Annotated in this window: 48 protein-coding genes and 2 pseudogenes (1 of these 50 cut by a window edge); 24 read left to right on the forward strand and 26 right to left on the reverse strand. The window is 67.3% G+C overall.

Going from position 1 to position 56,416, the window contains the following annotated elements; all coding sequences use genetic code 11:
* Positions 1–382: 382 nt before the first annotated feature.
* The 8 genes from VSR71_RS27365 to VSR71_RS27400 all read right to left on the reverse strand — a co-directional run bounded on the left by VSR71_RS27365 (position 383) and on the right by VSR71_RS27400 (position 13,077).
* Positions 383–2,611: a hypothetical protein gene (locus tag VSR71_RS27365; protein WP_342916908.1), complete on the reverse strand. Its 2,229-nt coding sequence runs from the start codon at positions 2,609–2,611 to the stop codon at positions 383–385.
* 290 nt (positions 2,612–2,901) lie between these two features.
* Entirely contained in the window at positions 2,902–6,018 is a 3,117-nt protein-coding gene (locus VSR71_RS27370) for an efflux RND transporter permease subunit (RefSeq protein WP_342916909.1), read from the reverse strand.
* A 6-nt stretch (positions 6,019–6,024) separates the two neighbouring features.
* Complete coding sequence (locus tag VSR71_RS27375) at positions 6,025–7,185, reverse strand: efflux RND transporter periplasmic adaptor subunit (protein ID WP_342916910.1); 1,161 nt, start codon at positions 7,183–7,185, stop codon at positions 6,025–6,027.
* 2 nt (positions 7,186–7,187) lie between these two features.
* Complete coding sequence (locus tag VSR71_RS27380; protein WP_342916911.1) at positions 7,188–8,672, reverse strand: TolC family protein; 1,485 nt, start codon at positions 8,670–8,672, stop codon at positions 7,188–7,190.
* A 210-nt stretch (positions 8,673–8,882) separates the two neighbouring features.
* The gene (locus VSR71_RS27385; RefSeq protein WP_342916912.1) at positions 8,883–9,284 is read right to left on the reverse strand and encodes a cobalt-zinc-cadmium resistance protein; all 402 of its coding nucleotides are present in this window, start codon (positions 9,282–9,284) and stop codon (positions 8,883–8,885) included.
* Between the two features lie 237 nt (positions 9,285–9,521).
* A complete protein-coding gene (locus VSR71_RS27390) occupies positions 9,522–11,147 on the reverse strand; it encodes a rhodanese-related sulfurtransferase (protein ID WP_342916913.1) in 1,626 nt (541 codons plus the stop codon).
* Positions 11,144–11,761 (reverse strand): cysteine dioxygenase, encoded by a 618-nt coding sequence (locus VSR71_RS27395; protein ID WP_342916914.1) that lies wholly within the window; start codon positions 11,759–11,761, stop codon positions 11,144–11,146. The genes VSR71_RS27390 and VSR71_RS27395 overlap by 4 nt, the downstream gene beginning before the upstream one ends.
* A gap of 83 nt (positions 11,762–11,844) precedes the next feature.
* Positions 11,845–13,077 (reverse strand): acyl-CoA dehydrogenase family protein, encoded by a 1,233-nt coding sequence (locus VSR71_RS27400; protein ID WP_342916915.1) that lies wholly within the window; start codon positions 13,075–13,077, stop codon positions 11,845–11,847.
* 239 nt (positions 13,078–13,316) lie between these two features.
* Between VSR71_RS27400 and VSR71_RS27405 the strand changes: the two are divergent.
* The 6 genes and pseudogenes from VSR71_RS27405 to VSR71_RS27430 all read left to right on the forward strand — a co-directional run bounded on the left by VSR71_RS27405 (position 13,317) and on the right by VSR71_RS27430 (position 19,727).
* Positions 13,317–14,401 (forward strand): annotated as a pseudogene (locus VSR71_RS27405) (LLM class flavin-dependent oxidoreductase).
* 31 nt (positions 14,402–14,432) lie between these two features.
* Positions 14,433–15,446 carry an ABC transporter substrate-binding protein gene (locus VSR71_RS27410; RefSeq protein WP_342916916.1) on the forward strand — a complete coding sequence of 338 codons (1,014 nt, stop codon included), beginning with the start codon at positions 14,433–14,435 and terminating at the stop codon, positions 15,444–15,446.
* A 3-nt stretch (positions 15,447–15,449) separates the two neighbouring features.
* The gene (locus VSR71_RS27415) at positions 15,450–16,505 is read left to right on the forward strand and encodes an ABC transporter permease (protein ID WP_342916917.1); all 1,056 of its coding nucleotides are present in this window, start codon (positions 15,450–15,452) and stop codon (positions 16,503–16,505) included.
* Positions 16,499–17,476 (forward strand): ABC transporter ATP-binding protein, encoded by a 978-nt coding sequence (locus VSR71_RS27420; protein ID WP_342917013.1) that lies wholly within the window; start codon positions 16,499–16,501, stop codon positions 17,474–17,476. The genes VSR71_RS27415 and VSR71_RS27420 overlap by 7 nt, the downstream gene beginning before the upstream one ends.
* 31 nt (positions 17,477–17,507) lie before the next feature.
* Positions 17,508–18,683: a cytochrome c gene (locus VSR71_RS27425; RefSeq protein ID WP_342916918.1), complete on the forward strand. Its 1,176-nt coding sequence runs from the start codon at positions 17,508–17,510 to the stop codon at positions 18,681–18,683.
* A 132-nt stretch (positions 18,684–18,815) separates the two neighbouring features.
* Positions 18,816–19,727 (forward strand): DMT family transporter, encoded by a 912-nt coding sequence (locus VSR71_RS27430; RefSeq protein ID WP_342916919.1) that lies wholly within the window; start codon positions 18,816–18,818, stop codon positions 19,725–19,727.
* A gap of 61 nt (positions 19,728–19,788) precedes the next feature.
* On the opposite strand, the pseudogene VSR71_RS27435 reads toward VSR71_RS27430, so the two are convergent.
* Positions 19,789–20,637 (reverse strand): annotated as a pseudogene (locus VSR71_RS27435) (sugar phosphate isomerase/epimerase family protein); the annotation flags it as partial.
* 134 nt (positions 20,638–20,771) lie between these two features.
* Between VSR71_RS27435 and VSR71_RS27440 the strand changes: the two are divergent.
* A complete protein-coding gene (locus tag VSR71_RS27440) occupies positions 20,772–21,539 on the forward strand; it encodes an IclR family transcriptional regulator domain-containing protein (protein ID WP_029044961.1) in 768 nt (255 codons plus the stop codon).
* Positions 21,540–21,544: 5 nt separating this feature from the next.
* Here the strand turns inward: VSR71_RS27440 and VSR71_RS27445 are convergent, their stop codons facing one another.
* The gene (locus VSR71_RS27445; RefSeq protein ID WP_342916920.1) at positions 21,545–22,498 is read right to left on the reverse strand and encodes a LysR family transcriptional regulator; all 954 of its coding nucleotides are present in this window, start codon (positions 22,496–22,498) and stop codon (positions 21,545–21,547) included.
* A gap of 83 nt (positions 22,499–22,581) precedes the next feature.
* On the opposite strand from VSR71_RS27445, the gene aroQ reads away from it, so the two are divergent.
* Positions 22,582–23,055: a type II 3-dehydroquinate dehydratase gene (gene aroQ, locus VSR71_RS27450; protein WP_342917014.1), complete on the forward strand. Its 474-nt coding sequence runs from the start codon at positions 22,582–22,584 to the stop codon at positions 23,053–23,055.
* Between the two features lie 197 nt (positions 23,056–23,252).
* Here aroQ and VSR71_RS27455 read toward each other — a convergent pair whose 3' ends face one another.
* From VSR71_RS27455 to VSR71_RS27465, 3 genes are all read right to left on the reverse strand, one after another.
* On the reverse strand, positions 23,253–24,317 hold the full coding sequence (locus VSR71_RS27455) for a porin (protein ID WP_342916921.1): 1,065 nt from the start codon (positions 24,315–24,317) through the stop codon (positions 23,253–23,255).
* 64 nt (positions 24,318–24,381) lie between these two features.
* Complete coding sequence (locus VSR71_RS27460) at positions 24,382–25,710, reverse strand: MFS transporter (RefSeq protein WP_342916922.1); 1,329 nt, start codon at positions 25,708–25,710, stop codon at positions 24,382–24,384.
* Between the two features lie 108 nt (positions 25,711–25,818).
* Positions 25,819–26,652, reverse strand: a complete 834-nt coding sequence (locus tag VSR71_RS27465) for a shikimate dehydrogenase (protein WP_342916923.1) — start codon at positions 26,650–26,652, stop codon at positions 25,819–25,821.
* Positions 26,653–26,964: 312 nt separating this feature from the next.
* On the opposite strand from VSR71_RS27465, the gene VSR71_RS27470 reads away from it, so the two are divergent.
* From VSR71_RS27470 to VSR71_RS27485, 4 genes are all read left to right on the forward strand, one after another.
* The gene (locus VSR71_RS27470; RefSeq protein WP_342916924.1) at positions 26,965–28,035 is read left to right on the forward strand and encodes a 4-hydroxyphenylpyruvate dioxygenase family protein; all 1,071 of its coding nucleotides are present in this window, start codon (positions 26,965–26,967) and stop codon (positions 28,033–28,035) included.
* A 375-nt stretch (positions 28,036–28,410) separates the two neighbouring features.
* Positions 28,411–30,177 (forward strand): sulfoacetaldehyde acetyltransferase, encoded by a 1,767-nt coding sequence (xsc, locus tag VSR71_RS27475; protein ID WP_342917015.1) that lies wholly within the window; start codon positions 28,411–28,413, stop codon positions 30,175–30,177.
* Positions 30,178–30,398: 221 nt separating this feature from the next.
* Entirely contained in the window at positions 30,399–31,433 is a 1,035-nt protein-coding gene (gene pta / locus VSR71_RS27480) for a phosphate acetyltransferase (RefSeq protein WP_342916925.1), read from the forward strand.
* Positions 31,430–32,200, forward strand: coding sequence for a sulfite exporter TauE/SafE family protein (locus tag VSR71_RS27485; protein WP_342916926.1), 771 nt, complete (start codon positions 31,430–31,432; stop codon positions 32,198–32,200). The genes pta and VSR71_RS27485 overlap by 4 nt, the downstream gene beginning before the upstream one ends.
* Positions 32,201–32,228: 28 nt before the next feature.
* Here VSR71_RS27485 and VSR71_RS27490 read toward each other — a convergent pair whose 3' ends face one another.
* The 10 genes from VSR71_RS27490 to VSR71_RS27535 all read right to left on the reverse strand — a co-directional run bounded on the left by VSR71_RS27490 (position 32,229) and on the right by VSR71_RS27535 (position 42,100).
* On the reverse strand, positions 32,229–33,533 hold the full coding sequence (locus tag VSR71_RS27490; protein ID WP_342916927.1) for an MFS transporter: 1,305 nt from the start codon (positions 33,531–33,533) through the stop codon (positions 32,229–32,231).
* Positions 33,534–33,581: 48 nt separating this feature from the next.
* A complete protein-coding gene (locus VSR71_RS27495) occupies positions 33,582–35,066 on the reverse strand; it encodes an amidase (protein WP_342916928.1) in 1,485 nt (494 codons plus the stop codon).
* 245 nt (positions 35,067–35,311) lie between these two features.
* Entirely contained in the window at positions 35,312–35,488 is a 177-nt protein-coding gene (locus VSR71_RS27500; protein WP_342916929.1) for a hypothetical protein, read from the reverse strand.
* Between the two features lie 169 nt (positions 35,489–35,657).
* Positions 35,658–36,356 (reverse strand): GntR family transcriptional regulator, encoded by a 699-nt coding sequence (locus VSR71_RS27505; protein ID WP_342916930.1) that lies wholly within the window; start codon positions 36,354–36,356, stop codon positions 35,658–35,660.
* A gap of 70 nt (positions 36,357–36,426) precedes the next feature.
* Positions 36,427–37,437 (reverse strand): 2Fe-2S iron-sulfur cluster-binding protein, encoded by a 1,011-nt coding sequence (locus VSR71_RS27510; protein WP_342916931.1) that lies wholly within the window; start codon positions 37,435–37,437, stop codon positions 36,427–36,429.
* Between the two features lie 27 nt (positions 37,438–37,464).
* The gene (locus VSR71_RS27515; RefSeq protein WP_013953475.1) at positions 37,465–37,944 is read right to left on the reverse strand and encodes a GlcG/HbpS family heme-binding protein; all 480 of its coding nucleotides are present in this window, start codon (positions 37,942–37,944) and stop codon (positions 37,465–37,467) included.
* Positions 37,945–37,971: 27 nt separating this feature from the next.
* Entirely contained in the window at positions 37,972–39,417 is a 1,446-nt protein-coding gene (locus tag VSR71_RS27520) for an aldehyde dehydrogenase family protein (RefSeq protein ID WP_342916932.1), read from the reverse strand.
* Between the two features lie 9 nt (positions 39,418–39,426).
* The gene (locus VSR71_RS27525) at positions 39,427–40,158 is read right to left on the reverse strand and encodes a TenA family transcriptional regulator (RefSeq protein ID WP_115690573.1); all 732 of its coding nucleotides are present in this window, start codon (positions 40,156–40,158) and stop codon (positions 39,427–39,429) included.
* A gap of 178 nt (positions 40,159–40,336) precedes the next feature.
* The gene (locus VSR71_RS27530) at positions 40,337–41,278 is read right to left on the reverse strand and encodes an ornithine cyclodeaminase family protein (protein ID WP_342916933.1); all 942 of its coding nucleotides are present in this window, start codon (positions 41,276–41,278) and stop codon (positions 40,337–40,339) included.
* A gap of 66 nt (positions 41,279–41,344) precedes the next feature.
* On the reverse strand, positions 41,345–42,100 hold the full coding sequence (locus VSR71_RS27535; protein WP_428979468.1) for a TSUP family transporter: 756 nt from the start codon (positions 42,098–42,100) through the stop codon (positions 41,345–41,347).
* A gap of 367 nt (positions 42,101–42,467) precedes the next feature.
* On the opposite strand from VSR71_RS27535, the gene VSR71_RS27540 reads away from it, so the two are divergent.
* From VSR71_RS27540 to catC, 11 genes are all read left to right on the forward strand, one after another.
* Positions 42,468–44,006, forward strand: coding sequence for a hypothetical protein (locus VSR71_RS27540; protein WP_342916934.1), 1,539 nt, complete (start codon positions 42,468–42,470; stop codon positions 44,004–44,006).
* Between the two features lie 56 nt (positions 44,007–44,062).
* The gene (locus VSR71_RS27545) at positions 44,063–44,398 is read left to right on the forward strand and encodes a 2Fe-2S iron-sulfur cluster-binding protein (RefSeq protein WP_342916935.1); all 336 of its coding nucleotides are present in this window, start codon (positions 44,063–44,065) and stop codon (positions 44,396–44,398) included.
* Position 44,399: 1 nt separating this feature from the next.
* On the forward strand, positions 44,400–44,717 hold the full coding sequence (locus tag VSR71_RS27550; RefSeq protein WP_342916936.1) for a ferredoxin: 318 nt from the start codon (positions 44,400–44,402) through the stop codon (positions 44,715–44,717).
* A gap of 33 nt (positions 44,718–44,750) precedes the next feature.
* Complete coding sequence (locus VSR71_RS27555) at positions 44,751–45,086, forward strand: 2Fe-2S iron-sulfur cluster-binding protein (RefSeq protein ID WP_342916937.1); 336 nt, start codon at positions 44,751–44,753, stop codon at positions 45,084–45,086.
* A gap of 383 nt (positions 45,087–45,469) precedes the next feature.
* On the forward strand, positions 45,470–46,360 hold the full coding sequence (locus VSR71_RS27560) for an MBL fold metallo-hydrolase (RefSeq protein WP_342916938.1): 891 nt from the start codon (positions 45,470–45,472) through the stop codon (positions 46,358–46,360).
* 84 nt (positions 46,361–46,444) lie between these two features.
* The gene (locus VSR71_RS27565) at positions 46,445–47,359 is read left to right on the forward strand and encodes a LysR substrate-binding domain-containing protein (protein ID WP_342916939.1); all 915 of its coding nucleotides are present in this window, start codon (positions 46,445–46,447) and stop codon (positions 47,357–47,359) included.
* 140 nt (positions 47,360–47,499) lie between these two features.
* The gene (locus tag VSR71_RS27570) at positions 47,500–48,198 is read left to right on the forward strand and encodes a 3-oxoacid CoA-transferase subunit A (RefSeq protein WP_342916940.1); all 699 of its coding nucleotides are present in this window, start codon (positions 47,500–47,502) and stop codon (positions 48,196–48,198) included.
* A gap of 5 nt (positions 48,199–48,203) precedes the next feature.
* Positions 48,204–48,866 (forward strand): 3-oxoacid CoA-transferase subunit B, encoded by a 663-nt coding sequence (locus VSR71_RS27575; RefSeq protein WP_342916941.1) that lies wholly within the window; start codon positions 48,204–48,206, stop codon positions 48,864–48,866.
* A 91-nt stretch (positions 48,867–48,957) separates the two neighbouring features.
* Positions 48,958–50,244 (forward strand): MFS transporter, encoded by a 1,287-nt coding sequence (locus tag VSR71_RS27580; protein WP_342916942.1) that lies wholly within the window; start codon positions 48,958–48,960, stop codon positions 50,242–50,244.
* 72 nt (positions 50,245–50,316) lie between these two features.
* Positions 50,317–50,658 carry a 4-methylmuconolactone methylisomerase gene (locus tag VSR71_RS27585; RefSeq protein WP_342916943.1) on the forward strand — a complete coding sequence of 114 codons (342 nt, stop codon included), beginning with the start codon at positions 50,317–50,319 and terminating at the stop codon, positions 50,656–50,658.
* A 41-nt stretch (positions 50,659–50,699) separates the two neighbouring features.
* On the forward strand, positions 50,700–50,975 hold the full coding sequence (gene catC / locus VSR71_RS27590; protein ID WP_342916944.1) for a muconolactone Delta-isomerase: 276 nt from the start codon (positions 50,700–50,702) through the stop codon (positions 50,973–50,975).
* Between the two features lie 27 nt (positions 50,976–51,002).
* On the opposite strand, the gene VSR71_RS27595 is transcribed toward catC, so the two are convergent.
* From VSR71_RS27595 to VSR71_RS27605, 3 genes are read right to left on the reverse strand one after another with little or no spacing between them, the layout of a single operon-like run.
* A complete protein-coding gene (locus VSR71_RS27595; protein WP_342916945.1) occupies positions 51,003–52,736 on the reverse strand; it encodes a cobaltochelatase CobT-related protein in 1,734 nt (577 codons plus the stop codon).
* Positions 52,733–53,746: an AAA family ATPase gene (locus VSR71_RS27600; protein WP_342916946.1), complete on the reverse strand. Its 1,014-nt coding sequence runs from the start codon at positions 53,744–53,746 to the stop codon at positions 52,733–52,735. The genes VSR71_RS27595 and VSR71_RS27600 overlap by 4 nt, the downstream gene beginning before the upstream one ends.
* Before the next feature lie 56 nt (positions 53,747–53,802).
* Positions 53,803–54,651 (reverse strand): IclR family transcriptional regulator, encoded by an 849-nt coding sequence (locus VSR71_RS27605; RefSeq protein WP_342916947.1) that lies wholly within the window; start codon positions 54,649–54,651, stop codon positions 53,803–53,805.
* A 332-nt stretch (positions 54,652–54,983) separates the two neighbouring features.
* Here VSR71_RS27605 and VSR71_RS27610 point away from each other — a divergent pair, with 332 nt between their 5' ends.
* On the forward strand, positions 54,984–56,416 hold the 5' portion of the coding sequence (locus VSR71_RS27610) for an amino acid permease (protein ID WP_342916948.1). It continues 4 nt past the right edge of the window; the window shows 1,433 of its 1,437 coding nt (coding positions 1–1,433); it begins with the start codon at positions 54,984–54,986; the stop codon falls past the right edge of the window.

Consider the following 56,416-nt stretch of genomic DNA (forward strand, 5'->3'; position numbering starts at 1 on the left):
CACGCGCTTGCGCGTGCGGCGATTGCTCAGGTCCAGGCCAAGGTCAGTTTGTTTCATGCGCCCATTGTCGCTGGAAACATTCTTCATGCGTACCCGAAGTCGCATGAGTTTTGAACACCATCCTTAACAGGTTCGCCCTGAAGTTAACAGTACCCAGCAGCTCTTTTTGAAACAAGTTCTAAATCTATCCGGCCTCGTTGTGGGGATCGCTCCCCGCGCCACGATGAGAGTCGCGCCTGACGGTCCTGAAAAGGTTCTCGGCTTCGAAAGCCGATTTCTTTGCGAGGTTCTCCGTCAGGCCGGTGTGCCGTTCACGGAGGGGGCGACTGAAGAACGAAGGGCCGGGGGAGACGAACAGCGACTCCGAACTTCCCGCACCGATTCAATTTGACCAAACCTCTTCGGACTCGATTACATCCACAAAGCGAGCCGCAGAGAATGTCTGCGGGTATAGGGAAGCCGCCTCATGCATAACATGATCAGGCTCGTCCAGATTCACACCAGCCTCCATTGCCTTCAGTATTCCATATGGGTCCGATAGAAGGTGGCGATCATTCCGCAGAGCAATGATGATCTCCTCCAGCGATATCTTGAGAAACCCGCTGAACCGTTCATGATCACACTCGATGGATGTATCGATAATCCAACCTGTCAAGGACGGGGATATTCCCGTTTGCAGCCCCAAATCGGCACACAACCCCGCATCCATGTTCAATGCTTGCATCAGCGCCGTAGTTTTTCGCTGCAATTGATTGCCAGCCTTTCGCAGGGCTGAACTGGCATGCGACCAAGCCTCCCGCTGGGTTGTACGGAGGAAGGAGGATTTGAGCTCAATGACAAGCACAACGCCGTCCATGGCGCAAATCAGATCGACCTCTCCGGCGTCGCCATAGGTGTCTCGATCAGGCTCCCATCCCGTCTTAACTTGGAAGCCACGTTGCGCAAATAGAGCTCCTAATCGGTGTTCAATGCGCGTGGTTTCCTTCTTTACGTCCGAGCGTTTATAGCCAACCCGGCGCAGATTATTGATCGCCGCCGTGCGATTGTTTTGGAGCCCAGTGAGCCAAGGCAATTGAACGATAAGTTCACCCATCTTGAGAAAAGGGCGCTCCAGCAGGTTCGGCTCCTTGTCTTCACTGTGGTTATGCAGACGGCAAGATAATGCTGACCAGTCACTGGTCCAGAAATCCAGCACCCCTGCCGCCATCACAGGGTCACCTTGAGGCTGAGCATCGCTTGTAACCCAGCCACGAATAGTGTTGATCTTGTCCACACGAGTCGCAAACGTCAGTGGCAACCGATTCTGCTTGCCGTCAATCACGCCACGCACAAACAGTGCGCGCAAAGCCATCCGGCAGTCACCGGCTTCTTGCATCAGTTCGCCAAAGGGGCGAAGAAACGCGCATTGGTAGAAGACGGAGCTTAGTTCCAACGTGAGAAGGGTATTGAATAGTGGCACACGCGTACCGGTATCCAACAGCACTCGGTCGTCGATGCCATATACCTCATCCAGGAGCAAACGATTGCTCATTGCCCGGATCAGAGCCATTTCGTTTAGTTCATGGTTCTCTGGTCGACCAATTATCTTCTCTGCGAATGGAGAATTGACGTATTCCTGCATCCCGCGATACAGCCAATATCCATGAAGCTTAGATAGCTTTTCACCATCACGACGCCACTTGTCTCTGACTGCAGGATCGGCTTGTTCGATTTTTAGAACCTTACCGTTACGAACAAATAGAATACTATCGTCGTAACAGTACGCGTCGACAGAACGGGAATTAATGGCATTGAGTTCCAGTTGAGCGGCGAGGAGTTCTTCGAAAGCCTCGTACAGGTCATGTCGAGCCGGATGACCTTGGGAGCTCGGGAAAATCAGTGGAGAAAGATGAACTTCCAAACAACGCCCGACCTTGGCGCTATTAAGCTTGACAGCCGACTCCGGAACCGAAGCAATCTTCCAGATCAAAACATCATTGATCGCCTCCCAATATTGTTCCATCTCAGGATGATGGTCCCTACCCGGCAATGGCACCAACTTTTCGTAGGCGAACAGGCTCGCGTACAACAAAAGTTCAAAGGGACTTAGCTCGGCCATCCGGGCTTTGCAATGATCCAGTTCTTCAGTTTGCGCTTTGCAGGCTTCAAAAAGAATGGAGATAATCTCGCAATGCTCGGCCACTACGGAGCATGAAATTCCTACTGACTGTAGCTCAGAAAATCGATCGGGATGCGAGGACGGCCCCACACGAGATCGCCGAGCGGCCCAGAGTAAGGCGTCTGGCGCAGTCCGAGCTATTACAAAGAGCAAATCAAGGCGCGAAATGCGACTTTGCGTCAAATAGCGTACAATTGCCAACCGGCCAATCTCGCCTCCCCAACCATCAGGTGATATCAGCATCAAGAAACTGCTCGACCAGAAGGCTTGGTCAAGCTCTCCAAGGGGCAGTCTTCTCTTGTTACGCACTACCGGCTTTTGATCGACGTAGCGTTCAGTGGTTATCAGAGCGGCGGCAGAGCCGCCCATGCCTTTAGCTAGCAACGTCTGGAATCGTTGCTCATAAGGATTCACCATCTGAGTTTGTAGTGCCGAACCGGAAATATTTGGCATTAGCTCTAAAGAAGGTTCATGATGGCTGCATTTTCCCCAGTCTACCAAACGCCTTGATGGCTGAATGCAAATGGAATTTCTAGATGGCTGTGCTTTCGGCAGCCATACATCCTTGTGACATCGTTAGACAGCTTAGGACCGAACTTCGGCTGTTCGCGGAACGAAGTGCAAACAACCGTTTTGGGTCGGCCGGCGAACATTATTTTCCCGGAAATTGGCAAAAGAGCCATAAAAAAAACGCCCCACGCGCAAAGCATGGGGCGTTCCACTATCCAGACACAAGGTGAACCTTAAACCGGCACATCCTTGGTCGGATCCGGCTTGCGATCATCAAACCAGCGATACAGCGTCGGCACCATCACCAGCGTCAGCAGCGTCGACGTAATCAGCCCGCCGATCACCACCACCGCCAGCGGCCGCTGCACCTCGGAGCCCGGGCCGGTGGAGAACAGGAATGGCACAAGGCCCAGCATCGCAATGGTCGCGGTCATCATCACCGGACGGAACCGCTGCGTCGCCCCCTGCACCACCGCCTCGTCGAGCGACAAGCCCGAATCGCGCAGCGAGCGGATATACGACACCAGGACCACCCCGTTCAGCACCGCCATGCCCCACAACGCGATAAAGCCCACCGACGCCGGCACCGACAGGTATTCGCCGGTGACGAACAGCCCGATGATGCCGCCGATCGATGCGAACGGCAGCACCGTGATGATCAGCGTGGCAAAGCGCAGCGAGTTGAACAGCAGGAACAGCAGGAAGAAGATCGCGGCGATGGTCACCGGCACGATGATCTTCAGGTGGCCCATGGCACGTTCCATGTTCTGGAACTGGCCGCCCCACTCCAGGTAGTAGCCTTCCGGCAGCTTGACCTTGGACGCAGTGGCCTGCTGCAGTTCGGCGACGAAGCCGCCGAGATCGCGGTCCTTCACGTTGATCATCACCACCACGCGGCGCTTGGCCATTTCGCGGCTGATCTGCGCCGGGCCGTCGTTGACTTCAATCCTGGCCACGCTCTGCAGCGGCACCTGCGTGCCGTCCGGGGCGCTCACCAGCAGCTGGCGGACCGACTGCACGTTGTTGCGGAAGTCATCCGGCAGGCGCACAGCCGCCGCAAAGCGGCGCTCGCCTTCGAAGATATCCGTGGCGCGCTTGCCGCCGATGGCGATCTCGATCACGTCGTGGATGTCGGAGACGTTCAGCCCATAGCGCGCAATCGCCTGGCGGTCGATCTCGATCGACAGGTACTGCTGCCCCGAGACGCGCTCGATACGGATATCCTGCGAGCCCTGGATGCCGCCGGCCACGCGCGAGATCTCGCCCGCCAGTTCACGCAGCTTGTCCAGGTCGTCGCCGAACACCTTGACCGCCACGTCCGAACGCACGCCGCTGACCATTTCGTCGACGCGGTCCGAGATCGGCTGCGCCATCACGATCTGCACGCCGGGGATGGCCTTGAGCTTCTCGCGGATGGCGTTGGCGATATCGTCCTGGGTCCACCCGTCGGGCCACTCGTCGCGGTCCTTCAGGCTGGCGATCGGGGTCGATTCGTTCTGGCCCTGCGGGTCGGCGGGGCTTTCGCCGCGGCCCACGCCGGACACCACCGACTTGACGCCGGGCACGCCCAGCACCAGCTTGTTGGCTTCCTTCTCCAGCTTGATTGACTCTTCCAGCGAGATGTTCGGCACCCGGTCGATCGCGGGAACGATCGAGCCCTCCTTCATCTCGGGGATGAACGAGGTACCGAGCAGCGGCACGATCAGCAGCGTGGCGACAAACGCGCCCACCGCGCTGAGCACGGTCTTGCGGCTGTTGCCCAGGGCCCAGTGCAGCATGCGCAGGTAGTGGCGCTTCATGAAGGCAATCAGGAACGTGTCATGCTCGGCGCCGCCCTTGAGCAGGTACGACGACAGCACCGGCGACAGCGTCAGCGACAGGAACAGCGAGATCGCCAGCGCGATCGAGATGGTGAACGCCAGCGGCGCGAACATCTTGCCTTCCATGCCGGACAGCGTCATCAGCGGCAGGAACACCAGGATGATGATGCCCACGCCGACGATCACCGGCGTGGCCACTTCCTGCACGGCCTTCACCAGGATCTCGGTCTTGGTCAGCCCCGGTTCCTTGTGCCCCAATCGCTCGAACGCGTTCTCGACCACCACCACCGAGCCGTCGACCATCAGGCCGATCGCGATCGCCAGCCCCCCTAGCGACATCAGGTTAGCCGACAGCCCTACCTGGTTCATCACCATGAACGTCAGCAATGGCGTCAACACCAGCGTGGCCAGCACGATGACCGACGAACGCACGTCGCCCAGGAACAGGAACAGCACGATCACCACCAGCACCACGCCTTCGAGCAGCACCTTGGTCACCGTCCACAGCGCGGCGTCGACCAGCTCGCTGCGGTCGTAGTACGGCACGATCTGCAGCTTGCCGGGCAGCATGCCGCGCTCGTTGATCTCGGCCACGCGTGCCTTCACGCGGCTGACCACTTCCTTGGCATTGCCGCCGCGCATCATCATGACGATGCCGCCGACGGCCTCGGTCTGGCCGTTCTTGACCAGCGCGCCCTGACGCACCTCGTGGCCGATGGTGACGTTGGCCACGTCGCGCAGGTAGACCGGCGTACCGTTGACTTCCTTCAGCACGATGCTGCCGAGGTCCTCGACGCCCTTGGCCAGGCCGACGCCGCGGATCAGGTACTGCTCGGCGTAGTGCGGCAGCACGCCGCCGCCGGAGTTGGCGTTGTTGCGTGCCAGCGCCTGGTAGACCTGCTGGATCGACACGTCGTAATGGCGCATGCGCTCCGGGTTGACCAGCGCCTGGTACTGCCGCACGTAGCCGCCCTGCGAGTTGATCTCGGCCACGCCGGGGATCGAGCGCAGCAGCGGGCGCACCACCCAGTCCTGGGCGATGCGGCGCTCGGCCAGCTCTTCCTGCGTCAGTTCGCGGTTGCCGTCGTCGGCGCGGTCCAGCGTGTACTGGTAGACCTCGCCCAGGCCGGTCGAGACCGGGCCCAGCACCGGCGACACGCCTTCAGGCATGCGCCCGCCCACTTCGATCAGGCGCTCCATCACCAGCTGGCGTGCAAAGTACACGTCGGTGGCGTCGGTAAAGACGAGCGTGATCAGCGACAGGCCCGCCTTGTTCAGCGAGCGCATCTCTTCCAGGCCAGGCAGGCCCGTCATCGCCATTTCCACCGGCACGGTGACAAAGCGCTCGACTTCCTCGGGCGAACGGCCCGCGGCTTCGGTGGCGATCTGCACCTGCACGTTGGTCACATCGGGGAAGGCGTCCACCGACAGCTTGGTGGCAGCGCGCAGGCCGAAGAAGAACAGCACCACGGCCAGCACGCAAACCACCAGCCGCTGTTTGATAGCGGCTTCGACTAGGGATTTCATCATGTCCGATTACCCTTGCTCGATGCGCTTGCGCTCGTTGTCCAGGTGGAACGCGCCATCGACCACGATGCGGTCGCCGGCCTTCACGCCGTTCTGCACCACGCGCATGCCGTCGCTCTCGGCGCCCAGCTTGACCCGGGTCAGGCGGAACTTGTTGCCCGGCATCTCGACATAGACCAGCTCGTCGTTGCCCTCGCGCACCACCGCGGCAGCGGGAATCACCAGCTGGTCCTGCGCCTTGCTGGCGATCAGCATGCTGGCCAGCATGGCGGGCTTCAGCCGCCCTTCGCGGTTCTCCAGCTCGGTGCGGACCAGCACCGTGCGCGACTGCGGGTTGACCGTGCGGCCCACGTAGATCAGCTTGCCGGTGATGGTGTTGCCGCCCTTGCCGTTGGCCAGCGACGGCACCTCGATCTCCACGCTCTGCCCTTCTGCCACCTGCGCGGCCTGCTGCTCGGGCACCTCGGCCACGACCCACACGCGCGACAGGTCGGCCACGGTGTAGAGCGCGTCGGCCGGCTGCACCACCTGGCCCTGCGCCACGTTGCGCTCGACCACGGTGCCGCTGATGCTCGAATACACCGGCGAATGCGAGTTGATGCTGCCGTTCCGGGCCAGCTCGGAAATGGAACCCTGCGACATGCCCAGCACGCGCAGCTGGTCGCGGTAGGCGCGCATCTCGGCGGAGGCGATCGCCAGTTCGCTCTCGCGGCGCTGCAGCTCGCCGCGGCCGATCACGTCGGCGGCAAACAGCTGGCGCGCGCGCTCGGCGTTGCGCACCTGCAGGTCGTGCTGCGCCTCGCTCTTCAGGAACGACATCTGCGCCGCGCCCAGCTCGCTGCTGTGCAGGCGCGCCAGCACCTGGCCGGCCTTCACTTCCTGGCCGAGCGTGGCATACAGGTCGGTGACACGGCCGGTCACGCTGGCGCCGATGCGCGATACGCGCTGTTCGTCGAAGTCGATGCGGCCGGCCACGCGCAGCATCTCGCTGAACGGGGACGTGGCGACCGGCGCCACCTTCAGCGACTGCTGCAGGTTGCCCTCCGGCTGGATCACGCCGGGCGGCAGCTTGGGCGCTTCGGCGACGGGTTCAGGCTTGTCGGAACAGGCCGCCAGGCTGAACGTCAGGACGGCAGCGGCCGTCAGCGAAAGCAGGAAATTGGGACGCATGGTTATTTCTGTTCGATGGTGGAGGTCGGCGGCAGGCCCGGTGCGGCGGTGGTGGGTGTGGCACCGGGGGCAGTCGACATGAGCTTTTCGATCTGGATGGCGGCCAGCTGCTGCTCGTACTGGGCGGCGATCAGCTCGTTGCGCGCACTGCGCAGCACGCGCTGGGCATCGATGAAGTCAAGGATGCCGCGCTCGCCGAAGCGGTAGGCGGCCTCGGCCACGCCCAGCGCCGACTCGGCCTCGCGCACGATGCCGGACTCCAGTGCGGTCACCTGCGCCTGCGTGATCTCGTACTGGCGGTAGGCGGATTCCAGTTCCTGCGCCAGCTCGAACTCGCGCATTTCCAGCGCGCTCTGCGCCTGCGTCGCCTGCGCGGTGGCCTCGCCCACCGGGCCGCGGCGGCGGTCCCACAGCGGGATGGTCATGACCAGGCCGATCTGCGAGACGTTGTTGTCGGGCTGGCGGTCGGTGCTGGCGCGCACCGCCACTTCCGGCCAGCGCAGCGAGCGCTGGTAGTCGACACCCAGGCGGGCGCGCTCCAGTTCCGTGCGGCGCTGGACCAGCTCGGCATTGCTCGCGGTCATGGTGTCGCGCAGCACCGGCAGCGGCGGCACGTCCGGGGACTGTGCCAGCGTGCCGTCCAGCGAAAACTGGCCCGGCATGGCGCCGCCGACCTGCTGGCGCAGCGCGGCCTTGGCCTGGTTCACGCGCAGCTCGGCGGTCTGCTGGTTCTTCTGCGAGGCCAGCAGTTCGGTCTCGGCCTTGATCAGTTCATAGCGCGGCGCTTCGCCCACCTCCACGCGCAGGCGTGCGCGCGAGTGGATCTGCCGCATCATCGCCAGGTCTTCTTCCGCGGCATGCAGCTCGCTCTCACGGCGCAGCACGTCGTAGTAGGAAGTCTTGACGCGTGCGGCGAGGTCGGCACGGAAACCCTGGCGGGCCGCCTGCGACGACTCCAGGCCGCGCGAGGCCATGGCCTCGCGCAGGCCGCGCTGGTGCGGGTAGTCCAGCTTCTGCACCACGGCGTAGCTGGGCGCATTGCCGCTGGTCACGCCGGGCTGCTTGCCGGACAGGCGGCCGTACATCACTTCGACCTGCGGATTGGGATAGGCGCGCGCGCTGCTGATGGCGGCGCTGGCGGCATCGACATTGGCCTCGGCCGCGGCGACGCCCTTGTTGGTCGACTGCGCCATGTCGAGCAGTTGCGGCAGCGAGAAAGCGGGGCCGGCCGCTGCACCCGCGGGGCGTGCGGATGCGGCCTTGGGCACGGCCGTGGCGGCCAGCAGCTCGGCGCCGGGAGTGGGCGCCTGGGCGGCGGAAATCTTCGCGGAAGGCTTGGAGAGCGGTGCGGCCGGGGCGGCGGGCCTGGTGCCCGCTGCCCCCGCGGCCTTCGCCGGTGCGGCGCCCTGCTCACCGGCATGGGCCGGGGCAGCGGCGAACGCGAGCAGCGAAAGCGACGCGATCAGGGTCAGCTTGGTTGTTGTCATGAGTCCGGAATGCAAGCAATGCGACGCCTGCGCCATGCCGCGCACGCCCCGGCGCAAGTCACGGCGGGACGGACAACGGCAGCGGCTTGCCCGCGCGCGGTAGCGGCGGACAGGCTGGCGATATCAGGCAAGGGGGCGCGGCCCGCGGCACGGCAGCTGCGGAGGCAGCGCGCGCGCGGGGGAGCGGCAAGGCGTGTGAACGCCCGGCGCTCAGGAGCGGAAAATCGGCGGCCGGAAGAAGGCCGAAGGCGGCGGGCCGGCGCGGCCCGGGGGATATTGCGCGATATCCCCGGTGGGCAGCAGCAGCTTCACCGGGGGCAAGGCAATGAGGGCACTGGATTCTTCGATTTCGTCCAGCAGGTCCAGCGGATCGAGCAGGTCGGCCGACCAGATATTGCAGTACCCGGGCGGCGGGTCGGCGCAGATGTCGTCGTCATGCAGGCCATCGTCGCCAGGAACGATGACGCGGCCCATGTCGTCCACAGACTCCAGCGCGGCCAGTTCGGCACTGGCCTGAAGCTCCGGCTGCACCGACGCGCGCGCGTCCGCCACCGCTCCAAAGGAGAGCAGTGACAGGCACATGGCAGTCAGCAGCAGGAACAACAATCGCATGGGTCGGGGGCTTGGGGCACGGTGCGGCCACGCCATTTCGGACGGGCTTCGGCCGTGCTGCGGGACAGCATTGTAACGTAACGATTACGATTGACAGAGAATCGTTACGTTCGTTCCGCAATGCAGCGAAAAGATGCATGTCAGTAGCGCGATTTTACCAGCAGATCGCCGAGAAGTCCGGGATTACCCTAGGCGAGATGTTTCGGACGGCCCGCGCCCCACGCAAAACGGCGCGCCCTACACCACCCTGAACCCGTGGGTGCCGTCGCGCTCCAGTTGCGCGATCAGCCCGAACTCCCAGTCCAGGTAGCCCTGCATCGCCTCGCGCGGATTGCCGGTGCCTTCATACGGCCGGCGATAGCGATCGGTGCGCTCTGACGCAAGGCGCGTCTCGCCGGACTCCAGCGGCAGCCCGGCCGCGATCCACGCCTGCGTGCCGCCCTCCAGCACCACCGCCTCCGCATCGGTCAGCCGCCGCAGGTCGGCGGCGGCAAAGCGTGCGAGCAGGCTGGAGCCGCAAGTCAGCACATAGCGCCGCGCCTGCGGGATGCGCGCCAGCGCATCGGCCAGCTGTGCCCGGATGACGAAATACGCACCGGGGATATGGCGCTTGACGTAATTGGCGCTGGCGGTGAAGTCGAGCACCACGGTGCTGCCGTCCGCGCCCTGGTCGAGCCACGTGGCGAGTTCGGCGGACGTTGCGGTCGGCACCGCCGGCGGCAACGGCACGTCCGCCGCCACCGTGCCGGTCTCGCTGCGCGCGGCCGCATCGACCGGCTCCACGACCCAGACCTCCCAGCCCATCTGCGCCAGCCATGAGCCGGTCATGCCGGCGCGCACGTCGTCGTCGTCGGCGAGCACGATGCGCGCGCCGCGCACCGGGGCGTTGTGGTCGGTTTCCTGCACCAGCTGTCCGCCCGGCGCATTGGCGAAGCCCGGCAGGTGCCCGGCTGCAAATTCCTCCGGCGTGCGCACGTCGAAGCGGTACACGGTGCGGCCCGGTTCATGCAGCGAGGGCAGCGCGGCCAGCGCGATGCGGCGCACGCCGGCGCGGTCGGCGATCGCGCGCGCGCCGCGGCGGGCGCTGTCGCGGTTGTCGCCGCTTACCTCGGCGGGGGCGCGGCGGCTCGCGCCGTGGTCGAGCTGCTGGCCCGCCAGCGTCCAGCCGATGGTGCCGTTGCGCAGCGCCGCCACCGGGTTGGGAATGCCGGCGTTGACCAGCGACTGCGTGCCGATGATGCTGCGCGTGCGGCCGGCGCAGTTGACGATCACCTGCGTGCGCGGGTCGGGCGCCAGCTCGCGCACGCGCAGTACCAGTTCGGCACCGGGCACGCTGGTGGCGGTGGGAATGCTCATGGTCTGGTACTCGTCGAAGCGGCGCGCGTCGACGATCACCGCATCGGCCTTGCCGTCGATCAGCGCCTGCACTTGCTCGGCCGACAGCGAGGGCGTATGGCGCTCTGCCTCGACCACTTCACCGAACGACTTGCTCGGCACGTTGACGTCGCGGAACACCTCGCCGCCGCCGGCTATCCATCCGGCCAGCCCGCCTTCGAGCGTATGCACGCTGGTATAGCCCAGCGCCTGCAGCACTGACGCCGCGCGCGGCGCGAGGTCTTCGCCGGCGTGCTCGCCGTAGGCCACGATCAGCGTGTCGCGGCGCGGGATGCGCGTCCAGGCTTCCAGCTCAAGCCTGGACAGCGGGAAATTGGCGGCCCACAGCGGATGCGCCTGCGCGAAGGGGTCTTCCTCGCGCACGTCGATCAGCGCGATCTCGGCGCCGGCCAGCAGGGCCTGGCGCACCTGCGCGGGGGTGAAGGTGGGGAATGCCGTGGCGGCTGGCGTGGCGTGCTGGATGGTCATGACTTCGAGACTTCGCGGGAACAGTCCCACGGGTTGGGCAGGGTCGGGTTGGAATACCCGGAGACAAAGGGCTTGCGCGTGCCGTCCTCGGCGTAGACCGAGCGGCGCACCGCGCCGATATTGGCGCCGTACACGTGGATACTGACCGAGACGCGGTCGTCATGCACGTTGTTGACGCGATGGATGTCGCCTGCCGTCGGCGACACGGCTTCGACCTGACCGGGCAGCAATCGCACCGGCTCGCCGTGCGGCACGGGACGTCCGGCGGCGTCGAGCACGTAGCGCTGCGAGTCCTCCGCGCCGCGCAGCATGCCGATCAGGCCCCATACGGTGTGGTCATGGATCGGTGTGCGCTGCCCCGGGCCCCAGACAAAGCTGACGACCGAGAAGCGCTCGGCGGAATCGCAATGCAGCAGGTGCTGCTGGTAGTACTCGGGGTGCGGCTCGGCCCATGCCTCGGGCAGCCAGTCGTCGCGTGCCACCAGCCGCGCCAGCAGCGCCCCGCCCTCGCGCAGGATGTGCGGCTCGTCGGGATGCTGGTCCAGCAGCGCGGCCAGGCCGGTGATGAAATCGCGCAGCGGTGCAAGCCCGCTGGCTTCGGGGGAACTGCTCATGAAATGCCTCCGGGAGGATTCTGTCATCGTGCCCTCTGTGGGGCGCTGGCGCTGCAAACATAACACGGTCGCGGCGGCCGCGTTCATGCCGCCGGCGCATGCCCCTGCAGGCCCAGTTGGTGCTTGCCGGCCGCGACCAGGATCGAGTCGTTCTGCGGCGTATGGATACGGCTGCACAGCACGTCGCGATAGTGCCGCTCGAGCGGATTGCTGCGGCTCAGGCCGTGGTTGCCCGCGAGCTGCAGCGCCAGTTCCACCGCGCGGATCGCATTGCCGGTCACCGTGAACTTGAGCAGGCCGCTGTCCGCGGCCGCGGGCGGCGCATTGGCGTCGGTGCGCGCGGCGGCATCGTCGAGCAACACCTGGTTGGTCCGCAGCAGCGCGGCGATCTCGCCGATGGTTTCCTGCACGCGCGGCAGCGTGGCCAGCGGCGCGCCCAGGCTGCCGGGTGCGCGCTCGCGCACGAAGCCGCGCACCCACGACCCGGCGGCGCGCGCCACCGCGTCATAGAGGCTGCCGAGCAGCACGATCATCCACGCCTGCTGGTCGGCGTTGGCATCGATGTCGGCCTGGCTCGCATCCGCCGGTGCCCACGCGGCGGGCGGGCGGATATCGACCGCGTGGTCGGGCGGGATCCAGATATCGTCGAGCACGGTCTCGTGGCTGCCCGAGGCGCGCAAACCCAGGTGGTTCCAGTTCTCGACGATGCGCACGCCGGCCACGCCCGCTGCCGGACCCGGCACCAGGAACACCCCCACGCGCGGCTGCGGCTCGTCGGTGCGTGCCCAGACCGCCAGCCAGCGCAGCGCGGGGATGCCGGTGCTGTACAGCTTGCGGCCGCTCAGGCGCCAGCCATCCGCGACCCGCGTGGCGATGGTGCCGGGCAGGCCCCCGCGCGCAGGGGAGCCGAGCTCGGGCTCGACGCGCAGCGCGTTGATCAGCGCGCCGTCCTGCACCGCATCGGCAAAGACCTGCTCGCGCACCACCTGCGGCCAGTGTGAATCGGGGCGCGCGATGGCGCGATGCTGCAGCCAGGTCATGGTCAGCACCAGCGCCGTGGCCGGGTCGCCACCCGCGACGGCCGCGATGATGCGGCGCGCCTGCGCCAGCCCTGCCCCGCCGCCGCCGTAGTCGCGCGGCACCACCTGCGCGATCAGGCCATGCGCGTGCAGCTGCGCGAAATTGTCATGCGGGAAGCTGGCCGCGGCGTCGTGCGCGGCGGCGCCGGCGGCGAAGCGCGCCGACAGCCCGGCCAGCACTTCGCCACGGCGCGCGTCGCTGGCGGGCAGGCGGCGCAGGGAAGACGTCGAAGACATGGAAAGGGACTCCGAGGGAGGGATGGCCGGCAATGCAGACCCGCTTTGGAAGCAGTTGGGTCCGATCGCCTGAATGCCGCATAGCGTAGCGCTGCCGCCGCGTTCCGGAAACGACGCTTATTGAATATGGTCCGTCGTTTTTATTCGTTAGTCGCGGCGCTGCGCTGGCGTACTTTGTTTCCTCATTCCAGACAAGCCCGGCGGCTCGCTGCCGCCATCACCGAATCAGGAGCGTACGCATGAGCGTCGATTTCATCGGCATGATCCAGAGCCAGAAGCAGTCCGAGATCCATCCCCCTGCGGGCCCCGTGATCGACCGCGACTATGTGCGCGCCTTTGCGCAGGCGCACGAGCAGGCCGGCTTCGACCGCATCCTGGTGCCGCACCATTCGACCGGCCCGTCGGCCACGCTGACCATCGCGTATGCCGCAAGCGTGACCGAGCGCATCCATTTCATGCTGGCGCACCGGCCCGGCTTTACCGCGCCGACGCTGGCGGCGCGCCAGATCGCCACGCTCGACCAGTTCAGCGGCGCTCGCCTGGGCGTGCATTTCATCTCCGGCGGCTCCGACAGCGAGCAGCAGCGCGACGGCGATTTCCTCGATCACGACCAGCGCTACGCGCGCACCGATGAGTACCTGCACATCCTGCGCCGCATCTGGACCGAGCCGCAGCCGTTCGACCATGCTGGCGAGTTTTACCGTTTCACGCAGGGCTTTTCCGAAGTCAAGCCGGCGCAGCAGCCGCATGTGCCGATCTATTTCGGCGGCGCATCGGAAGCGGCCTTGAACGTGGCTGGCAAGCATGCCGACGTCTACGCGCTGTGGGGCGAATCGCTTGAACAGGTGCGCGAGCTGACCACCCGCGTGCGCGCGGAAGCGGCCAGGCATGGCCGCACCGTGCGGTTCTCGGTGTCGTTCCGGCCGGTGCTGGCCGAGACCGAAGAGAAGGCGTGGGCGCGCGCCGACAGCATCCTGGAACGCACCCGCGCGCTGCGCGTGCAGGCCGGCTACAGCCGTGGCGGCCCGCAGCAGAGCGAAGGCGCGCGCCGGCTGCTGGCCGCCGCCGCGTGGACCAGCGCCTGTGGACCGCGATCGCGCGCGAGACCGGCGGGCGTTCCAACTCGACCGGCCTGGTCGGCACGCCGGAGCAGGTGGCGCAGGCACTGCTGGCGTACTACGAGCTGGGCGTGACCACCTTCCTGATCCGCGGCTTCGACCCGCTCGAAGACGCCATTGACTACGGGCGCGAGCTGATCCCGCGCGTGCGCGAGCTGGTGGCGCGGCACGATGCCGCGCACCACGCCGAGCGCCGCGCCGCCTGAACACCCACAACAAGAATCGGGGAGTATCTCCATGAGCCAGAAGCACATCGACACCGACCCGCGCCGCCGCAGCGTGCTGCGCCTTGCCGGCGCCGCGGCGATCGCCGCGCCCGCCCTGATCTTCGGCCGCCAGGCCTGGTCAGCGCCGCGCAAGCTGACCTTTGCCTGGAACCAGAATTCGTTCTGCCTGACGCCGATCGTGGTGGCGCAGGAAAAAGGCTTCTTCGAGAAGAACGGGCTGCAGGTCGACCTGATCAACTACAGCGGCTCGACCGACCAGTTGCTGGAATCGATCGCCACCGGCAAGGCCGATGCCGCGGTCGGCATGATCCACCGCTGGCTCAAGCCGCTGGAGGCAGGTTTCGACGTCAAGATCATCGGCAGCTCGCACGGTGGCTGCGTGCGGCTGGTGGGATCGAAAGCCGCGGGCGTGACCAGCCTGCAGCACCTGAAGGGCAAGACCGTCGGCGTCAGCGACCTGGCCGCGCCCGGCAAGCACTTCTTCACCATCCTGCTGGCCAAGAATGGCATCGACCCCGACAAGGACATCACATGGCGCCAGTATCCGGCCGACCTGCTCGGCGTGGCGGTCGACAAGGGCGATATCCAGGCCATCGCCGACGGCGATCCCAACCTCTACCTGCTGGAGAAGCGCACCAACGGCGCCTACGTGGAACTGGCCACCAACCTGACCGGCGAATATGCGCGCAAGGTGTGCTGCGTGGTCGGCGCGCGCGGCGAACTGGTGCGCAATGACCGCCCCACCGCCGCGTCGCTGGCGCGCGCCATCGTGCAGGCCACCGATTACGTCAACGAGAACCCCAACGAGGCCGCCAGGGTCTTCGCCAGGTACTCGCCGAAGATCAACCCGGACGACCTGCGCAAGCTGTACGCGACGCTGACCTACAACCATCACCCGACCGGCGCCGACCTGCGCGACGAGATCGCGTTCTATGCCGACGATTTCCGCCGCATCGGCGTGCTGAAGAAGACCACCGATGCCAAACGCCTGGCGCAGCATGTGTACGCCAATGTATTGGGGTAAGCGATGACGACAAGCCAACCTGCATTCGACGCCGGGCTCGCGCGCCAGCCCGCCTCCGCTCCTGCCGATGCGACGGCACCGCATGCCACGCTGCCCCGAGTGTGGCCGACAGGCCTGCTCTCCGCGCTGGCGTGGGCCGCGTTCGGCGTGCTCACGTGGCGCTGGCCCAACCACGTGGTCGGCTTCAGCGACTGGGCCTACACCGAGGAACTGGGCGTGGCGGCGCTCCTGGCTGCAGCCCTGCCAGCGCTGCTGGCGCTCGGCGGCGGGCACGTGCGCGCGCTGCAGCGGCCGCTAGCCGCACTGCGCATCGCCGGCCCGTGGCTGGTGGCGATCCCTGTGGTGCTGTCCGCATGGGAGATCCTGACCGCCAAGACCGCGATCCTGCCGACGCCGTTCTTCGCGCCGCCGCAGGCGCTGATCGAGGTCTATGCCGATGACTGGCGCCGGCTCGGCGACAGCGTGTTCAACACGCTCAAGCTGCTGGGGCTGGGCGTGGCGTATGGCGGGCTGGCGGGCTTCCTGGTGGGCGTTTCCATCGGCTGGTCGCGGCGCATCGGCTACTGGGTGCATCCGGTGCTGCGCGTGCTGGGGCCGCTGCCGTCGACCGCGCTGCTGCCGCTGACGTTCTACTTCTTCCCGTCGAGCTATTCGGCGGCGGTGTTCCTGATTGCGCTGGCGACCGCCTTCCCGGTGGCCGTGCTGACGTGGTCCGGTGTCGCCGGCGTCAACAAGAGCTACTACGACGTGGCGCGCACGCTTGGGGCCTCGGGCTGGTTCCTGGTGTTGCGCGTGGCGATTCCCGCTGCGCTGGCGCAGGTGTTTGTCGGGCTGTTCATGGGGCTGGGGGCGTCGTTCTCGGTGCTGGTGACGGCAGAGATGATGGGCGTGAAATCGGGGCTGGGCTGGTACCTGACCTGGGCGCAGGGCTGGGCCTCGTACGTGAACATGTATGCGGCGCTGATCGTGATGGCGCTGCTGTTTTCCGGGGTGATTACGCTGCTGTTCGTGGCGCGGGACCGGGTGTTGTCGTGGCAGAAGGGGACGGTGAAATGGTGAGCGTGGTGGAGCGGTTGAAAGCATCCAGGACTTACGGACGCGCGCAAAAGGCTCCCCTCTCCCGCGCAGTGGGAGAGGGGTCGGGGGAGAGGGCAGGCGATGGCTGGGCCGCAGGCGTTATAGGTGCTGCAAACGCCGGCCCTCTCCCCCAGCCCCTCTCCCGCGAGCGGGAGAGGGGAGTTAACGCGGCGGCAGGTGATGACTCGAAAATACTGAGCGGCGCCCGTATCGATATCCATCAGGTCAGCCACTGGTTCGGCCACGGCCGCGAGCGCCTGCAGGTCCTCGACGACGTCGACCTCAGCGTCGCGCCCGGCGAATTCGTTGCCCTGCTCGGTCCCAGCGGCTGCGGCAAGTCCACGCTGCTGCGCCTGGTCGCCGGCCTGGACCAGCCCGCGTCGGGCGCGATCCTGCAGGACGGCACGCCCATCACCGAGCCCGATCCCTCGCGCATCGTGGTGTTCCAGGATCCCACGCTGTACCCGTGGCGCCGCGTCTGGGACAACGTCGCGCTCGGGCTGCAGGCGCAGGGCATCCTCGCGCAGCAGCGCCATCGCGTCGACGACGCGCTGCGCCGCGTCGGGCTGGATTCGTTCGCGCGCGCCTTCCCGCACCAGCTCTCCGGCGGCATGGCGCAGCGGGTGGCGCTGGCGCGTGCGCTGGTCAACGATCCGCGCCTGCTGGTGCTGGACGAGCCGCTGGGCAAGCTCGATTCGCTGACACGGCTGGCGATGCAGAGCGACCTGGTCGAGCTGTGGCGGCGCTCGCGTTTCTCGGCGCTGCTGGTCACGCATGACGTGGAAGAAGCGCTGTTCCTGGCGCAGCGCGTGATCGTGTTCAGCCAGCGGCCCGCGCGCATCGCGGCGGAACTCAGGGTCGACCTGCCCTACCCGCGCCATCGCGGCGACCCTCGCCTGACCGAACTGCGGCACGAAGGGCTGCGCCACCTGGGACTGGACGCGAGCTGGTAATGTCCTTTCTCCGCATTTGGCGGGCCACGTCATGAACGGCCCGCCGCCCCAGGCGTGGCTGAACGCTCTGCTTGTCCTGATCGAGAAAGGCCAGCTGGGCCTGTTGTGGCTGTGGCATGCGCTGGGGCTGACCGGCAGCAGCCATGGCCAGCCGGCCTGGCCGTGGGCGCGGCGCATTGCCGGCGAAACGCTGCTGATCGACCTTGCCCTCGCGCGACAGGTCGGCTTCAGCCTTTGCGCGCTGGCCTTTGCCGTGCTGGCGCTCGCCGTCGCCCTGGCATGGCGCAGGGGCCGCCGCGTGCTGCTGGCGGGAGCCGGGCTGGCCCTGCTGCTCGCGCCGTGGCCTGAGACATCGCTGCTGCTCGGCCCCGCCAGCCCCACCAGCTTCCACGCCAGCCCTGCCCGCTTTGCCGTCGATAGCATCGTGCTGGGGCAACGCGTCTACGCACAGCATTGCGCCGCGTGCCACGGCAATGACGGCCGCGGCGAAGGCCCGCTGGCCGCCAGCCTGCCGCAATGGCCGCCGACGCTGGTCAGCCCGCTGCTCGCGCGCCGCGCCGATGGCGAACTGTTCTGGCACGTGCTGTCCGGCATGCGCGACCGCCGCGGCCAGCCGACCATGCCGGCGTTCCGCGGCCGGCTTGCCGATCGCGAGGCCTGGGCCGTGATCGACTACATGAAGGCGTTGTCGGCAGCCAACAGTACCGAAGGCAACTGGCCGGTGCCGCTGCGGTTGCCGGAGATGGCCATCCGCTGCGGCGACGCCTCGCCGGTGGCGCTGTCGCAATGGCGCGGCGGGCAGCGCGTGCGGCTGGTGGCGGCGGACGGCGTCGCCGCTTCCCTGCCCTATGAAGACCCGCGCTTCCTGACCGTGCTCGTCACACCGGACGGCCGCGTGCCGGCGCAGGTGCCGCGCTTCCGCGCAGGCTGCACGGCAACGTCGGACCAGGCCTGGCAGGCCATGGCGGCGATTGCCGGCCTGCCGCCGGCACAGCTGGCCGGCACCCGGCTGCTCGCGGACCGCGCCGGATGGCTGCGCGCGCGGGGCAAGCCGGCCAGCGCATGGTCCGATGCCGACCTCGTCTGCGTGTCCGGGCCGGCCGCCGCGGCACCGGCCAGGCCCGCTGGCATCGATGGCCTGACGGCGTTGCTGCTGCGCATGGATGCGGAGCCGGTACGCTTCGTCAAAGGCGGATTCATCCATTGAGCACTGATTGTTCGCTGGCAGCGAATTCTGACTTTCCAGCCGCCGCCGCTATCGGCCTCGCCCGGGACAGTACCCTCGGCTACATGAAGGACCAGCCTGGAACGCTGACATGTTGTGGTTGAGGGGGGCGCCATGAGCGCCATGGGAAGTTCGCGGCCCCTGCAGGGCATCGCACTGATGGTTGCCGCGGTGGCATGCTTTGCCGCGCTCGATACGATGACCAAGATCACTGGCGCCGCCGTGCCGGTGGTGATGGCGCTGTGGGTCCGCTACCTTGCGCAGGCGGCACTGACCGGCGCGGTGCTGCTGCCGGCGCGCGGCCGCATCCTGCTGCGCACGCGCCGACCGTGGCTGCAGGCCACGCGCGCGGTGACGATGCTGCTGTCCAGCGCCTGCGCCTTCTTCAGCCTGCAGGTGCTGCCGGTGGGCGAGTTCACCGCGGTGGTCAGCCTGACGCCGCTGGCGATCGCGCTGGCGGCAGCGACGATGTTCGGCGAACGCATGTCGGCGCTGCGCTGGCTCTGCCTGCTGGCCGGATTCGCCGGCGCGCTGGTAGTGATCCGGCCCGGCGCCGACCTGGAGCCGGCCATGCTGCTGCCGCTCGCGGCGGTCTGCCTCAATGCCGCCTACCAGTTGCTGACCAGCGTGCTGACCCGGACCGATGGCGCCGGCACCACGCATTTCTATACCGGCTGCATTGCCGCGGTGCTGTTGTCGGCGGCGCTGCCGCTGGCCTGGACCTGGCATGTCGATGCACTGCACTGGTGGCTGCTGGCGGGCATGGCGCTGGCCGGCTGCGCCGGGCACATGTTCCTGGTGCTGGCCTATGCGCGTGCGCCCGTTGGCGTGCTGACGCCCTATCTCTACCTGCAGATCGCCTTCGCCATGCTGGGCGGCTGGCTGGTATTCGGCTGGTTGCCCGACGCCTGGTCGCTGCTGGGCGTGGCGATGATTGCCGCCAGCGGCGTGGCTGGCACCGCGGTGGCGGCCCGCGAGCGCGCCTTGCCGGCAAGGCCGGCGGCGCAGCAAGCGGGCGCGGTATAGCGATATAGCGGTATAGCGTTTTAGCGCTTCAGCGTGCCGCGAGCGCAGTCCCGCCGGCACGCGCGGCGGCCATGGGCACGCCGTTCGTCACCGCCTCCAGCCATTCCAGCGAGCGCAGCCCGTCCTGCGCGACCGGCAACGGAGGCGCCGTGCGGAAGGCATCGTTGAACACCTCGAGCGACAAAGGTCCGCGATAGCCGGCCCGCAGCACGGCACGCGTGAAGCCGGCCACCGGCAGGTCGCCCTGGCCGGGGAAATTGCGGTGGTGGCGGCTCCAGGTGCGCACATCCAGCGGCATGCGCGGCGCATCGGCAAGCTGGACAAAGAAGATCCGTTCGGCCGGCACGGCATCGAGGCCATGCAGCGTATCCCCCAGCGCGAGCGTATGGAAGCTGTCCAGCATCAGCCCCAGCGCGGGATGCCCGGCGCGCTGCACGATGTCCCACGCCTGCCGCCAGCGGCGCACATGGCGGCCCCAGGCCAGCGCCTCGTAACCCAGGCGCAGGCCGCGGCGGGCCGCGGCTTCGGCCAGCGCGTGCAGGTCGGCGGCGGCGCGCGCGGGATCGTCGAGCGCCGCGTCCTGCACGTTGCTGCAGACCAGCGCCAGGCTCACCCCGAGTTGCTCCATCGCATCGAACTTCCGCTCGGCACGCGCCAGCTCCGCGGCGGACAGGCCGCCCGGCATGGCCTCGAAATCGCGCAGCGGCTGGTAGAGCAGGATCTGCAGCCCGAGGTCGGCGGCCATGCGCCGGACCTCGGCGGGCGTGCCGGGGAATTGCAGCAGGTCGTCCTCGAAGATCTCCACGCCGTCGAAACCGGCGCCGGCAGCGGCTTGCAGCTTCTGCGGCAGCGAACCCGACAATGTGACGGTGGCGATCGATTTGCGCAGCGGGACAGGAAGGAGAGTCATGGCGGTCAGTCGAGGTAACGGCTTGGATTTCCCAAGGTTATGAGCCATCATTGCCCGCAACAACCGTCATTCGCGCGCCGGCGTGCGACAATCGCTCTAATGCAATCATCTATCGCGCGAAGCAAGGGTTAACCATGGAAAACGAACCGCTGAACCGGCGCGACTGGATCGCCGGGCTGGAGAAAGGCCTGGCCATCCTGGAGGCCTTCGACCACGACCATCCGCGCCTGACCCCGACGCAGGCGGCCGAACGCACCGGCCTGACGCGCACGGCAGCGCGCCGCTACCTGCTGACGCTGGAGCACCTGGGCTACACCACCAGCGACGGCACGCTGTTCAGCCTGACGCCGCGCGTGCTCAAGGTGGGCTGGTCGTACTTCGATTCGGCGCGGCTGCCGCGCACGGTGCAGCCGTTCCTGCAGCAGATCACCGCGCAGCTTGGCGAAGCCGCCTACCTGAGCGTGCTCGATGGCTGGGAGCTGGTGTTCATCGCCCGCACCAGCACCAACCGCGTGATGAGCACGGGCTTCGTGCTGGGCGCGCGGGTGCCGGCACCGCTGGGTTCGGCGGGCGTGATGATGCTGGCGTCGCGGCCGGAGGAACAAGTCAGGACATGGCTGGAAAACGTGGTGCTGGCGCCTTACACGCCCTACACCATCCTGCAGCACGACCGGCTGCTGGAAGAGATCCGCAAGGCCGGCGCGCAGGGCTACGCGATGCTGGAGCAGCAGCTGCAGACCGGCGTGCGCGGCGTGGCGGTGCCGCTGCGCGATCGCCACGGCAAGGTGATCGCCGCGCTCTCGGTCAACATGCCGATCGGCGACGAGACCCCGCAGCAGGCGCTGGACCGCGTGCTGCAGGTGATGCAGGACACGGCACTGCTGATCATGCGCGTGCTGTAGCGCGCCTAGCCTTCCAGCGTCGTCGCCAGCGCGTGCGGCCCTTGTGTCAGTTGCGCCTTCAGGAAGGCCAGGCACACGCGCATGCGCGCCGAGGCCGATGCCCGCGCGCTGGTCACGGCCCAGATGTCGGACGGATGCTGCCAGCCGGGCAGCACGCGCACCAGGTCGCCCGCACGCACCGCGGCAGCCACGTCCCAGACCGACGCCATGATGATGCCGTAGCCCTCCAGGGCCCACTCGTGCGTCACGTCGGCAACATTCGATGCCATCGGGCCGGTGACTTTCGTGGTCTCCCAGCCGCCGTCCTGTCCCTGCAGCCGCCACACGCCGAAGGCCTGGTCGCGCTCGCGCAGCAGCAGGCAGTCATGGCGCGGCAGGTCTGACGGATGCTCCGGCATACCGCGCCGCGCCAGGTAGGCCGGCGCTGCGCACAGCACGCGGCTGCCGGTGGCGATGCGGCTGGCGATCAGGTGCGGCTCCTGCACGTCGCCCACGCGGATATCGAGGTCGAACTGCTCGCCGATCAGGTCGACGCGGCGGTCGAGCAGCTCCAGCCACACCTCCAGCCCCGGATGCTGCTGCCGCAGCAGCGACAGCACCGGCGCCACGTGCCGGCGCCCCAGCCGCAGGCTGGTGGCGATGCGCAACTGGCCGCGCGCCTCGCCGCCGGCACCGCCGACCGCTTCCAGCATGCCATCCACGTCCTCCAGGATCTTCTGCGCCCAGGCAAACGCGCTCTCGCCTTCGGCGGTGACGCTGACGCGGCGCGTGGTGCGGTGGAACAGCTTTGCGCCGAGCATGGCCTCCAGCATGGCGATGCGCTTGCTCACATGGGCCGGCGAAATGCCCGTCTCCTGGGCCGCGGCGATAAAGCTGGCGCGCCGCGCCACCGCGCAGAACAGACGCAGGTCGCGCAGGAACGGGTCATTGTTCGCGCTGGGCGCATGCTGAATTTCCATGGCATTCGATGATGGGGCGAGGGCTAAACGATAGGCTATCGGCCTTGGCCGCGCCAGCATCGCGGCAGATTCCAGGAGACATGATGAAGACAGTACTGGTGCTCAACGGGCCCAACCTCAACCTGCTCGGCACGCGCGAGCCGGCCGTGTACGGCAGCGAGACGCTGGCCGACGTGGAACGCATCTGCCAGCAGGCCGCGCAGCGGCTCGGGCTGCGGGCCGAGTGCCGGCAAAGCAATCACGAAGGGCAGTTGATCGACTGGATCCACGAGGCGGGCAAGCTGTGCGCGAGCGGCGAGATGGCCGGCGTGGTGCTGAACGCGGGCGCGCTGACACATACCTCGATCGCGCTGCACGATGCCATCAAGGGGGCGTCGGTGCCGGTAATCGAGTACCACGTCTCCAACGTGCATGCGCGCGAGGCGTTCCGGCACAAGTCGTGGATTTCGCCGGTGGCGGTGGCGGTGATGGCGGGGCTGGGGGTGAAGGGGTATGGGCTGGCGGTGGCGGCGCTGGCGCAGGTGACGGGGGCAACGGCGCAAACAGATCCGGCGTAAGCGCTGCCCGGCCGCCGTCGCATGTCGGCGGTTTGCTCCCCTCTCCCGCGTGCGGGAGAGGGGTCGGGGGTGAGGGCGGGCCTGCGGCAAGCATGACAGCGCATCACGCGGTGGATGCGCCGGCCCTCACCCCAACCCTCTCCCGCAGGCGGGAGAGGGAGCACACCCGCAGCGATGGATAGGCTTGCGCTGCGCCCTCAAAACTTATGCCTCACCCCCGCCATCACCCCCAGCCGCGTCTTGTTCCCATACGTATTCCCGCTGTTCACAAACGCCGCTCCGCTGTTCAGCGCAATCCACTGCCCCTGCAGGTGGGTGTAGTCCACCTCCACATACACGTCGGTGCGCTTGCTGAAGTTGTAGTCCAGCATGCCCGCGGTGGTCAGCCGCTTGCCGCCCTGCCCCGCGTGCCGCAGCCAGTCGTACTGGAACGTGCCGATAAACGCCAGCGCATCCGTCAGGCTGAAACGCGTGCCGACATAGCCCACGTTGTTGCGATAGTCCGCCACGTCAAGCCGGTTGTTGGTATAGCCCAGGTAGTATTGCGACCGCGCCGCCTTCCACGTCCCGCCCAGGCCCCACACGGTCTGCTTGCTCGCCTGCGCCGCCGGCACCGCGCCGAAATAGGCCGAGGTGACGTTCTGCGTCTGCTGGTAGACCGCGCCGATTTCCAGCGGTCCCGAGCTGTACACCAGTGACCCGGCCGCCGCCGAATTGGTCTTCATGCTGCCCGGCACCTCGCCGAAGGTATAGGCCGCCGCCACCTGCAGGCCGCCAAAGCTCTTGATGTACTTGAGCGTGTTGTCGTAGCGCAGCCCGGTGTAATTGCCGCCCTGGTAGCCGACGATGGAGTTGTTGGCAAAGGCCATCGCCTCGTACGACGACAGCACTTCATGCGCCAGCGTGTATTGGCGCCCGAGCGCGAGCTTGCCGTAAGGGCCGTCGTAGCCGACCACAGCGGTACGCCCGAACAGCCGTCCGCCCTGCTGGCTGGTCCCCGTGTCGGGCGAGAAGCCCGACTCCAGGATGAACCACGCCTTGTTGCCGCCGCCGATATCCTCGGCACCGCGGATGCCCCAGCGGCTGCCGGTCAGCACGCCATCGGTCATCTGCGTGCGGCTGTGGCCGGCCGCGTCTTCGTTGGTACTGTAGCGGATGGTGGTATCGAGCAGCCCGTAGAGCGTGACGCCACCGGAAGTCTGGGCGACAGCGGGCACGCTGCCCGCGCCCAGCGCGAGCAGCGCAATGAGTCGTTTATGCATCGGAGTGTTGTCCCGGTCTTTGTTGTCGTCGCGCGGCACGAGCAGTGCCGCCGGGGGAATGTCGTCAGACGGCGTCAGGCACCTTGCGCGGCGCGAGGAAGAACAGCCACGTCAGCGCGATGAAGTAGGCGCACGGGATCATCGTGAACAGCACCGCATAGTTGTTGTTGGTCGCGGTCAGCACATAGCCCACCAGCTGCGTCATGAACATGCCGCCGATCGCGCCGATCATGCCGCCGAAGCCGAACACCGAGCTGATCACGTGCTTGGGCGTGTAGTCCATCACCATGCTCCAGATATTGGCGGTCCATGCCTGGTGCGCGCCGATCGCCACCGAGATCGCGGCCACGGCCATCCACATGCTGCTGGCACCGGCGGCCATCACCACCGAGGTGATGCACACGGCAAAGACCAGCATCGACAGCAGCCGCGCCCGCACCGCCGGCATGCCGCGCGCGATCAGCCACGACGACAGCGCACCGCCGCCCACGCTGCCCACGTCCGCGCACAGGTAGATCACGATCAGCGGAATGCCCATCTGCGTCACGCTGATGCCGAGCTGGTATTGCTGGTTGAGGAACGGCGGCAGCCAGTACAGGTAGAACCAGAACACCGGCGCGGTGATGGCATAGGCCAGCGCGAAGGCCCAGGTGCCGCGCATGCGCAGGATCTGCCCATAGCGGATGCGCTGGGCCGGCGGATCGGTGTCGCGGGTGACGTGCGCCAGTTCCGCGGCGGTGACGGTCGGGTGCTGCTCCGGGTTGTGGTAGCGCGCGAACCAGAACGCCAGCCAGATCGCGCCCAGCGAAGCGATCACCAGGAACGCGGCCTGCCAGCCCCATGCCTGCAGGATCAGCGGCAGCATGATCGGCGTCAGCATCGCGCCGACGTTGGTGCCGGCATTGAAGATGCCGGTGGCGATGGCGCGCTCGCTGGCCGGGAACCAGATGCGCGTGGTCTTGACGCACGCCGGGTAGTTGGCCGCTTCAGACAAGCCCAGGAAGAAGCGGCAGATCATGAAGCCGACCGCAGACGCCGCGAACGCATGCGCGCCGCAGGCAATGCTCCACAGCAGCACCGCCAGCGCAAAGGCGCGCTTGACGCCGACCAGGTCGATAAAGCGGCCCTGCAGCGCAAAGCCGATGGCATAGCCCACCTGGAACCAGAAGTTGATATTGGCGTAGTCCTGCGCGGTCCAGGCCATGGCCTTGGCCAGCACCGGCTGCAGCACGCCCAGCGCGGCGCGGTCCACATAGTTCAGCGTGGTCGCGAAGAACACCAGCGCCAGCATGCCCCAGCGCACCTTGCCGAAGGCAAAGGCGGCGCGCACCTTGTCGGCGAGCGAGTTGCCGAACGCGGAAGCCGCGGGCAGCTCCTTGTGAGTCGTTGTCATGTTGTCTGTCTCCACCAATGGATAGGAAGTCTTGCTTGCCGGCGTGCCTTTGTATGCTGGCCTGCGCGCGGCTTGATTCAAGGGCGTGCGCCCCGGCCTGTCGATGCGTCAGTAGCGGATCCGCGCCACCTCGCGCAGCGCGTCGGGTGTGGCCGTGCCGTAGCCGAAGAACTCCAGGTAGGCCGGGATCATCTCGAACAGCATGTCTGTGCCCACCTGCACCTTGCAGCCGCGGGCCAGCGCGGCCTGCAGCAACGGCGTGTATTCCTGCTTCATCACCACCTCGCCGACCATCGCGCCGGGGGCGATGCGCGCCACGTCGAACGGCAGCGGATCGCCGGGCTGCATGCCCAGCGGCGTGGCATTGACCACCACGTCGAAGCCCGCCGGATCGGCCGAGCCGGTACTGACGCGCAGCGCCGGGTAATGCGCGGCAAGGCGCTGCGCCAGGGCGCGCGCCACCGCCTCGCGGGCGTCGAACAGCGCCAGCTCGGCCACGCCGGCCGCCGCCAGCGAGGCGGCGATCGCGCTGCCCACCCCGCCGCTGCCCGACACGATGGCGCGCGCGCCTTCCAGCCGGCAGCCCTTGCGCCGGATGCCGCGTACGAAGCCCTCGCCGTCGAACTGGTCGCCGACCAGCGTGCCGTCGTCGCGCCGCAGCACGGCGTTGCAGGCGCCGGCGATGCGGGCGGCGGGCGTCAGTTCGTCGACCAGCTCGACGGTGGCGACCTTGTGCGGCATGGTCACCAGCGCGCCGCGGATATTGGTCAGGCGGAACAGCGCCGGGAACACCGTCGCGTAGTCGTCCGGCTTGACTCCCATCGGGATCACGGCGGCGTCGATCCCCTGCTGGTCGAACCAGGGGTTGTAGATCATCGGCGCCTTGAACGATTCCGTCGGATAGCCGATGTGGGGGATTAGCGTGGTCTTGCCGTGGATCATGGTGTGCCTGGGTTCCGGTGATTCGCGCCACCCGGACTCCGGCATGCGTGGCCTCTGTATCGGGCCTGGCAGGGAGACGGGGGCGCGTCGTTGACCGGAGATTAGTAGCCGCCTCGCGCACAGCCAACTGTCTCATATTGCACTTTGCGCGATTAATGAACGCACATGCGCGATCAAGGCGCCGAATACGGGTTTCTACGAGTCGCTTGCGAAGGGGGGCAACGCGCGGGATGCCGCGATGCCGTTGCTACTATCGGTCGTCGCCGCAAGGCCAGGCACCGCCCCCGCAATACCCAGAGAGGAGCCAAGACTATGAGCGCCGCACCCGCCTCTTCCCCGCGCGCCGATGATGTCCAGCCGTGGGACAACCCGCTCGGCATCCGAGGCTACGAGTTCATCGAGTTCGCTTCGCCAGATCCGGCCGCGCTGGGCCGGACGCTGGAACGCCTCGGCTTTGCCGCCATCGCGCGGCATCGCCACAAGGCGGTGAAGCTGTACCGGCAGGGCGAGATGAATTTCATTGTCGACGCCGAGCCGGATTCGTTCGCCACGCGCTATGCGGCGCGCTATGGCTTGTCGATCTGTGCGATCGGGATTCGTGTCGACGATGCGGCGGCAGCGTTTGCGCGAGCGCTGGAGGCCGGCGCATGGCCATTCGAGGGCGGCACGGTGGGGCCGATGGAGCTCAATATTCCCGCCATCCAGGGGATCGGACAGTCGGTCCTGTATTTCATCGACCGCTGGCGTGGGAAAGAAGGCCGGCCGGGCGATGTCGGGGATATCTCGATCTACGACGTGGATTTCCGGCCGCTGCCGCCAGCCGGAGACATGCCCGACGCCGGCCTGCTCCGCGTCGACCACCTGACCCAGGCGGTCGATCCCGGCCACCTGGAGGAATGGCTGGAGTTCTACCGCAAGGTGCTGGGGTTCCGGGATCTGCGCAGCGGCGGCGACTCGCACGTGCTGGTCTCGCCGTGCGGCAGCATCCGCATCCCGCTGTACGAGAAGGGAACGCCGCGCCACGACCAGATGCGGCATTACCTGTCAGACCAGCACGGCGAAGGCATCCAGCACATTGCGCTGGCCAGCGGGGACATTCTTGCCTGTGCCGCGGCACTGGCGAACCGTGGTGTGCAGTTCGTTCAGCCGCCGCCGGCTTACTACGATTCCTTGCCGGCGCGCGTGCCAGGCCATGGGCTGGACCTTGCCGCCCTGCAACGCTACGGCATCCTCGTCGATGGCACCGGCCCTCGCGAGCGCTTCCAGCAAGCCTTCCTGAAACGCGAGGCGGGCGAATTCTTCTTCGAGATCGTCCAGCGTGACGGTCATCAGGGCTTCGGCGAGGGCAACCTGCCGGTACTCGAGGCGCTGTCGACGCGCTGACACCCTGCGCCGCCGCGTAGGCGCGGCGCCTTCCTTCCTGCTTTCTTCCCCCTGCGCCGGCTCCCGTGCCGGCGCTGTCTTGCCTTCTCTCCCCCCATTACGGACGCGAAAGTGGCTTATAAGTCGCTTTCATGCATATTTGTCTCATTTTTTTGATTATTTCATTCCGTAAACCAAAACTTCTTATTGACGCCGGCCAGTCTTCCACCTACATTTCGACCAACGCATCAATTTTCCGGAACTTACCGTTCCACTTTATAACACCCCAACCAGGAGACACCCGCCATGCGCGACCTCGAAACCACCAAGCAGCCCGCCGTTTCCGGTGGCTCGGCCGCCGCGAAGGACAGCCAGGTTCCGGCTGGCCCGCAGACCATGACCCCGTCCGAAGCCTTCGTCGAAACGATGGCCGCCAACGGTGTGACCGACATGTTCGGCATCATGGGCTCGGCCTTCATGGACGCCATGGACATCTTCGCGCCGGCCGGCATCCGCCTGATCCCGGTGGTGCACGAGCAAGGCGCCGGCCACATGGCCGACGGCTATGCCCGCGTGTCCGGCCGCCATGGCGTGGTGATCGGCCAGAACGGCCCCGGCATCTCCAACTGCGTGACCTCGATCGCCGCCGCCTACTGGGCCCACAGCCCCGTGGTGATCGTCACCCCCGAAGCCGGCACCATGGGCATCGGCCTGGGCGGTTTCCAGGAAGCCAACCAGCTGCCGATGTTCCAGGAGTTCACCAAGTACCAGGGCCACGTCACCAACCCCGCGCGCATGGCCGAGTTCACCGCGCGCTGCTTCGACCGCGCCAAGGCCGAAATGGGCCCGACGCAGCTGAACATCCCGCGCGACCACTTCTACGGCAAGATCACCGCCGAGATTCCGAAGCCGCAGAACCTTGATCGCGGCCCCGGCGGCGAGCAGAGCCTGAACGAAGCGGCCGAGCTGCTGGCCAATGCCAAGTTCCCGGTGATCATCTCCGGCGGCGGCGTGGTGATGGCCGACGCCATCGAGGAATGCAAGGCACTGGCCGAGCGCCTGGGCGCGCCGGTGGTCAACAGCTACCTGCACAACGACTCGTTCCCCGCCAGCCACCCGCTGTGGTGCGGCCCGCTGGGCTACCAGGGCTCGAAGGCCGCGATGAAGCTGATTTCGCGCGCCGACGTGGTGGTGGCCCTGGGCTCGCGCCTGGGACCGTTCGGCACGCTGCCGCAGCACGGCATGGACTACTGGCCGAAGAACGCCAAGATCATCCAGATCGATGCCGACCACAAGATGCTGGGCCTGGTGAAGAAGATCTCGGTGGGCATCTGCGGCGACGCCAAGGCTGCCGCCATCGCGCTGACCCAGCGCCTGGCCGGCCGCACGCTGGCATGCGACGCCAGCCGCGATGGACGCGCTACCGAAATCGCCAACGAAAAGGCGGCCTGGGAGAAGGAGCTGGACGACTGGACGCATGAGCGCGACCCGTACAGCCTCGACATGATCGAAGAGCAGAAGCAGGAACGCACGCCCAACGGCGGCCACTACCTGCACCCGCGCCAGGTGCTGCGCGAGCTGGAAAAGGCCATGCCGGAAGATGTGATGGTGTCCACCGACATCGGCAACATCAACTCGGTGGCCAACAGCTACCTGCGCTTCGAGAAGCCGCGCAGCTTCTTTGCGGCGATGAGCTGGGGCAACTGCGGCTACGCCTTCCCGACCATCATCGGCGCCAAGGTCGCGGCACCGCATCGCCCGGCCGTGTCGTATGCCGGTGACGGCGCCTGGGGCATGAGCCTGATGGAAACCATGACCTGCGTGCGCCACAACATCCCGGTGACCGCGGTGGTGTTCCACAATCGCCAGTGGGGCGCGGAGAAGAAGAACCAGGTGGACTTCTACAACCGCCGTTTCGTCGCGGGCGAGCTCGACAACCAGAGCTTCGCCGAAATCGCCAAGGCGATGGGCGCCGAAGGCATCGTGGTGGATCGCCTGGAAGACGTGGGCCCGGCCCTGAAGCGCGCCATCGACCTGCAGATGAATCACGGCAAGACCACGATCATCGAGATCATGTGCACGCGTGAACTGGGCGACCCGTTCCGCCGCGATGCGCTGGCCAAGCCGGTGCGGTATCTGGACAAGTACAAGGACTACGTCTGAACCTGAGCTTGCCCGGGTCCCTCGCCTGCAACCGGTGTGCTCCCTCTCCCGCTTGCGGGAGAGGGTTGGGGTGAGGGCTGGCATGTCCACAAAGTGAACCGCTGCCGTGCTTGCCACAGGCCCGCCCTCCCCCCCGGCCCCTCTCCCGCACGCGGGAGAGGGGGGCCAACCACCGGCATAGCAAGGGCTTCGGCCCTTTCTTCATTTCTGAAAGAAGAACCATGAAACCCATCCTCCGCATCATCGACCGCGCCCGCGCCGCCCCCCGCCGCATCGTGCTGTGCGAGGCCGAAGACCCACGCATCCTGCAAGCCGCGCAGCGTGCCACGCAGGAAGGCATCGCGCGCATCGTGCTGGTCGGCAATCCGCGCCAGATCAGCGCCGCCGCTGCCATCCACGGCATCGCGCTGGACGGCATCACGCTGGTCGACCCCGCCACCTCCGCGCTCACGCCCTCCTTCGCGCAGCAGCTCTACGCATTGCGCCAGAAGAAAGGCATGACGCTGGATGAAGCGAAGCGCGCGGTGCTCGACCCGCTGTGCTTTGCCAACCTGATGGTGCGCCTCGGCCACGCGGACGGCTCGGTCGCCGGGGCGGAACACACCACCGCCGACGTGGTGCGCAACGCCATCCAGCTGATCGGCCTGGCGCCCGGATTCCGGCTGGTGTCGAGCTTTTTCCTGATGATGCTGTGCGAGCCCTTCCATACCCTCAAGGGCGGGCTGATCTTCTCCGACTGCGGGCTGGTGGTCGATCCCGATGCCGAGGCATTGGCCGATATCGCCATGGCCGCCGCCGACAGCGCGCGTGCGCTGCTGAACGACGAGCCGCGCGTGGCGATGCTGTCGTTCTCGACCAGCGGCAGCGCCCACCACGCCGCCGTCGACAAGGTGGTGGCCGCCACCGAGCGCGTGCGCGCGCAGCGCCCCGGCCTGGCCATCGATGGCGACGTGCAGCTCGATGCCGCCATCGTCGCCGAGATCGCCGCGCGCAAGGTCGCGCATTCGCAGGTCAACGGCCGCGCCAACGTGCTGGTGTTTCCCAACCTTGAGTCAGGCAATATCGGCTACAAGCTGGCCGAGCGCGTCGGCGGCGCCAAGGCCATCGGGCCGATGCTGCAAGGGTTGAGCAAGCCCGCCAACGACCTGTCGCGCGGCTGCAGCGCCGACGATGTGTTCCATGTCATCGCCGTCACCGTGGTCCAGGCGCAAGCCACCGCGGAACAGGCCAGCAAAGGCGAGCAGACGGCGGCATGAAAGCGGAATTGTTGTTGCCGCTGCTGGGGCTGCAGGCCCTGCTCGGCGCGGGTACCTATTTCCAGACGGTGACCGGCTTCGGCCTGGGCATGATCGTGATGGGCGCCACCAGCGGGCTTGGGCTCGCGCCAGTGGCCACCGTTGCGGCCGTGGTCAGCCTGGTGACGCTGGCCAACAGCGCCTGCGCGCTGCCGGGCAAGCTGGAGCATATCGACTGGCGCGCCGTGGGCGCGGCCGCGATCGGCATCCTGCCGTCGGTGCTGGTCGGCGTGCTGGTGCTGGAGTACCTGAGCTCCAGCGCGGCCACGCTGCTGCAGCTGCTGCTGGGCGCGGTGATCCTGTATGGCGGACTCAGCGCGGCCTTCCGGCCGGAGCCGCTGCCAAGACGCTCGGGCGACGGCAGCTTCTTCATGAGCGGCGTGTTCGGCGGGCTGCTGAGCGGCATGTTCGGCGTGTCCGGGCCGCCGCTGATCTCCCAGTTCTACCGGCAGCCGATGAAGCCGGTGGAGATCCGCTGCGCGCTGATCCTGGTGTTCACCATCACGTCCAGCGTGCGCACGCTGTTCTCGGCGTGGCAGGGCCAGCTCGATGGCGCGATCTGGCTGCAGGCCGCGTTCGGCGTGCCGGTGGTGGTGGTCGCCACGCTGCTGGGGCGGCGCTTTCCGCCGCCGTTCTCGCCGACCACGACGCGGCGCGTCGCGTTCGGCGTGCTGATCGGAATCGGTGCCAGCCTGATGCTGCCGGCGCTCTCGGCGTGGCTGCGGTAAGGGCGCCGGCAGCGCCCTCCGCGCGCGTTCAGGCGACCGTTCCCGCGGGCTGCGCCAGCGGCGCGGCGTCTTCCTGCTCCCCGCTGCCGCCGGCCTGCCCGAGATCCATGCCGGTGGTTTCCGGCAGCAACACCGCGGCGACCACGACCATGGCATAGCCAACCCCGGCGACGATCGCGATCGCGATCGGCAGCGAGGTGTGCCCCGAACTCAGCCACCCGACCGATAGCGGGAACAGCGAGCCGATCACGCGGCCGGCGTTGTACGAGACGCCATAGCCCGTCGCGCGGATATCGTTGGGATAGGACTCGGAGATGGTCGCCCCGATGCCGGCGAACACGCCCTGCATCAGCACCCCCAGCGGGAAGCCCAGGAACAGCATCGACGTGTTCGACACCGGGATCACCATGTAGACCAGCGCGGCCACGAACGCTCCCGCCGCGAACACGATGTAGGTCAGCCGCCGGCCCCAGCGGTCAGTGGCGTAGGCTCCCGCCACGTAGCCGACCAATGAGCCGATGATGGTGACCGTCAGGTACGAGCTGGTGCCGAACACCGACAGGCCGCGCTCGGTCTTGAGAAAGGTCGGCAGCCACGTGGCAATGGCGTAGTACGCCCCCAGCATGCCGCCCGAAAGCAGGCTGCACAGCAGCGTCTTCGACAGCAGCGGCCCGCGGAACAAGCGGCCGAGCCCGGCCAGCGCAGAGCCTTGCCGGCCCGCCGCGCGGCTCTTCAGGAAAATCTCCGGCTCCTCCAGGTTGCGGCGCAGGTAGATCACCACCAGCGCCGGCAGGATGCCGAGGAAGAAGCAGACGCGCCATGCCGTCTCCGTGGGCAGCACGCTGAAGGTGATCGCATACACGATCGCCGCCGCGCCCCAGCCGAAGGAATAGCTGCTGGCGGTAAAGCCCGAGTATTTGCCGCGGTGCGCCGGGTTGCGGATCATCTCCGTCACCAGCACCATGCACAGCGACGACTCGCCGCCGAAGCCCAGCCCCTGGATCATGCGGAACAGCATCAGCTGCTCCGGCGACTGCGCGAGTCCGCACAAGAAGCAGGCGCCCGCGAACACGATGATGGTCCAGCGCAGCACGCGCACGCGCCCGTAGCGGTCGGCCAGGATACCGGCGCCGATCGCGCCGACCAGCGACGACACCAGCGTCCACGTGACAATGGCGCCCGCCGTGGATTTGCTCATGCCCCACTGCCCCAGCAGCGTGGAGATGAGGAAGGAATAGATCATGAAGTCGAACACGTCGACGGCATGCCCCAGGAACGCGCCATAGAATCCCTTGCGCTCCATGCGCGACAAATCACGGAACCAGTCGAACATGATTCCCTCCCCAATGGTGATGTGTGGTTGGTTGTGGTGGTGCGCCGGCTAGGCGGCTGGCCGCGGCGGCGGCCGGCAGGCATGGCCCGCCTGCTCCAGCAGGCTGGCAAAACGCAAGGCAGTGAGATCCTGGTAGCGGCCGGCGACGATCTGCACGCCGACCGGCAGGCCGCCGGTACCAGGCCCGAGCGGCGCGAGCGGCGCGACGGCCGAAGGCAGGCCGCACAGCCCGGAATGGCCTGCCCAGAACAGCTGCGTGGTCATCGGCTGCGGGCGGCCGTTGACGCTGATGGTGCGCTGCCAGGGCTCGCCCGCCTCGTCAAGGACAAAGGCCGTGGTGGCCGCGGCCGGGCATAGCAACACGTCGTAGCCGTTGAAGAAGCTGCGCCAGGCGGCGGCAAAGCGTTCGCGCGCGACCTGCAGCCGCAGCCAGTCGCGGTGGCTCAGCGTCGCGCCGGTGTCCTGCAGGGTGGCATAGCCATGATCGCCCGCCGCGGCGGTGGCGCTGCGGGCCAGCGCATCGGCAAAGGCGGCGTCGTCCATGTGCACGGAGGTGGTGGCGCGCAGCAGCGTCACGTAGACATGCCAGAGCTCGCCGGCGTCGAAGTCCGGCCGCACGTGCCAGTCGACGCGGGCGCCCTTGCCGGCCAGCCAGTGCCCCAGCTGCTCGATCCGCCCGGCAACCTCGGCGTCGGCTTCCGCCTGGGCATGGGTCGGCAGCACGGCAACGCGGAAGTCGGCGAGCGAGCGGTGCGGGCAGTCCGGCAACTGCAAGCGGTATGGCAGCGCTTCGTCACCGGCCGGGCCAGCGATCGTGCGCAGCACCAGTTCGAGGTCGCGCGCGCTGCGGGCCAGCGGGCCGGCGACATTGATGTCCTGTTCCCCGAAGCGCGCCGCGCCGGTGCCGTGGCCTGCCAGCGGCACCAGCCCGTGACTCGGCTTGAGCGAGAAGATGCCGCAGTAATGCGCCGGGTTGCGCAGCGAGGAACCGATGTCGGAACCCACGTCGAAGAACGACAAACCCGCGCAGACCGCCGCGGCGCTGCCGCCGGACGAGCCGCCCGGCGTGCGCGAGGGATCGTGCGGATTGCGGGTCGTGCCGTAGATGGCGTTGTAGCTCTGCCAGTCGCGCAGCCCGAGCGGGACGTTGGTCTTGCCGAGCAAGATCGCTCCGGCATCGCGCAGGCGTTGCACCACCAGGGCATCGCGCTGGGCGATGTGCCCGCGCAAGGCGGGATTGCCGCAGGTAGTCGGCCAGCCGGCGACGTCGAACGATTCCTTGACCGAGAACGGCACGCCATCGAGGACGCCGCGCGCCTGCCCGGCGCGACGGCGCCGGTCGCTGTCGCGCGCCGCGGCGCGGGCGGCGCTGAAATCCGACAGCACCAGCGCGTTGATGACGCCGTGCCATTGATGCCAGGCCGCCTCGCAGGCGTCCACGAGTTCCTCCGATGAAACCGTGCCGCCGGCGAGCCGTTGTGCCACCTCCCATAGCGGCGGAAAGCCGCCGGTTGTCCAGTCGGGCAGGTTCACATCGGCTCCTTGTCGTTATCCGCGCGGTTCGGCACGGGTGGGGCTTTATCAGGGGCTCAGAGATACTGCGATTGCGTTGGTATACTATATTCCGAATTGCGCGCAGTGCAAGGCGAATGTGCGCGAGGGCACCGCTGGCAGCGCGAGAGAACGACTATGCGGGAAAGGACGGCTCGCAGAACGCGTGCCAGGAGGAAAAACCCAGAAGGGGCGGCGCAATGCGCCGCCCGGTCATTCAGGCCGGATCAGCAATGGCCGCGCCGCGGCGCCCGGCCGCCCAGCGCCTGGAAGAAGCGGCCGATATCGCGCAGGCGCAGCGGCACCAGCGGCGAGGCGTGGCGCACGGCGTCGCGCGCTGCAAAGTGGCGCAGCAGTTGCTGGCCTATAGGTTGCGAAAGATAGCGTTGCTCGGGCGACTGCATGGCAAATCCGAATTGACGTTTAGTGCCTACAGTATACACATATTGGTGCAGTGCGTCATGCGAGGGCATGCAATGCCCTGTTGCCGGGCATGCAATGGCAACGCGAAAGGGGCAAATACCAGGGGATACCAGCCGGGCGCGGGCAGCGCCCGGGGCCGCAGCCTTTCGCTCAGGCCGCCTGCGCCGCGCCCTGCCCGCTCACCGGCAGGTCGGCCGCCTTGGCGGCGCTGTAGACATGGCGCGCGGCCAGCAGCGCGGCAAGGTCCGCGTCGCCGGCGATCACGGCCTGCAGGATCTGGGCGTGCTCGTCCCAGTTCTGGCGCGCCCGCACCACGTTGGCGGGGCCGAACAGCACCGCGGTGCGCTCGCGCAGCGAGCGCATCATTTCCTGCAGCACGCTGTTCGCGGCGATGGTGCCGAGCACCTCATGGAAGCGGGTATTGAGCGCGAGCAACTCATCCGCGCGGCCCTGCGCGGCGGCCTCCATGCCCTGGCGCAGCACCGTTTCCAGTTCCGCCACCAGTGCCGGGTCGCGCCGCTGCGCGGCGAGCTTGGCGTTGAGGCCTTCCAGCGTGGCGCGCACTTCGACCATCTCGCGCGCGATCACGGGCGACAGGCTCGCCACGGTCGCGCCGCGGCGCGGCTCGATCAGCACCAGCCCTTCGCTGGCCAGCGCGCGCAGCGCCTCGCGCACCGGGATGCGCGACACGCCCAGCTCCGCCGACAGCTTGTTTTCCACCAGCCGCTCGCCTGGCGCGTACTTGCCGTTCAGGATGCCTTCGCGCACCTTGTCGGTGACAAGGGCGAACAGCGGCGAGTGGCTGGCACCGAGGCTCAGCGGCTCGGCGGGAGACGGAGTGAGGGACATGGGTCGGCAGAGGCGTAGGCGGAAAGGCTGGCGTCATTGTATACCAGCCGATCCTTGCATACCCTATGTCTTAACAAAGGTGCTGGAAAGTAAAGCTGTCAGCGTAGATGTGATCCGGGCTGGCCCCGCGCACCAGGAAAGCGGCACGGGCGTCACGGATCATGTCGGGCGAGCCGCACAGGTAGATGGCGTGTTCGCCCAGGTCGCCAGCGCCGCCCATGTCGGCCAGCGCGGCGTCGTGAACGTGGCCGCGCCTGCCCTGCCAGTCCGCCCCGGCGCGCGACAGCACGGGGACGTACCGGAAGTCATAGAGCCGTTCGCCCCACCCGGCGATGTCGTCGTGCAGGTACAGGTCCTGCGCCTGGCGCATGCCCCAGTACAGCGACACCGGCGGGCAGTCGGGATCGTCCATCAGCGATTCGAGGATCGCCTTGATTGGCGCGAGGCCGGTGCCGGTGGCCACCATCAGCAGCGGCCGGTAATCGCGGGCGCGATAAAAGAAGTTGCCGAGCGGCAATTCGACGTCGATCGCGTCGCCGGCCTTCATGCGCGGCAGGATGCCATCGGTGAAGGCGCCGCCCGGGATGCGGCGCACGTGCAGGTCGACGCGCCCGTCGCGCGGCACCGAAGCCATCGAAAAACTGCGCGCGAGCCCGTCGGCGCTCAGCAGCTTCAGGTACTGGCCGGGGCGGTAGTCGAGCGTGCCGGCGTCCGGCACCTCCAGTTCGACGTGCATGACGTCCGCCGACAGCGGACGCACCGCCTGCACCACCGCGCGGTGCCGCGCGGGCTCGGCGCAGGCCTGGTCCTCGCGCGCGGTGCTGATGACGAGGTCGGCCAGCGGCTGCGCCTGGCAAGCCAGCGCGTAGCCGGCGGCGGCTTCGTCCGGCGCGAGGCCGAACGGTTCCTCGTCGTAGCGCACCTGCCCGTCGAGCAGGCGGATGCGGCAGGTGCCGCAGCCGCCCAGCTGGCAGTCGTGCGGCAAGGCGATGCTGGCGCGCTGCGTGGCCTGCAGCAGCGTCTCGCCGCGCTCGACGAAAAAGACCTGCTGCGTTTCGGCGATCTGGATGCGGTACGACATGGAACCTCCGCTGAGACTGACTTGGACTTACTTCTTGATGTCGGCCTGCACCAGCACCTTCAGGTCCTGCGGCGCCAGCAACTCGGCCAGCGCCTGCAGCGCCGCCAGCCCGGCCTGCGTGTCCTGCTCGCCGTTGCCGCCGGACAGGCCGATGCCGCCGATCACCTCGTCGTTGACCACGATCGGGAAGCCGCCGACAAACGCCGCGAACTTGCCCTCGAAGCTCCACTGGATGCCGAAGGCCTCGTTGCCCGGCAGCGCCGGCCCGTTGGGCGGCGTGGTGAACAGGTGGGTGGAGCGCTTGTGGCCCGCGGCGGTAAAGGCCTTGTTCCATGCGATCTGCGGCCCGGTGATGCGGGCGCCGTCCATGCGCTCCAGCGCGAGCGGGTAGCCGCCCTCGTCGACCACGCAGATCGACTCCAGCACGCCGATTTCCTCCGAGCGCCGGATCGCGGCGGCAACCATGTGGCGCGCTTCGCGCAGTTCCAGCTTGATGGCTTTCTTCATCGGTAAGACTCCTTGTTACGGCAGGGCTCAGGCGCCCCGGTAGACCGTCTTGACCTGCGTATAGAACTCCAGCCCGGTGCGGCCGGACTCGCGGAAAGTCGAGGTGCTCGACCGCTTGACCCCGCCGAACGGCGCGTTGACCAGGTTGCCCGTGGTGGTGCGATTGATCTTGACCGTGCCCGCCTCGATGTCGGTGGCGAAATGGTGGATGTAGCGCGGGTTGCTGGTGACGATGGCCGCGGCCAGGCCGTACTCGGTATCGTTGGCCCTGGCGATGGCGTCGGCGTAATCGGTGAAGCCGATGATGGCGATCACAGGCCCGAAGATCTCCTCGCGCGCGATCCGCATCTGCTGCGTTACGTCGGTGAATACCGTCGGCGTGACGTAGTAGCCCTTGTCGAAGTCGCCGCCGGTCAGGCGCGCACCGCCGCACAGCAGCGTTGCCTCGGACTTGCCGATGTCGATGTAGCGCAGCACCGTTTCCAGCTGCTTGTGCGAGGCCAGCGGCCCAAGATCCATGCCCGGCGTCATGCCGCTGCCGACCTTCAGCGTTGCGACCTTCGCGAGCAGGCGTTCGGTGTATGCCGCTTTCACGGATTCGGCCACCAGCACGCGGCTGGTGCCGGTGCACGCCTGCCCCGACAGCGAGAAGCCGCCCTTGATGGTCAGGTCGACGGCGCGGTCGAGGTCGGCGTCTTCCATCACGATCAGCGGGTTCTTGCCGCCCAGTTCCATCTGCGTGCGCGTGGTCAGCGGCGCCGCGCGATGGATCTGCTCGCCGGCGCGAGACGAGCCGGTGAACGAGATCGCGCGCACGGCCGGCGCCTCGGTGATGGTTGCGCCGATCTCGGTGGCGCTGCCGGTGATGAAATTCAGCACGCCCTTGGGCAAGCCGGCCTTGATCAGTGCCTCGGCCAGCCGGTAGCCCGACAGCGGCGCCTCGGACGACGGCTTGAACACCACCGTATTGCCGGTCACCAGCGCCGGTGCAATCTTGCGCGCGGGGATCGACACCGGGAAATTCCACGGCGCAATCACCGTCACCACACCCAGCGGCTCGCGCTGGCTGTAGACGAGCTGGTCGGGGTCGTCGTTCGGATACACCTCGCCCGTGAAGGTCTGCCCTTCCACCGCATAGAAGCGCAGCGTCTGCGCCGAGCGCAGCACCTCGTCGCGCGCCAGCGCCAGCGCCTTGCCTTCCTCGCGGGTCAGCTCGGCGGCGATGCTGTCGGCGCTGGCTTCCAGGTGCTCCGCCGCGCGGTTGAGGATGGCGGCGCGCTTGCCGACCGGGGTCTTTCTCCAGCCGGCAAAGGCCGCCGCCGCCGCGGCCACGGCCGCCTGCGCGTCGACCGCGGACGACGCCTGGAAGCGGCCCACGATGTCGGCGGTGTCGGCCGGGTTGACGTTGTCGAAGGTGCGGCCCGACTGGCAGGCGGTCCATTCGCCGTCGATATGGTTCAGGAATACGGTCATCGTCGATGCTCAGGCGGCCATGTCCAGTTCGGGCAGCGGCAGCTCTTTCTCGACGTAGTCGTGGTAGAGCGCCGTGGTGTACAGCAGCCGCATCTGCGCGCCGATCTCGCAGATCTTCAGGCAGCGCTGCTGCAGCTCGGGCGTGTTGGCGTGCTCCAGCACGATCTGGTAGCCGCGCTCGCCATGGATTTCGTCCGAGACGATATGCAGGTCGAAGAACTCGACCTCTTCGTCGGTGAACTGGTACTTGTCGCGCAGCGTCGGGGTCTGCTTGCGGTAGATCGACGGCACCTGCGATTCCAGCCCGACCACCAGGCCGGCCACCGCCACGATCGGGTCCTCGCGCATGGCCACCGCATAGCACCAGCTCTGCAGGCCGCGCGTGGTGGGCGACATATTGTCCGGGTCGATCACGCGCTCGCGCGTGGTGCCGCAGGCTTCGGCAAAGCGGATCAGCAGGTCGGTGTGGCGGTCGCCGCCGATCTCTTCCTCGTACATGTTGGCGAGCAGGAAATCCTTGGCTTCGGTGTAGCGGTCCGGCGTGCGGGCGTAGATGTAGCCCAGGTAGTCCGCGAACGGGCCGACGTAGTGATAGTGGTTCTCGGCCCAGCGCGCGAGATGGGCGCGGGTCAGCTTGCCGCTGGCCCAGGCCACGCTGAACGGCGCCTTGTTGGCGCTCTTGCCTTTGATGGCTTCTTCAAGGGCGGCACGGAAATCTTCGCGGTTCATCAGTTCGGCCATGACGGGGGCTCCTGGTTGGCGATGTGGGGCGATTCGGTGGGTTGGATGCCGTGGCGGCTTCGCAAGCGGATCAGCCTTGGCATGTTTGTATACTATATACATTCGATCGGCGACGACAAGGGCTCAGTTGACTAATCACGTTGGTGTTTACCCCCAGCGTTGCAGCGAGCGGCGGCAATCAGGCGGCGCGGCGCTCCGCTCCACCCTCGATGCGCGACCAGGCGAAGCCGGCCAGCGCCACGTCTTCCAGCCCCACGCCGACTGACTTGTAGATCACGATGTCGCCCTCGCTGTCCTCTCGCTGCCTTGGCGACACCTTGCCGAGCACGACATCGGCCAGTTCGACGATCTTTTCCGCCGGCAGCGCCCGCGGATCGGCCAGCACGATATCGCCGGCTTCGCGGGTCGATTGCGGCCGCCACTCCACCACCACCGCGGCGGCGCGGCGCAACGCGTCATCGTCCAACTCGCGCGTGTGCGGCAGGCTGGAGCCGATGGCGGCAACGAAGGCGCCCGGCCGGATCGACGTGCCGGCGAACAGTGGCGTGGTCGCGCGCGAAGCCGTGACGATCACGTCGGCCTCGGCCACTGCGGCATCGGGCTCCGCCAGCGCGACCGGAATGCCGCACAGCGCCGACAGCCGCGCGGGCATGCCGGCGTCCGCATGCGGATCGGACACCAGGATGCGTTCCAGCTCCAGCGTGGCGCTGAGCTGGCGCGCGTGCTGCACGCCCTGCGTGCCGGCGCCGAACAATGCCAGCGTGCGCGCGCCGGGACGGGCCAGCCGCTGCGCGGCCAGCGTGGTGCACGCCGCCGTGCGCAGGCGCGTGATGGCGCCGGCGTCGAAGGAAGCCAGCGGGCGGCCGTCTTCGGTCGAGAAGATCAGGATGACAAAGGAGAACTGGCCGTTGATGGTGGTGTAGACCTTGGCCCCGGCCACGCCCTGCTGCGGGATCACCGCCCCCAGCGTGGACAGCTTGACGCCGCCGGCCTCGGTGCGGATGCGTTCCTGCATCGCAGCGTCGCCGCGCCCGAAGCTGGAAAACGCCGCCTCCATGACCTGCCGGGCATCTTCCGGGGTGACGTGGGCATCGATCATCGCGTCTGTGATGTGCTGCATGGAAACTCCGCTGGTTGGGTTGGCCTGGAAAGCGAAAGAATCAGAGGCGCCGCCGGCGCGGCGGTATCAGGCAAAGGCCGCGCGGCCGAGCACGCCCAGCGCGCCGGCCGCGCACAGGGCCAGCAGCAAGCGGCGTACCGCAGTGGGAGAAACGCGCCCGCGCAGCCGGTTGGACAGCGCGAAGCCGGCCAGCAGGAATGGTGCAAGCACCAGCGCCAGCACCAGTTGCGGCAGGCCGAAGCGCCCCGCCAGCGCCAGCATGGCGAGCGACAGCACGGCGCCGCCGGACAGGATGCAGCCCATGGTCGCGCGCAACGGCGCCGGCGCCATATGCTGCATGACCAGCGCGAACGGCGGCGCGCCGGCCGAGGTGATGGTTCCCATGAAGCCGGACAGGGTGCCCGCGACCACCACGTTGCGCGAGGTCGGCAGCAGGCGCCAGCCGAGCAGGCTCAGCGCCACGGCGGCGAGGATCGACAACGAGAACAGCAGCGCCAGCGGTCCCGGCGCCAGCCATGCGATGGTCAGCACCGCGGCGGCCCCGCCCAGCGCGCGGCCGGCCAGCGCAAAGCCGGCGATGTCCCAGACGATGGCCTCGCGCTCGCGCAAGGCGCCCATCAGCGACAGGCAGCAGCCCATCGCCAGCAGCGGCCCCGGCACCAGGTCCGGGAAGAAGATCGCGCCCAGCGGCGCCGACAGCATGGCAAAGCCGATCCCGCCGACGCCCTGCAGGCAGGCGCCCGTCAGGATGAGCGCTCCCATCAACAGGTAGGCCGGGACGGACAGGCCGGCGGGCAGCAGGGAGAGCAACGAATCGGGCATGGCGGAAGTGGTGGGGCGGGAACGGCCGGAGGGCCGGGGTGGCATGGCGCATCGCCCGAACAAGGGCGGCTCGCGCATCTTGCTCGCTTAACTCTCCGAAATGAACCCTTAACGGTATACAGTCTACATTCTGATATGATGCCGAGCAATCATTTGGACAGTTCATGCACCAACGGGAGGATGGCCCACCGCCCAGATTCCCCCTAAATGTGCGCTTTACAGGGACTCTGCACCGTCCTCGTCTAAGCGTAAGTCCGGAGGAGAAATCGCTTGGCGCGCAGATGCACTGGAATATAGTATACCGAAACGGGCGCAGCGCGGCCCGATGAAATCGCCCCCACAAACCCTCCGCCCCCAGGGAGTCTTCATGTCACAACAAATCGTGATCGGTGCCGCGCACTGGATCTATCTGTCAGGGGTAGCAGTCATCGTGCTGACGATGATCCTGCGCGCCAATGTTGTCGTCCCGTCGATCGTCGGTACTGCCCTGGTCGTCTTTGCGCTGACCGGAAGCCCGGTTTCGGCACTGGGCGGAGTGTTTTCCGCGAGCCTGGTTGCCGCCAAGGAGCTGTTCAATATCTTCCTGGTGATCGCCTTCATGACGGCGCTGCTCAACGCGCTCAAGACGCTGCGCTCCGATATCCGCATGGTCGAGCCCTTCCGCGTGGTGATGAAGAACGGGCATTCGGCTTTCTTTATCCTGGCCGGCATCACCTACGTCATCTCGCTGTTCTTCTGGCCGACGCCGGCCGTGCCGCTGGTCTCGGCGATCCTGCTGCCGGCGGCGATCGCGGCGGGGCTGCCGCCGCTGGCGGGCGCGATGGCGATCGCCATCGCCGGGCAGGGCATGGCGTTGTCGTCGGACTACGTGATCGGCGTCGCGCCCGGCATCAGCGCCAAGGCCGCCGGCGCGGCGGTCAGCGCCGCGGTGGTGGCCGACCGCGCGCTGGCGCTGTCGATCATCACCGGCGGCATTGCGCTGTGCCTGGCGTACCTGTCGATGCGCAAGCACATCGTGCCGGCCTGCGGCACCCTGCTCGACCGCTGGCAGGCGCAGGCCGGCGGCACCGCCGAGGCGATCGACGGCGGCATCACCTTCGACAAGGCGGAGATCGCCAAAGGCACCGCCCACACCGAACCGCTTGCCACCGACAGCAATATCGAGGCAAGCCTGTCGATGGTCGCGAGGCGCCGGGTGAAGTGGTCGAAGTGCTTCGCCATCGTGACGCCGATTGCCTTCCTCGCCGTGGTCGCCGTGATGGTGCTGCCCAAGCTCGGCACCGGCGTGCAGGATCTCAAGGGCGGCGACGCGGCCGCGCTGGTGGGCGGCGTCGCGGCGGTGCTGATGATGCTGACGACGCTGGCGGCCGAAGGCCCGCGTCGCATGCTCGACGTCTGCCCGGAGCACATCACGGACGGCTTCGTCTTCGCCTTCAAGGCGATGGGCTCGGTGCTGCCGATCGCCGGCTTCTTCTTCGTGGGCGCGGGCGAAACTGCCGCGCAGATCCTCGGCCTGCCGCCGGGCAAGGCGCCGAGCCTGCTGTTCGAGCTGATCCAGGCCTACCAGCACATGATTCCGGACAACCACGTGCTGGTCGCCTTCGGCGTGCTGCTGGTCGGCATGATCACCGGCATCGACGGCTCCGGTTTCGCGGGCCTGCCGCTGACCGGCACGCTGGCGGGCGCGCTCGGGCCGGTGGTCGGCTTCGACCCGGCCACGCTGGCGGCGGTGGGCCAGATGGGCGCGGTCTGGACCGGCGGCGGCACGCTGATCGCCTGGTCGTCGCTGATCGCGGTGGCCGGCTTCGCCCGTGTGCCGGTGCTGGAAGCGGTGCGCGCGCTGCTGCTCCCGGTGCTCATCGGGCTGGGCTGTTCCACCGTGGCGGCGATGGTGCTGTGGTCGTAGGCGCCCGCAAGCATCGCCAGCGCAGCCGGATTTTCCTGATTCTTCCCAGACCGAACATGCCCAAAGTCACCTTCCACAAGCTCGGCGAAACCTTCACCGACGAGGTCAAGCCGCAGACCAACCTGGTCGTCCGCGCCGGCATCCGGCAGTTCCCCTACCCCAACCTGCGCTACGAGTGCGGCATGGGCAAATGCTCCAAGTGCGCCTGCCGTGTGCTGGGCGGCGCCGAGCACCTGCCCCCGCCCAACTGGAAGGAAAAGAAGCAGCTCGGCGACCGGCTGGAGCAGGGATACCGGCTGGCGTGCCAGCTGTGGATCGAGCATGACATCGAACTGGCGCAGGACGAACTGCCGGCCCCCGCCGCGCTCGCCACGGCAACCGCGGGAGCCTGACATGTTCGTGCTGCTCACCAGCCGCCCCGGCCAGTTCCGCACCGAACCGACCGACGGCATGACCGCGGTCGAGGCGTACGACTACGTGTTCTACGGCAAGCGCACGGCCCGCTTCGTCATCGCCGAGCTGGCGGCAGATACCAGGGTGCGGGTGCAGGAGGAAACCCCGCCCGGTGTCGTCAACCTGGTATCGACCAGGTTCCTCGACAAGTACGCCACGCTGGAGGCCGCCCGCGCCGCGCTGCGCGAGCTGGCCAGCTTCGGCACCATGGACATCGCCCTAGTGCCCACGCCGGTTGCCGTGGGCGGCCAGTCCTGAAGCCTCACGCCCGCACGCTACGCATTCATCGCCATGATCCAGATCACCTTCCTCACCAACCACGGCAAGACGGTCAGCGCGCCGGTCAACAGCAACCTGCTGCGCGTGTCGCTGCGCGAACAGGGCGGCATCCCCTTCAAGTGCGGCGGCGGCCTGTGCGGCACCTGCAAGTGCCGCATCGACAAGGGCCGCGAACATACCGACGCGGTCAAGCCGAAGGAAAGGAAACTGCTGACGGAAGACGAACTCGCAGCGGGCTTCCGGCTGGCTTGCCAGACGTTTATCGATGGCGATATCGCAGTCTCGTGGCAGCCGAAAGACGTGGTGGATCGAAGACAGGCTGCCGCTGCCGCCGCCGACGAAAGCTAGGCGCGAGCAGTGCTCGGGGCTCACCCCGCAGCGTGTCCCACTGCCTCGCCACTTTTGCGCACGCTCCCATACCCACCGGGTATGCAAAGCAACTTTTTCCGTCTTGGACGCCGGCAGCTCCAGGGCCCATACTCCGGCCGACTGGCAATTGGTTCAGTCATGGTCGCGAATCCACGAATGACGGACCTCGCTGTCGTCTGACGGATCCCCTGCCGCAGTGCTGCAGCGTCATGCATGAAGCTGCCTGAAACCCCTCTTTTGGATTGCGAAATTGGCGAGGCGACGGAGATCGCCGATGCTTGACGCCTGCCAAAGCCGGCGTCGGCCATGCCGCAAGCGGCCTCGCCGCCAGGCATTCACAAAACCAGACGGAGACAAGCCACATGATGCAATCGCGCAGCTTCGGCGATCTCAAAATCACCCGCATCCTCGAATATGCGGGGCCGACGCACGATCCCGCGTTCCTGTTCCCGGACATCGACCGCGCCGTGCTTGACGCCCACGCGGACCTGATGGCGCCGCACCACTGGATACCGCACATGAACAAGCTGATCGTGACGATCCAGTTCTGGGTGGTCCATGCGGGGGACAGCATCATCGTGGTCGATACCGGCGTTGGCAACTTCAAGCCGCGCGCCGGCATCGCGCGCATGCACAGGCTCAACACGCTGGTGCGCGAGTGGTTGATCGCGGCTGGCGCACCGCCGGAAAAGGTCACCCATGTCGTGATGACGCACCTGCACGCGGACCACGTCGGATGGAACACCACCTGGCAGGACGACCGCTGGGTGCCGACCTTTCCCAACGCGCGCTATTACATCCCCAAGGATGACTTCACTTTCTGCGACGAAGGCCGGAACAAGGAGCCCGGCGTGGTGGACGTGTTTGGTGAATCCTTCTTTGACAGCGTGATGCCGGTGGTCAGCGAAGGCCTGGCGGAAATGATGGTGCCTGGGCAGGAGATCGCGGGCTGCCTGCAGGTAGAACCCACTGCAGGCCATAGTCCCGGCCAGGTGGCGTTCCGCATCCGTTCGCGCGGCGAAGAGGCGATCTTCTGCGGGGATATCCTGCACAGCCCGCTGCAGATCGTTCGCCCCGACGTGAACTCCGGCTATTGCATCCGCCCCGACCTGGCGCGCAGCACGCGCCTCGCCTTCCTGAATGACGCCGCCGAGCGCGAGGCGTTGATCCTGCCGGTGCATTTCGGCGAGCCCTATTGTGGCTACGTCAGGCGCCAGGGCCAGGGCTTCCGCTTCGAGCCAGCCACCTGGTAGCAACGCGGCGGTCGTTATCCCGCCGCCGCATGCCCGCCGACGCGGGTATCGGTGGCACAGTCAGCGCGCAGCGAGACCAGCAGCATGGCCGTTCCCTTCGACATCACCGATTTCCGCCTCTTCGTCAATGTGGCGGAAACACGCAGCCTGACCCGTGGCGCGGAGCGCTCCTTCCTCTCCGTGCCCGCGGTCAGCAATCGCATCAGGAACCTGGAAGACACGCTGGGGGTACGATTGCTGGAGCGCTCGCCCCAGGGTGTGACGCTGACGGCAGCCGGCGAGGTTTATCTGCAGCATGCCCGCGTGGTGCTTGCCGAGCTGGAACGGCTGACGGGCAACCTGCAGCCGTTCACCGCGGGCCTTTCCGGGCAGCTCAAGCTGGTGGCCAATACCACGGCCATCACGGAGTACCTGCCCCCGGTGATCGGTGACTACCTTGCCAACCATCCGGATGTACGCATCGATGTCCGCGAGCGCCTGAGCGATGACATTGTCCGCCTGGTGCGTGAAGGCGGCACCGACCTCGGCATCATCTCCGGCAATGTGCCCACCGCCGGCTTGCAGGCGGTTCCCTTCGTCAAGAGTGCGCTGATCCTGGTTGCACCGCTGGGCCACCCGCTGCTGGCGCAGCGCGAGGTCTGGTTCGAGCAGTCGCTGGAATTTGCCTTCGTCGCGCTGCTCGAAGGCAGCGCCTTCCAGATGTTCATGACACGCGCCGCAGGCGCGCTGCACAAGCCCATGACCATCCGCGTGCATGTGGCCAGCTACGATGCCATCTGCCGCATGGTCGCAGCCGGCGCCGGCATCGCCATCATGCCCAAGGCCGCGTTCGCGCGCCTCAAGGGCGAGCAGCCGATCGGCGCCTGCGACCTGCACGATGACTGGGCCGTGCGCACCTTCCAGGTTTGTGCGCGCGACCTCGACGGCCTGTCCAGCTTCGCCCGTGAATTTGCCAACCGGCTGATCGGCCGCTATGCGGCGGGGGTCAACGGCAGCTAGCTCGCGCGCTGCCGTCAGGGCCTTAGTCAGGGCATTAGTCAGGGCATTAAGCCGGCGCTAAGGGTGCTTGCAGAACCCGAAATTGTGAGGCAGCCAGCTGCATGGCAACCTAGTCTCGCCAGACAACAACGAAGCGAGACATGATCGATAAGCTCTACAGAACGACGCGCGAAGCGGTGGACGACATCCCCGACGGCGCCACCATCGCGATCGGCGGATTCGGTGGCGCCGGCATGCCCGATGCACTGATCGATGCCCTGATCGAACAGGGCGCCACCGATCTCACGGTAGTCAGCAACAACGCCGGCAACGGCGACACCGGGCTGGCTGCGCTGCTCAAGGCGCGTCGCGTGCGCAAGCTGGTGTGCTCGTTCCCGCGCCAGCGCGATGCCCACGTCTTTGAAGCCCTGTACCGCGCCGGCCAGATCGAGCTGGAAGTCGTGCCGCAGGGCACGCTGGCGGAGCGCCTGCGCGCCGCCGGCAGCGGCATCGGCGCGTTCTACACGCCGACCGGCTTTGGCACGCTGCTGGCCCAAGGCAAAGAGACGCGCCAGATCAACGGGCGCGGCTACGTGCTGGAACATCCGATCCATGCGGACGTTGCGCTGATCAACGCGGAGGCGGCCGACCGCTGGGGCAACCTCGTCTACAACAAGACCGCACGCAATTTCGCTCCCGTCATGGCGATGGCGGCAAGCCAGACGATCGCCGCGGTGGCTCGGATCTGCGAGCTGGGCGAGCTGGACCCGGAAGTCATCGTGACGCCCGGCATCTTCGTCAGCCGCGTGGTGCTGCGCGACAGCGCGCACGCACAAACCGCGCTCATGCAAGCGAATTGAGAACCATGGACCAAGTAGCGAAGAACCTCCTGGCCGCGCGCGTGGCGCGCGACATCCCCAACGGATCGTATGTGAACCTGGGCATCGGCCTGCCGACCCTGGTGGCCAACCACCTGCCCCGCCACCGCGAAGTCATCTTGCACAGCGAGAACGGCGTGCTCGGGCAATGGTCGGCCGCGGAGCCCGGGCAGGAAGACTGGGACCTGATCAATGCGGGCAAGGAAGCCATCCGGCTGGAGCGAGGCGCGGCTTTTTTCCATCATGCCGATGCCTTCGGCATGATGCGCGGCGGCCATCTGGATATCTGCGTGCTTGGGGCATTCCAGGTATCGCAACGCGGCGACCTGGCCAACTGGCACACCGGGGCAGCCGACGCCATTCCCGCGGTGGGCGGCGCCATGGACCTGGCCATCGGCGCCAGGCGCGTGTTCGTGATGATGGACCACATGACCAGGGACGGTGCCAGCAAGCTGCGCCGCCAATGCAGCTATCCGCTGACGGGGCTTGCCTGCGTGAGCCGCGTCTACACCGAACTCGGCACCTTCGCCATCGGTGCGCACGGGGTGTCGGTCATCGAGATCATCGGCGACATGTCACCGCAGGCGCTCCAGTCAGTCACCGACGTGGATCTCGACTTCTCCACGCTGGCCATGGCCGAGCCTGCCTGATTCCCGCCGGGAAGGCCAGCGCCCCTGGGCATCGATGCATGCCGGGACGCCGGACAAACAGAGAACGAAACACACAATACAGGAGACAACCATGTTGACTTGGTACAAGACCGGGAATGCCCAGCAGAAGAAGACGTTCTGGGCATGCTATTCGGGCTGGGCGCTGGATTCCTTCGACATGCAGATGTTCAGCTTCCTGCTGCCCGCCCTGACGCTGGCATGGGGGCTGACCAAGGCGGAAGTCGGCGTGCTTGGGACCGTGGCGCTGATCGTTACCGCCATCGGCGGCTGGGGCGCCGGCATCCTCAGCGACCGCTATGGCCGCGCGCGCATCCTGGTGGTGGCGATCGTCTGGTTCACACTGTTCGGCGTACTCGCCGGCTTCGCCCAGACCTACGAGCAACTCGTCGTCGCCCGCATGCTTCAGGGCCTGGGCTTTGGCGGCGAGTGGGCGGTCGGCGCGGCGCTGATGGCAGAAGTGATCGACCCCAGGCATCGGGGCAAGGCCATGGGCTATGTGCAATCGGGCTTCGCGCTGGGCTGGGCGCTGGCGGTCGTCGTGGCAACGCTGCTGCTGGCATGGCTTCCGCAGGAGCTGGCATGGCGCGTGGCGTTCTGGAGCGGCATTATCCCCGCGTCGATCGTGCTGTTCATCCGACGCCATATCAAGGACGCGCCGATGTTCGAGCGCGCCCGGCAAAGCCGCGCGCCGCGCGCTTCGCTGGCCTCGGTGTTCAGCCGCAAGTACGCGCGTTCACTGATCCTGTCGAGCGTGCTGGTGATCGGCCTGCAGGCCGGCTGCTATGCCATCCTGGTCTGGTTGCCGTCACTGCTCAGCCAGCGGGGCGTCGCGCCCACATCGATGGTCGTCACGGTCTTCATCATGGCCTTCGGCTCGTTCTGCGGCTTCGCGTTCGCAGCCGACCTGTGCGATCGCATCGGGCGGCGGCCGACGCTGATCCTGCTGTCGGTCTGCGCGTGGATCGTCACCGTCAGCTACATGCTGCTGCCGCTGAATACCACGCTCGCCGCCGTCCTCGGCTTCCTGGTCGGGTTCTCGGCCATCGGCATGTTCGCCGCCCTTGGGCCTTTCCTCAGCGAACTGTTTCCGACCAATGTGCGCACGACTTGCATGGGCTTCGCCTATAACGTGGGCAAGTCGGTGGGCGCGGGTTCCGTCGTCGGCGTCGGCGTACTATCCACTCACATTGGCCTGGCCAATGCCATGGGGACATTCTGCCTGGTGGCCTATGCCTTCGCGGTATTCGGCATGCTGCTGTTGCCGGAGACCCGCGGCATCGCCATCGAGTCCATCGGCGAAGAAGGCGATCGCTTCGCGCCGGCGCCTCTCACCGAACCGGCGCGGGCGCATTCCTGACAACGCGGCGCGAGCGCCAGCAAGGCGCGCAACTGCCCCGCGTGAACCAATACCGAACCAAGAGGAGTCAACATGATTCGACTGCTGTACCTGCTGGTCAAGCCAGAAGGCATGTCCGACGAAACCTTCCGCGCGGAATGCCTGCGCCACGACGAGATGTCGCGCGATGTGCCCGGCCTGCACAAGTATGAGGTCCGCCTCGTCGCCGGGCAGCCCACCGATACCCACGTGCCCTACTTCGACATCGGGCACGTCGATGCCATCGGCGAATGCTGGTTCGAGAGCGAAGCCGCCTACGCCACTTACCTGGCGTCTGACGTCCGCAAGGCCTGGTTCGAGCACGGCAAGACCTTTATCGGCCGCCTCAAGCCATTCCGCACGGCGCCCGTCACCGGCGACGCCAGCGCGAGCTGACCGTCCAGACACACTGCATCCCGACCAGCGAGGAGACCCCCATGCTTTTTTGCGTACAGATGGAAGTGAAGATCCCGGATTCGCTTCCGGCAGACCGCGCCGAAGCGATCAGGGCCGCCGAGAAGGCGCGCGCCATCGACATCCAGAAGTCCGGCAAATGGCCCCACCTGTGGCGCGTGGCCGGCCGCTATGCCAACATCAGCATCTTCGACGTGGAAAGCAACGATGAGCTGCACGACTTGCTGTCGTCGCTTCCGTTGTTTCCCTATATGACCATCGCGGTCACGCCGCTGGCGCGCCATCCATCGGCGATCTAGCGACGGCTGGCGGCGGTTTCAGGGCGGCTACCGCCGCCTCGCCCCCACCAGCGCCGCCACCTCGTCCAGCATGGCCATATCCACCGGCTGCGCCAGGTCCAGCGCCAGCGTATGCCGGTAATACGGGCTGAGATCGAGCCCCACCCCCAGACCCAGCACCTCCACGTCGCGCAACGCCTCGTGCCGCGCCACGACGGCCTTGAGGTGGTTGTCGAGATAACACGCATCGTTGGCCAGCCCGGTGGCGGTATCCATCGGGCTGCCATCGGACACCACCAGCAGGATGCGGCGCGCCTTGCCGGTGGCGTGCAGCCGCGCGCAGGCCCACTCCACCGCCTCGCCGTCCACGCCTTCGCGGAACAGGTCGGCCTTGAGCAAGGCGGTCATGTCGGTACGCGCGCGGCGCCAGCTGCGTGCGGCGTCCTTGAACACCATGTGGCAGGTTTCGTTGAGCCGGCCGGGGTGTGCCGGCCGGCCGCGCGCGAGCCAGTCGGCGCGGGCGCGCCCGCCGTTCCAGGCATTGGTGGTGAAGCCCAGTACCTCGGTGGCCACGCCGGCCTGGTCGAGGGCGCGCGCGAGCAGGTCGAGCAGCAATGTCAGCGGCTCCGCCCGCGCCTTCATCGATCCCGAGCAGTCCACCAGGAAGCCCACCACGCAATCGGCATGCGCCTTGTACGCTTCGCGGCGGAACAGGCGCCGCTCGGCGGGCGAGCTGACCAGTTGCGCCAGCCGGCGGCCGTCGATGCGGCCGCTTTCCTCGCCGAAGGACCAGCCGTCGACGCGCGGCTGCGAAAGCGCGGCGCGCAGCTTGCGCGCCAGCCGCGCCACGTTGACGCCGGCGCGGGCAATGCGTGCGTCCAGACGCGTGCGGTACTCATCGAGCAAGGCGCGGCGCACCAGCGTGGCGGCGCGCACTTCGCGGTCGTAGCGGGTGGTGAAGATGCGGTAGCCGTCGGTGGCGTCGGCCAGCACGCGGCTGTGGCCGCTGTCGGCGAGGGCGAAGGCTTCGGCGGGCGGCTCGTCGAAATCGAGCCATAGCGCAAAGCCGGCGCGTGCGGAAGACACGGCGTTGTCGTCATCCTCGCCGGCACGCGGCGCTTCGCTGCGTACCATGTCCGCGACGGCCCGTGCCAGCGCCAGCGCATGCACGGCAAACGCGGACTGGTCGTGGCGATGCGCGCGCAGCCCGGCCAGCGCCGTGCCCAGCACGGGGACGATGGCGGCGCGCGTGGCCTCGATCAGGTCTTCGGTGTCTTCGAGCACCGGTTCGCCGCTCAGCCGTGACCACGCCACCTGCGCCACGGTGTAGAGCAGGATGCCGAGATGGCCCTCGGTCAGCCCCGAGCGATGGAACGCGCGCGACCACGCCATGAAGCGGTGCCGCAGGTTCGCTGCCACGCCGGCCATGCCGCGCGGCAGGTGGGTTTCGCAGCGCAGTTGCTCGAGCAGTTCGAAGACCAGTCGCTCGACCGGATCGGCGGGACAGAGGCTGCGGTGCAGCGCGGCGTCGGAATGCGCCTGCCGCAGCGCGGCGCCGTCGGCGGCGCCGCGCAGGCAGGCCGCCGTGTCGGTATCGGGATCGGTACGCAGGTGCGGCGCATGCTGCGGCACCGGCCGCATCGCGCGCCACAGCTGGCCGTCGCGGAAATGCAGCGCCGCGTCGCCGGTCAGCGCGCGCACGGCGGCACCGGAGAGCTCGTCCTGCCGCTGGCGCCGGCGCAGCAGCTGCGCTGCCGACGCCGTGGCCGACGCCGTGCTCATCGCGCGGACTCCGACACGGCCGCAGCCGCGGCGGCGTCGCCGGGCAATTGCCCGAAGCAGCGCTGGTAATACTCCGCCACCACCGGCCGCTCGGCCTCGTCGCACTTGTTCAGGAAGGTCAGCCGGAACGCCAGCCCCGGATCGCGGAAGATCTGGCAGTTCTCGGCCCAGCTGATCACGGTGCGCGGCGACATCAGCGCCGACAGGTCGCCCGCCGCAAACCCGCGCCGCGTCAGCCCCGCCATGGCCACCATGGCGTCGACCAGCGCGCGGCCGGCGTCGTTGTCCAGCTCGGGCACGCGCGCCAGCACGATGCCCGCCTCTTCCTCATGCGGCAGGTAGTCCAGCGTGGCGACCACGTTCCAGCGGTCGATCTGCGCGTGATTGAGCAACTGGGTGCCGTGATAGAGCCCGTTGACGTTGCCGAGCCCCACGGTATTGGACGTGGCGAACAGCCGGAACGACGGATGCGGCCGGATCACCCGGTTCTGGTCGAGCAGCGTGAACTTGCCGTCGCGCTCCAGGATGCGCTGGATCACGAACATCACGTCGGGCCGGCCCGCGTCGTATTCATCGAAGATCAGCGCCACCGGCCGCTGCAGCGCCCACGGCACGATGCCTTCCTGGAATTCGGTCACCTGGCGCCCGTCGCGCACGACGATGGCGTCCTTGCCGACCAGGTCGAGCCGGCTGATATGCCCGTCCAGGTTGACGCGCACGCACGGCCAGTTGAGCCGCGCCGCCACCTGCTCGATATGGGTCGATTTGCCGCTGCCATGCAGCCCCTGCACCATCACGCGCCGGTCGCGCATGAAGCCGGACAGGATCGCCAGCGTCACCTCCGGCTGGAAGCGGTAGGCCGGGTCGATCTCCGGTACGTGGTCGTCGCGCTGACTGAAGGCTGGCACCATCAGGCCGGAATCGATGCCGAACACCTCGCGGACCGGAATCATCCGGTCCGGCTTGCCATACTGCTCTTGCGTCACCTCATGCTCCTCGTTGGTCGCCATGCCTGCTTTCACATCGGCACCGCGACCAGCGGAGCTACCCCGCGTGACGCCGTGCGCTATTCGTCCTCTTCGGCGCTTTCCGCGCTATCCGCGCCGCCTTGCCAGCTGCTGGCGCTTTCGGCCTCGATCGCCGCCAGCGCGCTCGCCGCGCGCTGCAGCGCGGGCAGCAGCTGCACCACCTTGTCGCGCGCCACGCGCATCACCGGTGCCTGCAGCGCCAGTCCCAGGTTGGACTTGCCGCCGTCCACGGCCGGCACCAGCACGCCGATGCAGACCAGCCCGGGCAGGAATTCCTCGTCATCCAGCGCGTAGCCGTCGCGCTTCACGCGCTCCAGTTCCGCTTCCAGCTGCGCGTGGTCGGTCAGCGTGTTCTGCGTGTACCGCTCCAGCTCCGCGTGCGCCAGCAGCCGCTGCCGCTGCGCCGGCGCCAGCTGCGCCAGGAACAGCTTGCCGGTGGCCGAGCAGTGCGCCGGCACGCGCGAGCCCGGATGCAGGTAGAAGCGCAGCGGCGCCGCGGTTTCCACGCGGTCCAGGTACAGCACCTCGCCGCCCGAGAACGCGGTCAGGTTGCAGCTCTCGCCCACCTCTTCCACTAGCCGCCGCAGCACCATGTGGCGCGCGCCGTGCGAGGTGCTGTTGAGCAACAGGTTCTCCGCCAGCCGGCGCAGCCGCAGGCCGGTGCCGTATTGCCGCCCGTCGCCGTTGCGCTGGATCAGTCCCGCCGCCTCGAGCTGCTGCAGCATGCGGTGCAGCGTGGGCTTGGGCAGGCCGGTTTCTTCCACCAGCGCCTGCAGGTTGAAGGACTGGTCCTTCTCCGCGATGACTTCGAGCAGGCCGAACAAACGCAGTGCCGGCGTGTCTCCGTCCGGCTTGGCGTCACTTTTGGCGAGGCGCATATCGTTCATGCCTGGCTCCATCATAGGTAAGTTTCATTTTCAGAGTCAAATCATATCAATTATCGAAACTTCTGGTTGACCTTCCGCCGAGGACGGCCTACATTTCGGTGAAAAATAATTTTTCGGAACAACTGGTTCCGGATTTTTAAGAAGACACCGGAGACTAGTCGACATGGACGGATAGGCATCCCGCACCGGGATTGCAAGCACTGAACCGACCACGGCCCCGGCTGGCGTTTCCCGCGCCGCCACCTATACAGAAGAGAAGCCGTGGCGCCTGCCAAAAACGCTGGTCTGGCTGCAAGTAGCACCGGCAGCACGCGCAGCACAGGAGACACACCATGATCCAACAACCCGAGTCCGGCAACGGACTATCCCACGGCCTCAAGCAACGCCACATGACCATGATCGCGCTTGGCGGCGTGATCGGCGCCGGCCTGTTCGTCGGCAGCGGCGTCGTCATCAAGTCGGCCGGCCCCGGCGCGGTCCTTTCCTTCCTGATCACCGGCCTGCTGGTCGTGCTGGTCATGCGCATGCTGGGCGAGATGGCATGCGCGCTGCCCGGCACGGGCGGCTTCTACGAGTATGCGCGCGAAGCCTGGCGCGACCGCCCCGCGGTGGGCAACCTCGCCGGCTTCCTGACCGGCTGGATGTACTGGTATTTTTGGGTCATCGTGGTGGCGCTCGAAGCCGTTGCCGGCGCCGACCTGGTGCGCTACTGGCTGCCCGACGTGCCTAACTGGACCATCAGCCTGGTGCTGCTGGTGATGCTGACGCTGACCAACCTGGTGTCGGTCAAGTCGTTCGGCGAGTTCGAGTTCTGGTTCGCCTCGATCAAGGTCGCGGCAATCATCGTGTTCCTGTTCGTCGCCGGCGTGTACGTGCTGGGCCTGGCTCCCGGCGCCCAGGGCATGCAGGTGGCCAACCTGACCGCCAATGGCGGCTTCCTGCCGAACGGCATCGTGCCGGTGCTGACCGGCGCGGTCGCGGCCACCGGCTTCTACTTCGGCGCCGAGATCGTCACCATCGCCGCGGCCGAGACCGCCGAGCCGCAGAAGGCCGTGGCCAAGGCCACCAGCTCGGTGATCACGCGCGTGCTGGTGTTCTATGTCGGCTCGATCCTGCTGGTGGTATGCCTGGTGCCGTGGAATTCCAACAGCATCGCCACGCCGTACGTCAGCGCGCTGAACGTGATGGGCGTGCCCGCCGCCGCGCAGATCATGAACGCGATCGTGCTGACCGCGGTGCTGTCGGCGCTCAACTCCGGCCTGTACGCTTCGTCGCGCATGCTGTTCGCGCTGACCCGCCGCGGCGATGCGCCGCAGTCGCTTGCCCGCGTCAGCCGCAATGGCGTGCCGGTGCGCGCGATCCTGGTGGCCACGCTGTTCGGCTACGGCGCGGTGGTGATGTCCTATGTCTCGCCCGATACGGTGTTCGCCTTCCTGGTCAACTCGTACGGCACCGTCGCCATCTTCGTCTACATCCTGATCGCGATCTCGCAGCTGCGCCTGCGCTCGCGGCTGGAACGCGAAGCGCCGGGCCTGCTGCGGGTGCGCATGTGGTGCTTCCCGTATCTCACCTATGTCGCGATCCTGGGTATGCTGGGCATCGTGATCGCCATGGCCTTTATCCCCGACCAGCGCACACCGCTTGCGCTGGGGGTGGTCAGCCTGCTGATCCTGCTGATTGCCTACGGCGCGCGGCAACTGTTTCGCCGTGGCGCTGAGCCGGTAGTGCCGCTGGCAGAGATGCCAAGGCCAGACCTCCACAAGTA

The organism is Cupriavidus oxalaticus, assembly GCF_038900635.1.
Lineage (GTDB): Bacteria > Pseudomonadota > Gammaproteobacteria > Burkholderiales > Burkholderiaceae > Cupriavidus > Cupriavidus oxalaticus_B.

What these genes read in the sequence shown, in the direction of transcription:
- VSR71_RS27430 (WP_342916919.1), top strand. Translation starts at nt 18,816, where the DNA reads ATGAGCGCCATGGGAAGTTCGCGGCCCCTGCAGGGCATCGCACTGATG.
- VSR71_RS27600 (WP_342916946.1), bottom strand. Translation starts at nt 53,746, where the DNA reads ATGGCGACCAACGAGGAGCATGAGGTGACGCAAGAGCAGTATGGCAAG.
- VSR71_RS27415 (WP_342916917.1), top strand. Translation starts at nt 15,450, where the DNA reads ATGACGACAAGCCAACCTGCATTCGACGCCGGGCTCGCGCGCCAGCCC.
- VSR71_RS27455 (WP_342916921.1), bottom strand. Translation starts at nt 24,317, where the DNA reads ATGCATAAACGACTCATTGCGCTGCTCGCGCTGGGCGCGGGCAGCGTG.
- VSR71_RS27410 (WP_342916916.1), top strand. Translation starts at nt 14,433, where the DNA reads ATGAGCCAGAAGCACATCGACACCGACCCGCGCCGCCGCAGCGTGCTG.
- VSR71_RS27515 (WP_013953475.1), bottom strand. Translation starts at nt 37,944, where the DNA reads ATGAAGAAAGCCATCAAGCTGGAACTGCGCGAAGCGCGCCACATGGTT.
- VSR71_RS27425 (WP_342916918.1), top strand. Translation starts at nt 17,508, where the DNA reads ATGAACGGCCCGCCGCCCCAGGCGTGGCTGAACGCTCTGCTTGTCCTG.
- aroQ (WP_342917014.1), top strand. Translation starts at nt 22,582, where the DNA reads ATGAAGACAGTACTGGTGCTCAACGGGCCCAACCTCAACCTGCTCGGC.
- VSR71_RS27505 (WP_342916930.1), bottom strand. Translation starts at nt 36,356, where the DNA reads ATGTCCCTCACTCCGTCTCCCGCCGAGCCGCTGAGCCTCGGTGCCAGC.
- VSR71_RS27380 (WP_342916911.1), bottom strand. Translation starts at nt 8,672, where the DNA reads ATGACAACAACCAAGCTGACCCTGATCGCGTCGCTTTCGCTGCTCGCG.
- xsc (WP_342917015.1), top strand. Translation starts at nt 28,411, where the DNA reads ATGACCCCGTCCGAAGCCTTCGTCGAAACGATGGCCGCCAACGGTGTG.
- VSR71_RS27490 (WP_342916927.1), bottom strand. Translation starts at nt 33,533, where the DNA reads ATGTTCGACTGGTTCCGTGATTTGTCGCGCATGGAGCGCAAGGGATTC.
- VSR71_RS27565 (WP_342916939.1), top strand. Translation starts at nt 46,445, where the DNA reads ATGGCCGTTCCCTTCGACATCACCGATTTCCGCCTCTTCGTCAATGTG.
- catC (WP_342916944.1), top strand. Translation starts at nt 50,700, where the DNA reads ATGCTTTTTTGCGTACAGATGGAAGTGAAGATCCCGGATTCGCTTCCG.
- VSR71_RS27535 (WP_428979468.1), bottom strand. Translation starts at nt 42,100, where the DNA reads ATGCCCGATTCGTTGCTCTCCCTGCTGCCCGCCGGCCTGTCCGTCCCG.
- VSR71_RS27440 (WP_029044961.1), top strand. Translation starts at nt 20,772, where the DNA reads ATGGAAAACGAACCGCTGAACCGGCGCGACTGGATCGCCGGGCTGGAG.
- VSR71_RS27370 (WP_342916909.1), bottom strand. Translation starts at nt 6,018, where the DNA reads ATGATGAAATCCCTAGTCGAAGCCGCTATCAAACAGCGGCTGGTGGTT.
- VSR71_RS27530 (WP_342916933.1), bottom strand. Translation starts at nt 41,278, where the DNA reads ATGCAGCACATCACAGACGCGATGATCGATGCCCACGTCACCCCGGAA.
- VSR71_RS27540 (WP_342916934.1), top strand. Translation starts at nt 42,468, where the DNA reads ATGTCACAACAAATCGTGATCGGTGCCGCGCACTGGATCTATCTGTCA.
- pta (WP_342916925.1), top strand. Translation starts at nt 30,399, where the DNA reads ATGAAACCCATCCTCCGCATCATCGACCGCGCCCGCGCCGCCCCCCGC.
- VSR71_RS27550 (WP_342916936.1), top strand. Translation starts at nt 44,400, where the DNA reads ATGTTCGTGCTGCTCACCAGCCGCCCCGGCCAGTTCCGCACCGAACCG.
- VSR71_RS27560 (WP_342916938.1), top strand. Translation starts at nt 45,470, where the DNA reads ATGATGCAATCGCGCAGCTTCGGCGATCTCAAAATCACCCGCATCCTC.
- VSR71_RS27395 (WP_342916914.1), bottom strand. Translation starts at nt 11,761, where the DNA reads ATGAGCAGTTCCCCCGAAGCCAGCGGGCTTGCACCGCTGCGCGATTTC.
- VSR71_RS27595 (WP_342916945.1), bottom strand. Translation starts at nt 52,736, where the DNA reads ATGAGCACGGCGTCGGCCACGGCGTCGGCAGCGCAGCTGCTGCGCCGG.
- VSR71_RS27390 (WP_342916913.1), bottom strand. Translation starts at nt 11,147, where the DNA reads ATGACCATCCAGCACGCCACGCCAGCCGCCACGGCATTCCCCACCTTC.
- VSR71_RS27400 (WP_342916915.1), bottom strand. Translation starts at nt 13,077, where the DNA reads ATGTCTTCGACGTCTTCCCTGCGCCGCCTGCCCGCCAGCGACGCGCGC.
- VSR71_RS27520 (WP_342916932.1), bottom strand. Translation starts at nt 39,417, where the DNA reads ATGACCGTATTCCTGAACCATATCGACGGCGAATGGACCGCCTGCCAG.
- VSR71_RS27545 (WP_342916935.1), top strand. Translation starts at nt 44,063, where the DNA reads ATGCCCAAAGTCACCTTCCACAAGCTCGGCGAAACCTTCACCGACGAG.
- VSR71_RS27585 (WP_342916943.1), top strand. Translation starts at nt 50,317, where the DNA reads ATGATTCGACTGCTGTACCTGCTGGTCAAGCCAGAAGGCATGTCCGAC.
- VSR71_RS27460 (WP_342916922.1), bottom strand. Translation starts at nt 25,710, where the DNA reads ATGACAACGACTCACAAGGAGCTGCCCGCGGCTTCCGCGTTCGGCAAC.
- VSR71_RS27445 (WP_342916920.1), bottom strand. Translation starts at nt 22,498, where the DNA reads ATGGAAATTCAGCATGCGCCCAGCGCGAACAATGACCCGTTCCTGCGC.
- VSR71_RS27555 (WP_342916937.1), top strand. Translation starts at nt 44,751, where the DNA reads ATGATCCAGATCACCTTCCTCACCAACCACGGCAAGACGGTCAGCGCG.
- VSR71_RS27470 (WP_342916924.1), top strand. Translation starts at nt 26,965, where the DNA reads ATGAGCGCCGCACCCGCCTCTTCCCCGCGCGCCGATGATGTCCAGCCG.
- VSR71_RS27420 (WP_342917013.1), top strand. Translation starts at nt 16,499, where the DNA reads ATGGTGAGCGTGGTGGAGCGGTTGAAAGCATCCAGGACTTACGGACGC.
- VSR71_RS27485 (WP_342916926.1), top strand. Translation starts at nt 31,430, where the DNA reads ATGAAAGCGGAATTGTTGTTGCCGCTGCTGGGGCTGCAGGCCCTGCTC.
- VSR71_RS27500 (WP_342916929.1), bottom strand. Translation starts at nt 35,488, where the DNA reads ATGCAGTCGCCCGAGCAACGCTATCTTTCGCAACCTATAGGCCAGCAA.
- VSR71_RS27510 (WP_342916931.1), bottom strand. Translation starts at nt 37,437, where the DNA reads ATGTCGTACCGCATCCAGATCGCCGAAACGCAGCAGGTCTTTTTCGTC.
- VSR71_RS27580 (WP_342916942.1), top strand. Translation starts at nt 48,958, where the DNA reads ATGTTGACTTGGTACAAGACCGGGAATGCCCAGCAGAAGAAGACGTTC.
- VSR71_RS27525 (WP_115690573.1), bottom strand. Translation starts at nt 40,158, where the DNA reads ATGGCCGAACTGATGAACCGCGAAGATTTCCGTGCCGCCCTTGAAGAA.
- VSR71_RS27465 (WP_342916923.1), bottom strand. Translation starts at nt 26,652, where the DNA reads ATGATCCACGGCAAGACCACGCTAATCCCCCACATCGGCTATCCGACG.
- VSR71_RS27570 (WP_342916940.1), top strand. Translation starts at nt 47,500, where the DNA reads ATGATCGATAAGCTCTACAGAACGACGCGCGAAGCGGTGGACGACATC.
- VSR71_RS27385 (WP_342916912.1), bottom strand. Translation starts at nt 9,284, where the DNA reads ATGCGATTGTTGTTCCTGCTGCTGACTGCCATGTGCCTGTCACTGCTC.
- VSR71_RS27575 (WP_342916941.1), top strand. Translation starts at nt 48,204, where the DNA reads ATGGACCAAGTAGCGAAGAACCTCCTGGCCGCGCGCGTGGCGCGCGAC.
- VSR71_RS27605 (WP_342916947.1), bottom strand. Translation starts at nt 54,651, where the DNA reads ATGAACGATATGCGCCTCGCCAAAAGTGACGCCAAGCCGGACGGAGAC.
- VSR71_RS27375 (WP_342916910.1), bottom strand. Translation starts at nt 7,185, where the DNA reads ATGCGTCCCAATTTCCTGCTTTCGCTGACGGCCGCTGCCGTCCTGACG.
- VSR71_RS27365 (WP_342916908.1), bottom strand. Translation starts at nt 2,611, where the DNA reads ATGCCAAATATTTCCGGTTCGGCACTACAAACTCAGATGGTGAATCCT.